This is a genomic window from Psychroflexus gondwanensis ACAM 44 (assembly GCF_000355905.1).
Classification (GTDB): domain Bacteria; phylum Bacteroidota; class Bacteroidia; order Flavobacteriales; family Flavobacteriaceae; genus Psychroflexus; species Psychroflexus gondwanensis.
In genome coordinates this window covers 1-57,363 of sequence record NZ_APLF01000007.1, presented here as the reverse complement: position 1 = coordinate 57,363, position 57,363 = coordinate 1, and the positions used below count along the sequence as shown (strand labels likewise).

At 35.6% G+C, this 57,363-nt stretch carries 56 protein-coding genes and 1 pseudogene (1 of these 57 only partly in view); 36 read left to right on the top strand and 21 right to left on the bottom strand.

The genetic code is table 11. The features are described from left to right. On the top strand, positions 1-1,176 hold the 3' portion of the coding sequence (locus tag PGOND44_RS07965; protein WP_003439624.1) for a hypothetical protein. Its footprint begins 261 nt before the window's first position; the window shows 1,176 of its 1,437 coding nt (coding positions 262-1,437); its start codon lies beyond the left edge, outside the window; its stop codon occupies positions 1,174-1,176. Here PGOND44_RS07965 and PGOND44_RS07960 read toward each other — a convergent pair whose 3' ends face one another. Next, the gene (locus PGOND44_RS07960; protein WP_003439622.1) at positions 1,177-1,812 is read right to left on the bottom strand and encodes a porin family protein; all 636 of its coding nucleotides are present in this window, start codon (positions 1,810-1,812) and stop codon (positions 1,177-1,179) included. Between the two features lie 175 nt (positions 1,813-1,987). On the opposite strand from PGOND44_RS07960, the gene PGOND44_RS07955 reads away from it, so the two are divergent. The 4 genes from PGOND44_RS07955 (at position 1,988) to PGOND44_RS07940 (ending at position 6,311) form a co-directional block, all read left to right on the top strand. Next, positions 1,988-2,542: a YeeE/YedE family protein gene (locus tag PGOND44_RS07955; protein ID WP_003439620.1), complete on the top strand. Its 555-nt coding sequence runs from the start codon at positions 1,988-1,990 to the stop codon at positions 2,540-2,542. 4 nt (positions 2,543-2,546) lie between these two features. Further along, positions 2,547-2,960: a DUF6691 family protein gene (locus tag PGOND44_RS07950; RefSeq protein ID WP_003439618.1), complete on the top strand. Its 414-nt coding sequence runs from the start codon at positions 2,547-2,549 to the stop codon at positions 2,958-2,960. A 145-nt stretch (positions 2,961-3,105) separates the two neighbouring features. Next, positions 3,106-5,592: a zinc-dependent metalloprotease gene (locus tag PGOND44_RS07945; RefSeq protein WP_003439615.1), complete on the top strand. Its 2,487-nt coding sequence runs from the start codon at positions 3,106-3,108 to the stop codon at positions 5,590-5,592. A gap of 86 nt (positions 5,593-5,678) precedes the next feature. Beyond that, positions 5,679-6,311 carry a hypothetical protein gene (locus PGOND44_RS07940; protein WP_003439613.1) on the top strand — a complete coding sequence of 211 codons (633 nt, stop codon included), beginning with the start codon at positions 5,679-5,681 and terminating at the stop codon, positions 6,309-6,311. Between the two features lie 14 nt (positions 6,312-6,325). Here the strand turns inward: PGOND44_RS07940 and PGOND44_RS07935 are convergent, their stop codons facing one another. Together PGOND44_RS07935 and PGOND44_RS07930 are read right to left on the bottom strand one after the other, a co-directional pair. Further along, positions 6,326-7,558 carry a serine hydrolase domain-containing protein gene (locus PGOND44_RS07935; protein WP_003439610.1) on the bottom strand — a complete coding sequence of 411 codons (1,233 nt, stop codon included), beginning with the start codon at positions 7,556-7,558 and terminating at the stop codon, positions 6,326-6,328. 198 nt (positions 7,559-7,756) lie between these two features. Continuing rightward, the gene (locus PGOND44_RS07930) at positions 7,757-8,485 is read right to left on the bottom strand and encodes a phenylalanine 4-monooxygenase (protein WP_003439607.1); all 729 of its coding nucleotides are present in this window, start codon (positions 8,483-8,485) and stop codon (positions 7,757-7,759) included. Between the two features lie 272 nt (positions 8,486-8,757). Here PGOND44_RS07930 and PGOND44_RS07925 point away from each other — a divergent pair, with 272 nt between their 5' ends. The 11 genes from PGOND44_RS07925 to PGOND44_RS15280 all read left to right on the top strand — a co-directional run bounded on the left by PGOND44_RS07925 (position 8,758) and on the right by PGOND44_RS15280 (position 19,055). Beyond that, positions 8,758-9,747, top strand: coding sequence for a Gfo/Idh/MocA family protein (locus PGOND44_RS07925; protein WP_003439603.1), 990 nt, complete (start codon positions 8,758-8,760; stop codon positions 9,745-9,747). Positions 9,748-10,007: 260 nt separating this feature from the next. Then, positions 10,008-10,916 carry a DnaJ C-terminal domain-containing protein gene (locus PGOND44_RS07920; RefSeq protein ID WP_003439600.1) on the top strand — a complete coding sequence of 303 codons (909 nt, stop codon included), beginning with the start codon at positions 10,008-10,010 and terminating at the stop codon, positions 10,914-10,916. Beyond that, positions 10,913-11,209 (top strand): chaperone modulator CbpM, encoded by a 297-nt coding sequence (locus tag PGOND44_RS07915; protein WP_003439597.1) that lies wholly within the window; start codon positions 10,913-10,915, stop codon positions 11,207-11,209. The genes PGOND44_RS07920 and PGOND44_RS07915 overlap by 4 nt, the downstream gene beginning before the upstream one ends. Before the next feature lie 509 nt (positions 11,210-11,718). Next, entirely contained in the window at positions 11,719-12,990 is a 1,272-nt protein-coding gene (gene serS, locus PGOND44_RS07910) for a serine--tRNA ligase (protein ID WP_003439594.1), read from the top strand. Between the two features lie 54 nt (positions 12,991-13,044). Further along, positions 13,045-14,892: a tetratricopeptide repeat protein gene (locus PGOND44_RS07905; RefSeq protein WP_236611976.1), complete on the top strand. Its 1,848-nt coding sequence runs from the start codon at positions 13,045-13,047 to the stop codon at positions 14,890-14,892. 3 nt (positions 14,893-14,895) lie between these two features. Further along, the gene (locus PGOND44_RS07900) at positions 14,896-15,207 is read left to right on the top strand and encodes a DUF4286 family protein (RefSeq protein WP_003439588.1); all 312 of its coding nucleotides are present in this window, start codon (positions 14,896-14,898) and stop codon (positions 15,205-15,207) included. Beyond that, positions 15,204-16,070, top strand: coding sequence for a 16S rRNA (adenine(1518)-N(6)/adenine(1519)-N(6))-dimethyltransferase RsmA (gene rsmA, locus PGOND44_RS07895; RefSeq protein ID WP_003439575.1), 867 nt, complete (start codon positions 15,204-15,206; stop codon positions 16,068-16,070). The genes PGOND44_RS07900 and rsmA overlap by 4 nt, the downstream gene beginning before the upstream one ends. Next, complete coding sequence (gene mgtE, locus PGOND44_RS07890) at positions 16,060-17,409, top strand: magnesium transporter (protein ID WP_003439572.1); 1,350 nt, start codon at positions 16,060-16,062, stop codon at positions 17,407-17,409. The genes rsmA and mgtE overlap by 11 nt, the downstream gene beginning before the upstream one ends. A 1-nt stretch (position 17,410) precedes the next feature. Beyond that, a complete protein-coding gene (locus tag PGOND44_RS07885; protein ID WP_003439569.1) occupies positions 17,411-17,821 on the top strand; it encodes an acyl-CoA thioesterase in 411 nt (136 codons plus the stop codon). A 40-nt stretch (positions 17,822-17,861) separates the two neighbouring features. Beyond that, the gene (locus PGOND44_RS07880) at positions 17,862-18,809 is read left to right on the top strand and encodes a 2-hydroxyacid dehydrogenase (RefSeq protein WP_003439566.1); all 948 of its coding nucleotides are present in this window, start codon (positions 17,862-17,864) and stop codon (positions 18,807-18,809) included. Positions 18,810-18,857: 48 nt separating this feature from the next. Further along, entirely contained in the window at positions 18,858-19,055 is a 198-nt protein-coding gene (locus tag PGOND44_RS15280; RefSeq protein WP_003439563.1) for a hypothetical protein, read from the top strand. A gap of 323 nt (positions 19,056-19,378) precedes the next feature. On the opposite strand, the gene PGOND44_RS07875 is transcribed toward PGOND44_RS15280, so the two are convergent. Then, on the bottom strand, positions 19,379-19,717 hold the full coding sequence (locus PGOND44_RS07875) for a single-stranded DNA-binding protein (protein WP_003439555.1): 339 nt from the start codon (positions 19,715-19,717) through the stop codon (positions 19,379-19,381). Between the two features lie 630 nt (positions 19,718-20,347). Between PGOND44_RS07875 and PGOND44_RS07870 the strand changes: the two genes are divergently transcribed. The 5 genes from PGOND44_RS07870 to PGOND44_RS07850 all read left to right on the top strand — a co-directional run bounded on the left by PGOND44_RS07870 (position 20,348) and on the right by PGOND44_RS07850 (position 25,872). Next, positions 20,348-20,647: a hypothetical protein gene (locus tag PGOND44_RS07870; protein ID WP_003439547.1), complete on the top strand. Its 300-nt coding sequence runs from the start codon at positions 20,348-20,350 to the stop codon at positions 20,645-20,647. A 73-nt stretch (positions 20,648-20,720) separates the two neighbouring features. Continuing rightward, positions 20,721-21,476 carry a GLPGLI family protein gene (locus PGOND44_RS07865; protein ID WP_003439545.1) on the top strand — a complete coding sequence of 252 codons (756 nt, stop codon included), beginning with the start codon at positions 20,721-20,723 and terminating at the stop codon, positions 21,474-21,476. 57 nt (positions 21,477-21,533) lie between these two features. Beyond that, the gene (locus PGOND44_RS07860; RefSeq protein WP_040555915.1) at positions 21,534-22,331 is read left to right on the top strand and encodes a GLPGLI family protein; all 798 of its coding nucleotides are present in this window, start codon (positions 21,534-21,536) and stop codon (positions 22,329-22,331) included. A gap of 117 nt (positions 22,332-22,448) precedes the next feature. After that, positions 22,449-23,231 (top strand): GLPGLI family protein, encoded by a 783-nt coding sequence (locus tag PGOND44_RS14975; RefSeq protein ID WP_003439539.1) that lies wholly within the window; start codon positions 22,449-22,451, stop codon positions 23,229-23,231. Continuing rightward, complete coding sequence (locus PGOND44_RS07850; protein WP_003439537.1) at positions 23,209-25,872, top strand: carboxypeptidase-like regulatory domain-containing protein; 2,664 nt, start codon at positions 23,209-23,211, stop codon at positions 25,870-25,872. The genes PGOND44_RS14975 and PGOND44_RS07850 overlap by 23 nt, the downstream gene beginning before the upstream one ends. A gap of 327 nt (positions 25,873-26,199) precedes the next feature. Here the strand turns inward: PGOND44_RS07850 and PGOND44_RS07845 are convergent, their stop codons facing one another. After that, positions 26,200-26,526: a single-stranded DNA-binding protein gene (locus PGOND44_RS07845; RefSeq protein WP_003439534.1), complete on the bottom strand. Its 327-nt coding sequence runs from the start codon at positions 26,524-26,526 to the stop codon at positions 26,200-26,202. Positions 26,527-27,150: 624 nt separating this feature from the next. On the opposite strand from PGOND44_RS07845, the gene PGOND44_RS07840 reads away from it, so the two are divergent. From PGOND44_RS07840 to PGOND44_RS07830, 3 genes are read left to right on the top strand one after another with little or no spacing between them, the layout of a single operon-like run. After that, positions 27,151-27,330 carry a hypothetical protein gene (locus PGOND44_RS07840; RefSeq protein WP_003439532.1) on the top strand — a complete coding sequence of 60 codons (180 nt, stop codon included), beginning with the start codon at positions 27,151-27,153 and terminating at the stop codon, positions 27,328-27,330. Between the two features lie 43 nt (positions 27,331-27,373). Continuing rightward, positions 27,374-29,374 carry a tetratricopeptide repeat-containing sensor histidine kinase gene (locus tag PGOND44_RS07835; RefSeq protein ID WP_003439529.1) on the top strand — a complete coding sequence of 667 codons (2,001 nt, stop codon included), beginning with the start codon at positions 27,374-27,376 and terminating at the stop codon, positions 29,372-29,374. 5 nt (positions 29,375-29,379) lie between these two features. Further along, on the top strand, positions 29,380-30,048 hold the full coding sequence (locus tag PGOND44_RS07830) for a response regulator (protein WP_003439527.1): 669 nt from the start codon (positions 29,380-29,382) through the stop codon (positions 30,046-30,048). A gap of 246 nt (positions 30,049-30,294) precedes the next feature. On the opposite strand, the gene PGOND44_RS07825 is transcribed toward PGOND44_RS07830, so the two are convergent. The 3 genes from PGOND44_RS07825 to tyrS all read right to left on the bottom strand — a co-directional run bounded on the left by PGOND44_RS07825 (position 30,295) and on the right by tyrS (position 33,795). Beyond that, entirely contained in the window at positions 30,295-31,254 is a 960-nt protein-coding gene (locus tag PGOND44_RS07825; protein ID WP_003439525.1) for an OmpA/MotB family protein, read from the bottom strand. 39 nt (positions 31,255-31,293) lie between these two features. Then, on the bottom strand, positions 31,294-32,058 hold the full coding sequence (locus PGOND44_RS07820; protein WP_003439522.1) for an exodeoxyribonuclease III: 765 nt from the start codon (positions 32,056-32,058) through the stop codon (positions 31,294-31,296). Between the two features lie 441 nt (positions 32,059-32,499). Then, entirely contained in the window at positions 32,500-33,795 is a 1,296-nt protein-coding gene (gene tyrS / locus PGOND44_RS07815; protein WP_003439520.1) for a tyrosine--tRNA ligase, read from the bottom strand. Here tyrS and PGOND44_RS07810 point away from each other — a divergent pair. Then, complete coding sequence (locus PGOND44_RS07810; protein WP_003439517.1) at positions 33,794-34,864, top strand: SDR family oxidoreductase; 1,071 nt, start codon at positions 33,794-33,796, stop codon at positions 34,862-34,864. The two genes, tyrS and PGOND44_RS07810, sit on opposite strands and share 2 nt — an antisense overlap. On the opposite strand, the gene PGOND44_RS07805 is transcribed toward PGOND44_RS07810, so the two are convergent. Genes PGOND44_RS07805 through PGOND44_RS07795 form a run of 3 tightly spaced genes read right to left on the bottom strand, consistent with a single transcriptional unit; the run spans position 34,865 to position 37,387 of the window. Then, positions 34,865-35,317 carry a DUF4296 domain-containing protein gene (locus PGOND44_RS07805; RefSeq protein WP_003439514.1) on the bottom strand — a complete coding sequence of 151 codons (453 nt, stop codon included), beginning with the start codon at positions 35,315-35,317 and terminating at the stop codon, positions 34,865-34,867. After that, positions 35,318-36,658: a dihydroorotase gene (locus PGOND44_RS07800; RefSeq protein WP_003439505.1), complete on the bottom strand. Its 1,341-nt coding sequence runs from the start codon at positions 36,656-36,658 to the stop codon at positions 35,318-35,320. It abuts the gene before it with no gap. Between the two features lie 3 nt (positions 36,659-36,661). Next, positions 36,662-37,387: a polyprenol monophosphomannose synthase gene (locus PGOND44_RS07795; RefSeq protein WP_003439503.1), complete on the bottom strand. Its 726-nt coding sequence runs from the start codon at positions 37,385-37,387 to the stop codon at positions 36,662-36,664. A gap of 104 nt (positions 37,388-37,491) precedes the next feature. On the opposite strand from PGOND44_RS07795, the gene PGOND44_RS07790 reads away from it, so the two are divergent. Next, a complete protein-coding gene (locus PGOND44_RS07790; protein ID WP_236611975.1) occupies positions 37,492-38,133 on the top strand; it encodes a DUF4271 domain-containing protein in 642 nt (213 codons plus the stop codon). Between the two features lie 30 nt (positions 38,134-38,163). After that, positions 38,164-38,901, top strand: coding sequence for a uroporphyrinogen-III synthase (locus PGOND44_RS07785; protein WP_003439498.1), 738 nt, complete (start codon positions 38,164-38,166; stop codon positions 38,899-38,901). 78 nt (positions 38,902-38,979) lie between these two features. Here PGOND44_RS07785 and pckA read toward each other — a convergent pair whose 3' ends face one another. Both pckA and PGOND44_RS07775 read right to left on the bottom strand, forming a co-directional pair. Continuing rightward, positions 38,980-40,575: a phosphoenolpyruvate carboxykinase (ATP) gene (gene pckA, locus PGOND44_RS07780; RefSeq protein WP_003439495.1), complete on the bottom strand. Its 1,596-nt coding sequence runs from the start codon at positions 40,573-40,575 to the stop codon at positions 38,980-38,982. 75 nt (positions 40,576-40,650) lie between these two features. Beyond that, positions 40,651-41,043, bottom strand: a complete 393-nt coding sequence (locus PGOND44_RS07775) for a DUF423 domain-containing protein (protein WP_003439492.1) — start codon at positions 41,041-41,043, stop codon at positions 40,651-40,653. Positions 41,044-41,114: 71 nt separating this feature from the next. Between PGOND44_RS07775 and PGOND44_RS07770 the strand changes: the two genes are divergently transcribed. Continuing rightward, positions 41,115-42,482, top strand: coding sequence for a saccharopine dehydrogenase family protein (locus tag PGOND44_RS07770; protein WP_003439491.1), 1,368 nt, complete (start codon positions 41,115-41,117; stop codon positions 42,480-42,482). On the opposite strand, the gene PGOND44_RS07765 is transcribed toward PGOND44_RS07770, so the two are convergent. Both PGOND44_RS07765 and PGOND44_RS07760 read right to left on the bottom strand, forming a co-directional pair. Next, on the bottom strand, positions 42,475-43,206 hold the full coding sequence (locus PGOND44_RS07765) for a phosphoglycerol geranylgeranyltransferase (protein ID WP_003439488.1): 732 nt from the start codon (positions 43,204-43,206) through the stop codon (positions 42,475-42,477). The genes PGOND44_RS07770 and PGOND44_RS07765 overlap by 8 nt on opposite strands. Then, positions 43,187-43,819, bottom strand: a complete 633-nt coding sequence (locus PGOND44_RS07760) for a 4'-phosphopantetheinyl transferase family protein (protein ID WP_003439486.1) — start codon at positions 43,817-43,819, stop codon at positions 43,187-43,189. Before PGOND44_RS07760 ends, PGOND44_RS07765 begins: the two co-directional genes overlap by 20 nt. Before the next feature lie 54 nt (positions 43,820-43,873). On the opposite strand from PGOND44_RS07760, the gene ahcY reads away from it, so the two are divergent. The 3 genes from ahcY (at position 43,874) to PGOND44_RS07745 (ending at position 47,571) form a co-directional block, all read left to right on the top strand. Beyond that, positions 43,874-45,190, top strand: coding sequence for an adenosylhomocysteinase (gene ahcY / locus PGOND44_RS07755; RefSeq protein WP_003439484.1), 1,317 nt, complete (start codon positions 43,874-43,876; stop codon positions 45,188-45,190). Between the two features lie 106 nt (positions 45,191-45,296). Next, entirely contained in the window at positions 45,297-46,133 is an 837-nt protein-coding gene (locus tag PGOND44_RS07750) for a tetratricopeptide repeat protein (RefSeq protein WP_003439481.1), read from the top strand. A gap of 82 nt (positions 46,134-46,215) precedes the next feature. Then, positions 46,216-47,571, top strand: coding sequence for a UDP-N-acetylmuramate--L-alanine ligase (locus tag PGOND44_RS07745; protein ID WP_003439480.1), 1,356 nt, complete (start codon positions 46,216-46,218; stop codon positions 47,569-47,571). Here the strand turns inward: PGOND44_RS07745 and PGOND44_RS07740 are convergent. Further along, positions 47,565-48,152 carry an FMN-binding negative transcriptional regulator gene (locus PGOND44_RS07740; protein WP_003439479.1) on the bottom strand — a complete coding sequence of 196 codons (588 nt, stop codon included), beginning with the start codon at positions 48,150-48,152 and terminating at the stop codon, positions 47,565-47,567. The two genes, PGOND44_RS07745 and PGOND44_RS07740, sit on opposite strands and share 7 nt — an antisense overlap. Before the next feature lie 135 nt (positions 48,153-48,287). Between PGOND44_RS07740 and radC the strand changes: the two genes are divergently transcribed. From radC to PGOND44_RS07720, 4 genes are read left to right on the top strand one after another with little or no spacing between them, the layout of a single operon-like run. Next, on the top strand, positions 48,288-48,986 hold the full coding sequence (gene radC, locus PGOND44_RS07735; protein ID WP_003439478.1) for a RadC family protein: 699 nt from the start codon (positions 48,288-48,290) through the stop codon (positions 48,984-48,986). A gap of 3 nt (positions 48,987-48,989) precedes the next feature. Continuing rightward, positions 48,990-50,276: a polysaccharide deacetylase family protein gene (locus tag PGOND44_RS07730; RefSeq protein ID WP_003439477.1), complete on the top strand. Its 1,287-nt coding sequence runs from the start codon at positions 48,990-48,992 to the stop codon at positions 50,274-50,276. After that, entirely contained in the window at positions 50,273-50,947 is a 675-nt protein-coding gene (locus PGOND44_RS07725) for a YjjG family noncanonical pyrimidine nucleotidase (protein WP_003439476.1), read from the top strand. The genes PGOND44_RS07730 and PGOND44_RS07725 overlap by 4 nt, the downstream gene beginning before the upstream one ends. 1 nt (position 50,948) lies before the next feature. Then, positions 50,949-51,719 carry a hypothetical protein gene (locus PGOND44_RS07720; protein WP_003439475.1) on the top strand — a complete coding sequence of 257 codons (771 nt, stop codon included), beginning with the start codon at positions 50,949-50,951 and terminating at the stop codon, positions 51,717-51,719. Here the strand turns inward: PGOND44_RS07720 and PGOND44_RS07715 are convergent. Continuing rightward, positions 51,716-52,993 carry a replication-associated recombination protein A gene (locus PGOND44_RS07715; RefSeq protein WP_003439472.1) on the bottom strand — a complete coding sequence of 426 codons (1,278 nt, stop codon included), beginning with the start codon at positions 52,991-52,993 and terminating at the stop codon, positions 51,716-51,718. The two genes, PGOND44_RS07720 and PGOND44_RS07715, sit on opposite strands and share 4 nt — an antisense overlap. A gap of 94 nt (positions 52,994-53,087) precedes the next feature. On the opposite strand from PGOND44_RS07715, the gene PGOND44_RS07710 reads away from it, so the two are divergent. Continuing rightward, on the top strand, positions 53,088-53,849 hold the full coding sequence (locus PGOND44_RS07710) for a rhomboid family intramembrane serine protease (RefSeq protein WP_003439470.1): 762 nt from the start codon (positions 53,088-53,090) through the stop codon (positions 53,847-53,849). 1 nt (position 53,850) lies between these two features. On the opposite strand, the gene rlmB is transcribed toward PGOND44_RS07710, so the two are convergent. The 4 genes and pseudogenes from rlmB to PGOND44_RS15665 all read right to left on the bottom strand — a co-directional run. Then, positions 53,851-54,600: a 23S rRNA (guanosine(2251)-2'-O)-methyltransferase RlmB gene (rlmB, locus tag PGOND44_RS07705; RefSeq protein ID WP_003439466.1), complete on the bottom strand. Its 750-nt coding sequence runs from the start codon at positions 54,598-54,600 to the stop codon at positions 53,851-53,853. 66 nt (positions 54,601-54,666) lie between these two features. After that, the gene (locus PGOND44_RS07700) at positions 54,667-56,514 is read right to left on the bottom strand and encodes a S8 family serine peptidase (RefSeq protein ID WP_003439464.1); all 1,848 of its coding nucleotides are present in this window, start codon (positions 56,512-56,514) and stop codon (positions 54,667-54,669) included. A gap of 19 nt (positions 56,515-56,533) precedes the next feature. Next, positions 56,534-57,036, bottom strand: a pseudogene (locus PGOND44_RS16125) (helix-turn-helix domain-containing protein). Between the two features lie 38 nt (positions 57,037-57,074). Next, positions 57,075-57,363 (bottom strand): hypothetical protein (locus PGOND44_RS15665; protein ID WP_003439461.1); only part of this gene is annotated, 289 nt, incomplete at its 5' end.

The following is a 57,363-nucleotide window of genomic DNA, read 5'->3' as shown; positions in this document are numbered from 1 at the left end:
AGCTCATCACGATTGAACCGTGTTAATTTTGTCTTAGTAAAATCCCAAGCTGATTTTCCAGATCCTTCTGGAGGGAAAATAACTTTAGACGAGAATACTTATTATGAAATTAATGGAATCGTTTCTCTTAATACACCAATAGAACTCAATGGCGCTTATATTTCTGGATTAGATGCCTCTGAAGACGTTTTATTAAAATCTTCAGGAAATGTTTTTGAGGGTACTGGTGGTAGTATAAGAAATATAACTATTGCTGGGGGAGGTAATGCCTTTTCCATTACAAGTGGTACCTCCTTACTCGTTCAAAATACCATTATTTCGGGTATGGGAAATGTGGGTAGTGTGAGTGATGTAGGATTTGTTTTTTTTAGCAATGTCCAGTATTTATCCAACTCAAATGGTATTGTTTATACAAATATCACTAACTTATTATTAAATAATCAAGCCTGGCAAGCCAGTAATAGCGGTACTTTTGAGAAATTTGTTGGAAACTTTGACTTGATTCAAAAAGGGAGTGGTTATTCTATAGCGAATAGTTCTTCAACGGCGATAGACGTTTCAGCAAATCCAGTAGTTGGAGTTGGCGTAATTTCTGGGACAGTTTTCTCAGGAAGCTCAGAGTCTATGATAAACAGGTATACAACTGCTCAAACCAATCTTAATTTTGCTAAAGAGTGGTTTGTTCAAGCTCCAGGAATACAGGACGAGTACGATGATATCGCTACGGGTAATGTTTATTACGATGGAACATTAAATCAAGGTTATGGTATCACATCGCCTACTAGCATAACTATTCCATTTAAATTAACTGGAGGAAGTGCTGAGAACAACTTTGCCATCAATTTATTAAGATTTTCATCAATTACCGCTAATAATAGACTGGTATATAATGGAAAAGAGGCCGGAGCTTTTTCAGTTAATGCTTCTTTATCAGTAAGAGGAACAAATTCCCAAGGAGCTTTTTATTCTTTTTTTATAAGAAGAAATGGGACGGAAACCTTAAATAGAACCAATGCTATTTTCTATGTTGAAAATATAACAAGCGTTTCAAGCGTTTCCCTATCAGGTACAGTTGTACTTGAACCTGACGATTTCATCGAAATTTGGGGTCAAAAGTTATCTGGAACAGGATCTGGAACTTTGGTTATATTTTCTCAAAATTTAAATGTCAATTAACTAAAACAAAAAACCTATAGAAAAGCTCCAAACTTCATTGAACTGGTCACCTGCAAGTTCTTTGTCGATGTCGTTTATGCTTTTTTCGTAGCGGGCTTGTATCATAAAATTTTGACTGAGTTTGTAGCGCAGCCCACCTAATAAACCCAGTTCCAATCCCTCGTACCTGTTAGTTTGGTTTATCGTTTCAGTTTCACTTATCAACTGGTCTGAGTCATCTATAGATCTTTCTTCTCTCTCTTCTTCAGCATTTACCAAATAACCAACTTGCACACCACCTTCTATCCAAAGTTGTTCAATAAGGTTATAACTTACTAAAACAGGTAAATTAATATATTGCATTCTGGTGAGACTTTTAATCTCATCAATATTTACATTTTCAGAATTAAACCTTTCCGAAAACCCTTGCTCAGAATAGAGCAGCTCGGCTTGTATGCCCAGCTTAGGTAGGATTTTATATAAACCATATGCTCCTATATTCATAGAAGTTCTGGTTTCGTAGTTTGAAACTTCATCTCCCGAGATATTCGATAAATTGAGACCTCCTTTAAACCCGTATTCAAAATACTCTTGTTGAGCATTTGTAGTTATAGATGCTAATAGCAAGGTTATAACAGATAATAATGAAAGTTTCATAAAAATAAATTTTATATAAAATTAGACTTTTTTAAGGGTTTGTAAATCTTCATTAATTCAATTTTAACCTTGCAAGGTTTTATTCTAAGTTTCAAGAACTCGATTTGAAAAATGAGTAACCTATGTTACAGTAGAACGGCTATTTATAGCTTTAATTTGCATAAAATGTTTAATTATGGAATGGATTATGAATCCTTGGCCTTGGTATGTTTCTGGGCCTCTTATTGCTTTAGTTATGTTTGCTTTGCTATTTGTAGGTAAGCAATTTGGGATGTCTTCCAATTTAAGAACCGCCTGTTCTATAGGAGGAGCTGGTAAAGCATCAGATTTTTTTGATTTTGATTGGAAAAAAGAACGCTGGAATCTCATTGTGGTTTTAGGGGCTATCATTGGAGGGTTTTTATCAGCTAATTACTTGTCCGATAATACAGTCGATATCAATCCCGATGTCGTTACTACACTGGAATCCTATGGAATTAACAGTGCTGGAAAGGCGTACTTGCCCATAGAGATTTTTGGCACTGAGAGTTTGAGCGATCCTAAAATTCTTGCTGTTTTACTCATAGGAGGATTTCTAGTCGGTTTTGGATCTCGGTATGCTGGGGGATGTACTTCCGGGCATGCTATTTCCGGTTTAAGCAATTTGCAACTTCCTTCATTAATTGCAGTAATTGGATTTTTTATAGGAGGATTGATCATGATTAATTTTATTTATCCCTTAATTTTTTAAGCGTATGAAAACCTTAGTTTACTTAATTATAGGTACCTTTTTTGGTATCGTCATGTACAAATCTGAAGCAGCGTCTTGGTTTAGAATTTATGAAATGTTCGAATTTGGGTCTTTCCATATGTATGGTATTATAGGCTCTGCTTTGGCAATAGGAGTAATTGGGACTCAGATTATAAAACACCGAAACATCAAAGCTTTAGGAGGGCAAGACATGCAACTAAGCCCTAAAGCCATGAGTATACCACGTTATTTATTTGGTGGAATCTTATTCGGATTGGGTTGGGCGCTTGCCGGTGCCTGTCCTGGCCCTATGTATGTTCTCGCAGGAGCGGGTTACGGATCTATTCTGATAGTGATTTTTGGTGCAATTCTAGGTACATTTATCTATGGACTTATCAGAAACAAACTTCCACACTAATCGTAAAAACTATTTACTAAAAAAAAGCTTCGTTTCTTAACGAAGTTTTTTTTTGGACAAGGTTTAAACTTTTTCTAATTTAGTTAGTCCTACTAAATAATAAAGCTGAATAGCTCAGTTTTACTGACTTAATACTAAAGCAACTATGTTCAAAAAATTACTTTACTACACGTGTGTAGCAGGAATGGTAGTTTCGATGTCATCGTGTTCTATCCTTCAGGGTAAAAAAGATGATAAATCCGCTGCCCAATCTAAGGAGAAGCCCAAAAATGGTGTAAAACCTTACGGCAAAATTATAACGAAAAAGGCAAAATCCGACGAAGGATTGTTTACTGTTCACAAGGTAGACCAAGATTACTTTTTTGAAATCCCAGACTCGCTTTTCAATAGAGAGATGTTAATGGTAACTCGTATTGCTCAAACTGCTCAAGGCATTGGCTTTGGTGGAGGAAAGCAAAACGAACAAGTATTGCGCTGGCAACGTAAAGGAGACAAAGTTAATCTTAGAGTTGTTTCTTACGATATTGCAGCGGCAGACTCGTTACCTATTTATGAAGCGGTAGTAAATTCCAATTTTGAACCTATTTTATATTCGTTTGATGTAAAAGCTTACAAAAAAGATTCTATCCACAATAACACAGTTATAGATGTTACGGATTTATTTCAGAAGGATGTTGAAGCTCTTGGCTTGCAAAGTAGACGAAGAAAACCTTATAAAATTTCCAGATTAGATGACAATCGGTCTTATATAGACACCATAAGAAGTTATCCTGAAAACATAGAGATCAGACACGTCAAAACTTACAATGCAGGCGAACCACCTTCCAATTCTAGTACGGGTTCAGTCTCATTGAAATTTAGTAACTCAATGGTCTTATTGCCAAAAGAACCTATGAGACGACGTTACTTCGACCAACGTGTGGGTTGGTTTACAAGTAACCAAACAGATTATGGTTTAGATAATCAAAAGTCTGAAACAGTTAAGTATTTAGACCGTTACCGTCTTGAAGTGAAAGATGAAGATCTTGAGAAGTTCAAAAATGGCGAGTTAGTGGAACCTAAAGAACAGATCATTTATTACATAGACAGAGCTACTCCAGAAAAATGGAGAAAATATATTAAACAAGGCATAGAAGATTGGCAAGTAGCCTTTGAAGCCGCTGGTTTTAAAAATGCTATTATTGCTATGGATCCTCCTACAAAAGAAGAAGATCCAGATTGGAGTCCTGAAGATGTCAGGTATTCTGTAGTAAGATATCTAGCGTCTCCAATACCAAATGCGAATGGACCTCACGTGAGTGATCCAAGATCTGGAGAAATCTTGGAGTCTGATATCAATTGGTATCACAATGTGATGACTTTACTTCGCAACTGGTTCTTTGTGCAAACTGCAGCAATTAACCCAGAGGCTAGAGGTGTTGAGTTTAAAGATGAGGTGATGGGACGTTTAATTCGTTTTGTATCAGCTCATGAAGTTGGACACACGCTTGGACTTCCACACAACATGGGAAGTAGTGTAGCTTACGGTGTTGAGGACTTAAGAAGTCCAGAATTCACTAAAGAATTTGGTACAGCTCCTTCCATTATGGATTATGCAAGATTCAATTATATCGCTCAACCAGGTGATGGAGATGTGTCCTTAATGCCAAACGTTGGACCTTACGATAAGTATTCAATTGCTTGGGGGTACAGACCTATTTTGGACAAAACACCAGAAGAGGAAAAAGAAGTTCTCAACCAGTGGATCTTAGAAAAAGCAGGAGATCCTATCTATAGATTTGGAAAACAACAATCTGGAGGTGTGATCGATCCAAGTTCGCAAACTGAAGATCTTGGGGATGATTCTATGCAAGCCAGCACTTATGGTATTGAAAATCTTAAAAGAATTGTTCCAAACTTAATCGAATGGACTGCAGAAGATGGTAAAAACTACGATGACTTAGAAGACCTATACAACCAAGTTTATGGACAGTATAACCGTTATATGGGCCATGTTGCCGCTAATATCGGTGGTGTTTACGAAATCTATAAAACTTACGATCAAGAGGGGGATGTTTATTCACACGCACCTAGAGATAAGCAAGTAAGAGCTATGGAATTTCTTCAAGCAGAATTGTTTGAAACTCCGGAATGGTTAATTGATACAGACATCTTCAACAAAATTCAATTTGACGGCTATCTTGAAAAAATCAAAAGCTATCAAGAAAGAGCTTTAAATAATGTTCTAGACTTCGGCCGTTTCGCAAGAATGATGGAAAACGAAGAGCTAAACGATGATGCGTACAACATTGTTGAAATGATGGAAGATTTGAGAACTGGTCTTTTCAGTGAATTAAGACGTGGTGAAGACATCAGTAGAATTCGTAGAAACCTTCAGAGAGCTTATATTGGAAGAATGCATGAGCTCATGACAGAAGAGCAAACTAGCATTCCTGCACGATTCAGAAGTTTTGTCAGCCGAAGTAATATCGACGTGGAGACTAGTGATATCAGACCACTTGTAAGAGCTGAGTTAACTACTTTGCAAAGTGACATGAGAAGAGCAATCAGTAGAACTAGAGATACAATGACAAGATATCATCTGCAAGATGGAGTTGAGCGAATTGAGAAAATTCTCAATCCAGATGCTTAATTAATCTTTAATTCAAGTTTTAAAAGCCACTTTTATAAAGTGGCTTTTTTTTGTTTCATATCTTTAACTCAAAAAAACAAATCATCATGAAATACTTATTTTTCGTCTTATTGGTAACTGGTATAATCGCTTGTCAAGATTCTTCTGAGCTCAAAGCCAACGACACTAAAACCGAAGTTTTGGCAGAGGCAAATTCAGAAGAAATTATCAATCAAGAGTTTTGGAACAGGCTTTCTAAATTAAAAGGAAAAGCTTTTCAAGGCAAAGTTCTGGAAGCTCCAGAGGGAGACGATTTTAGAGAGAAAAACTTAGTGATGCATGTATTGGATGTGAAGGAAAATAAAATCTATATTCCTTTCAATGTAGGAGAAAATCGTTCAAGAACTTGGATTTTGTCCAAAACTAAAAATGGAATACAGCTTAAACACGATCACCGTAAGGAAGATGGAAGCGAAGATGAAGTTACTATGTATGGTGGAGTCACACCAAATAGTGGCTCGGATGATTTAGCTATGTTTCCGGCGGACCAAGAGACCGTAGATTTATTGCCGGGAACGGCCACTAACTTATGGTGGATTACCGTCGACGATGAACAATTTACTTATAACTTAAGGCGAATTGGTTCACCAATTAAATTTTCTATAGGTTTTGATTTGGAGTCACCAATTGATCTTCCGAAGCGATCTTGGGGGTGGGAGAATTATAAAATTGAAAAATAAGGCAAGGCTAAGTTTTAAAGGATCAATTCTTTTTGATTATCCTTAACCTCAGTTCGCTGCTCGGCAGAGTGGATAAAGTCTTTTGCCTTTTTGACTAGATAGTTTTGGAAATAATGTTTTTGTTTATTTTGAGTATGAGTCATCACGATGACCACAAGATCATCTTTTGGATGGTATTCTAATCCATTTCTAAATCCATCCCACAATCCATTGTGGAAAATTACCTCTTCACCATTTTTATGTTCAAGCCTAAAGCCCATTCCGTAGCGTTTATTTTTGCCATTTTCGTTTCTACCAAACATCAAGTCAATATTATCTTCATTTACTATTTCACCATTTTTCAAATCGCGAAACCACACGAACAAATCTTTTGCGGAGGCATATATTCCTTTATCCCCAATGGCATTATTATGAAAACCTTCTGGGAGCTCTATAAAAGAACGTCTATAAGATTGGTAGCCGTCCAGAATAACGTTCTTATTTCTGTCGTGTTTATCGACAAAGGTCTCATCTAAGCAAAGCGGTAATAAAAATTCGTCTTCAATAAATTCGCCGAGGCTAAGTTGAGTTATTTGCTCAACGATAGCACCCAGAACAACATAACCTGTATTGCTATAACTAAAATATCGACCCGCAGGAAAATTAAGTCTTGGAGCGTTGGCGTTAATCAAATCCACAACCTCTAGATTGTTGGGGGCAATATCTTTATTCCAGTACTGTTCGGTGAGGTACATGTAGTTCCAAAGTCCAGACCTGTGCTTTAATAAATCTCGAATGGTAACTTTTTCAAATTTAAAGCCTGGCAAATAGGTAGACACAGATTGATCGATGTCCAAACGTCTTTCTTCGTATAATTTGAGAACAGCTGCAGCGGTATATTGTTTACTCACCGAGGCCAATTGGTAAGACATATTGGGTTCCATTGGAGCCTTAGTGATTGGATTCTTGTAGCCGAAATCTTCTTCGTATAAAATTTGATCCTTATAGGCAACAATCACAGAACCACTTATTTTGTTGCGTTTAGCTCTCTTCTGAATTTGATCTTCAAAAACTTGAAGTTCTGGAGAAAACAATGAACTATAATTTACTATCGGTTCTTTAGGAATGGGATCAGTCACTTTTGAGATATCTGAAGGGACGGTTTCAAAATTACTAAAGGCAAAGTTTTGAAACATAGTATAGGAAATCATCCCTAGGATGGATCCTACTACAAATAGTCTTGTGACAAGCTTGGAGTTGAACTTCATTATTAATTGAATAACTTCATTTAAAGTGCAAAATATTACAAATTATTGCTATAAATTGATTTCAATACAATTTTAACTAAATAAAATGTAACTTTAGACTGAAACCCAGTATTATAACGAGATTTTATAATTCTATCTATAATACTACTAACGATAAAAAATTCAACTTAGTTTACGTCGATAAATTATTTTATATGACTACTCCGCCGGTATGATTTCTGCATTCCAAACATTAGCAAGGGCTTTTGAAGATTCAAAAAGCATTTCAAAAGAAGAAATCACATAATAATCTTCCTGCATAATATCTGTTCTGAATTCTTTTTCAATAATATCCTGAATGGAATAGTCTAGAAAATTGGCTTTTTGCTCATGGATTTGATTGGTCTCTCCAGAGGAAGATAAAATACCGGCCCCATAGGATTGGATACCTCCTTGCTCTTTTATAACCCCAAATTCTATTGTAAACCAATAGAGGCGTTGCAATTGTATAAGTTTATCCGTGTCTCCTATAAACTGACAACCCAATTTTCCAAACTCGTACACAAATTCAGAAAACACAGGGTTACTTAATAAAGGCACGTGACCATAAATATCATGAAACATATCTGGCTCTTCCAAATAATCCATGCTGTCTTTGGACCTTAACCAAGTAGAGGCGCAAAATTTCCGCTCGGCAAGCAACTTGAAAAACTCTTCTACGGGAATCAATCCAGGTACCACTTGCAATTCCCATTGAGTTTCGGTTTTAAACCATGAATTGATCTTTTCAAAATCAGGGATTTCGTCGGCATTCAAAACAGGAGACATATGCTCTAAAGCATCGATATAAACTTTAGATGCTTTGCCTGGGATATTTTCTTTTTGTCTATTGAATAGGGTATTCCAAACCCATAAATCATCCTTGGTGTACTTAGACATGTCTTGCATAGCAATTCGTTTTAAAATAAAAATCCCGATTCAACTGAATCGGGATTTAATTAAGGTGTAAATATGTTATACCATTAACCGATTCTAGAATTTAGAAGTGGATAATAGTGATAATATGTGTTTTTGTTATTCATGGATATAAAATTAAATATAAAATCGATATTGGCAAATCAACAAGTGTTAAACTGCAGCTATAGGATGATTTTAATTTTTAGTCCCTATTTTCGATTAATTCATCTCATTGTTTTAGTTTTATGAAAAATCAAATCACGATGTTACAATCCTACCGGTGGGGGATTTTGGGTTTAGGCGGTATTGCCCACAAATTTGCCTCAGATTTAAAGCAGGTAGAAGGTGCTATTCTTCATGCTGTAGCCTCAAGATCACTTGAAAAAGCTAAGGCTTTTGCTGCGGACTTTAAAGCTGAAAAAGCTTATGGTTCCTATAAAGACTTGGCTAAAGACCCAGAGGTTGATATTATATATGTTGCTACACCACATGTTTTCCATTTTGAACATGCCTTACTAGGACTCGAACACCATAAAGCCGTTTTGTGTGAAAAACCAATAGCGATGAATGCAGCTCAATTGAGTCGCATGATTTCTGAAGCAAAGCGCAAGAATATGTTTCTGATGGAAGGCCTCTGGACCAATTTTATGCCTCATCTTCAAAAAGTCTATGACCTTACTCAAAAGGAAATTTATGGGAAATGCCTAAAAATTGAAGCAGATTTCTCCTTTAAAGCTGAATTTGATACCGAAGCTCGCCTGTTTAATAAAAATCTAGGCGGCGGTGCTCTTTTGGATATTGGGATTTACCCCGTGTATTTGGCTTTAAAGCTTTTAGGGCTGCCGCAAAATATCAAGGCAACCGCTCAATTTTCTAAAACAGGCGTAGATGTTTCCAATGCGATACAGTTTCAGTATTCCAGTGGAGCAGTGGCGCATTTGTCTTCTAGCTTTGCTAGAACAACACCCTCTAAGGCTAAAGTTTATTTTGAAAAGGCTACTGTAGAATTTGGACCTAGATTTCATGAAACCGACCAACTTAGCATAACAACTAAAGCGGATGAAGAACATCTAGACTTTCAGTACTCACCAAATGGCTACCAATTTGAGATCAAACATGTTCATGACTGCCTAGACCAAGGTCTTACCCAAAGTCCTGAAATGTCTCTTAAGGCTTCTCTAGAGCTGCTTCAAACATTAGATACTATTAGGAAGCAAATAGGCTTGAGGTATAAAGAAGATTTGGACCATTAGAGGGGAAGACTTTTAAGCTTCACTTGCTTAAGATTGGCTAAAATTAATATCATATAGGCGTTCACTTGGTTATTATTGGTTAATTTACAAGAACAAAAGACTTTTAAGTAAGCCTTTCATGCCATTCCAAAATCTTTATTTGAATTATAGACGTGAATAGTTAGATAAGGCATATTGAGATAATTACTATAAAAGTAGTATCTTTTACAGGATGCTGGTTTCCAGTATTTAAAAAAGACATAATTACAACATACCACAGAATGGCATATATCAATTACTACAAGATACTTGGAATTGAAAAAAGCGCGACAGAAAACGATATTAAAAAAGCGTATCGCAAAATGGCTCGCAAATATCACCCAGATCTGAATCCCAACGACAAGGAGGCTGAAACAAAGTTTAAGCAAATCAATGAAGCTAATGAAGTCTTGAGTCATCCAGAAAACCGGAAGAAATACGACGAGTATGGTAAGGATTGGAAGCACGCAGAAGACTTCGAGAAAGCCAAGCAGCAACATCAGACTCAAAATCCATTTCAGCAACAGTCTGGTGGTAATTATTCAGAAAGCGATTATTCTGACTTTTTCGAGTCTATGTTTGGAGGTAGAGGAGCTAGCAGTAGAGGAGCTAGCAGTAGAGGAGGATCTGGGGTAGGTTTCCGAGGTCAGGATTACAATGCAGAACTACAGCTTGACTTAAAAGAGGTCTACACCACTACTAAGCGAACACTCACTATCAACGGAAAAAACATTCGTCTAACCATTCCTGCAGGTGTCAAAAATGGGCAGCAAATTAAAATAAAAGGACAAGGAGGTGAAGGTGTAAATGGTGGCCCTAAGGGGGACTTATACATCAAATTTTCTATAGCTAACTCCACAGAGTTTAAAAGAAATCGCAATGACCTCTACAAAACCGTAGACCTTAATTTGTACTCCGCTATGCTTGGTGGTGAGCTTACGGTAGAGACTTTAGATAGTAAAGTGAAACTGAAAGTGAAGCCAGAAACTCAAACCGGTACCAAAGTAAAACTCAAAGGAAAAGGATTTCCAGTCTATAAAAAAGAAGGTGAGTTTGGAGATTTATATATTACCTATAATCTGAAACTGCCTACACAACTTACGACTAAGGAAAAAGAATTGTTTAATGAACTTCAAAACTTACGCTCATGATAAATCTAGAGAGCCTTATTCCCCTTCAACAGTTATGTGTCCACTACAATATCGAAATGTCGTTCTTGATCAATTTGAATGATTTCGATTTAATTGAAATTAGAACCATAGAGCACTCTCAGTATGTGCATAAGGATTATGTAGTTCATATTGAAAAAATGATTAGAATGCATCATGAGCTCGATATCAATATAGAAGGGATTGATACTATTTTTAATTTGTTGAAAAAAATAGAAACTTTGCAAGAAGAGCTTATAATCACCAAAAATAAGCTAAAGTTATATGAAGAATGAGTGTTTTTAAAAGTTAGACTATTTTTAGGATAGGCTAAAAAGAAACGATTTATGGCGACATTATAGGTTTAAATTGGTACAACGCAATGGATCACGTTTGCAGTCATAACACCAGATTATTTTCCCAAGGTTATAGCTTATCCAGTAGAAACAGGATATTACAAAACCCCAGAAGCAGAAGCTTATTTTAATCTTAAAAATGATGTGACTCAAAGCACGATATGGGCACTTATGATGGGGGTAGTGACTTCTTTAGTTGTGGCCTACTTTTTAAAGACGAAATCCAAAAAGACAGACGGATAGGAAATTCATATCTCTAAGCCTAATAATCTTGGGTTGATATTGAATTATATGTTCCTCAATACCATTTGTAAACTTTGCTCATTTTACCCATTTTTTATTTGAGTTTTAAATTGCCAAAGAAGCTTGAATTGCTAAATTTGCAAGAAATAAGTAAAAAATTATAGAGCCACACCAGGCATTATAGTTTTTTGCAAAGCACAAGCATTATGTTGGAAGTTAAACACATTCGAGCGCATCAAAAGGAGTACGTTCAAGCTCTTAAGAAAAGGAATTTTGAAGCGGACTCTGTTTTTGAAGCTATTTTAAAACTAGATGAGAGGAGACGTTCTACTCAAAAAGAATTAGACGAAATTCTCTCTGAATCCAACTCGCTTTCCAAAGAAATTGGTATGCTATTTAAGTCAGGTGAGACCGAGAAAGCTAATGCTGCAAAGGAGAAAACAGCTGGGCTTAAAGAAGATTCTAAGCGTCTTGGTGAAGAGATGGGACAAGTAGCAACAGAGCTTCAGGCTTTGTTATATCAAGTTCCTAATATTCCACATCCCTCAGTTCCTGCTGGAAAAAGCGAAGAGGACAATGAAGAGATTTTTTCTGAAGGAGAAATCCCAACTTTATCCAAATCAGCTTTACCTCACTGGGAACTTGCCAAGAAATACGATATTATCGATTTCGAATTGGGAAATAAAATCACAGGGGCTGGATTTCCTGTTTATAAAGGCAAAGGCGCGCGTTTACAAAGGGCCTTAATTTCCTATTTTCTGGACAAAAATACCGAAGCTGGCTATAACGAAGTCCAAGTTCCGCTTCTTGTCAACGAAGCTTCTGGCTATGGAACGGGTCAACTTCCAGATAAAGAAGGACAGATGTATCACGTTGGTATTGATGACTTGTACTTGATCCCCACATCTGAAGTTCCTATTACCAATATTTACCGTGACGATTTGCTCAATTTCCAGGACTTACCTATTCAATTAACGGCTTACACGCCTTGTTTTAGAAGGGAAGCAGGAAGTTATGGGGCCCACGTTCGTGGTCTTAATCGCTTACACCAGTTCGATAAAGTAGAATTGGTAAACATCGTAAAGCCTGATGAATCTTACCAAGTTTTGGACGCTATGGTGGAGCATATCAAATCTATCTTAAGGGATTTGAAGTTGCCCTATCGCGTCTTGAGATTGTGTGGTGGTGATTTAGGATTTACCTCTGCATTAACTTTCGATTTTGAATTGTTTTCGACGGCTCAAGACCGTTGGTTGGAAATCTCTTCAGTATCCAATTTTGAGACCTTTCAGGCCAATCGCTTAAAGATTCGCTATAAAGATGCCGATAATAAGAAAGCTTTGGTCCATACGCTCAACGGGAGTTCTTTGGCCTTGCCAAGAGTTTTGGCGGGAATCCTAGAGAATTATCAAACCGATGAGGGTATTGTTATTCCCGAGGCGTTGCGCCCTTATACCGGCTTCGATAAGATTTCATAGGCTAAAATTACAATTGAAAGTCACCTCATATTAAAGAAATCTTTCTCAGATGTGATGACACCGATAAATATTTCGGTAAATTTGGGAATGCTTTCGAGAACGCTCTATTTTTCAATGATGAAATGCTTTTTAAGTCTCCTGATGTGCTTTGTCTTTACCGTGGGCTTTGGACAAAGTGAAGATTTGGCGAGAAATTACTTAGACCAAGGCGACTATGAAAAGGCAGCCTCTATCTTTGGTAATCTGCATAAAAAGAATCCAAGACAACAAAACTGGTTACTTGGTTATGTAGAGACTTTACAAGCCATGGGCAAAACCGAAGAAGCCGAAAGCGTCTTAAAAACCTATCTCACCGAAGTTGGAGAATATCCCAATATTCAAATTGAGTTGGGGTATTTGTACCAAAAACAAAGCGATACACTAAAAGCCCAAGAGTACTACCAAAAAGCCATAGCACAAGTAAAGGCTAGGCCAGGTTTTTCTTATTCTGTAGGCAATGTTTTTCAAAAATATGGGCTGTTGGATCTTGCGGTCCAAACTTACGAAACGGCCCAACAGATTGAGCCTAGAAGCAATAACACCATTCAGTTAGCTCGTATTTATGGAGAGCAAAGTAAATACCTGGAGATGTTTGAAAATTACATGGATCTCATCGCTGAAAACACAAGTTATTTCCAGATTTTAAATAGAAACTTTACTCAATATATCACCGAAGATGGAAATAACGCTGCCAATGTGGCCCTAAGAAGAGTCCTGTTGCAACGCAGTCAAAAAAATCCAGAGCTTATCTTCAATCAAATGCTGAGCTGGCTCTTTGTTCAGCAGGAGGATTACGCAAAGGCCTTTGCGCAAGAAAAAGCCATTTATCAACGTCAAGATCTTAAGTCTTTAAATCGCATTATCGACTTAGCCTTAATTTCTAAAGATAAGAAAGAGCTAACTGCGGCAGAAGAAATGCTTCATTTTGCAGTGGAGAAGGCTTCAAGTCAACGGGAATTACTTTCAGCAGAACGAGAACTTTTGCTAGTGAAGCAACTTATGGCTTCAACAGATCAGTATGAGGCTATTGAAGAGGCTTACGCTAGGTTTATTGAAAAGATTGGCAGAAACAGAGATAGCTTTTTAATTCAAAAAGATTTTGTTGAATTCTTTGCTTACCAAAAGCGAGATGTTGTAAAAGCCTTAACGCAAATTGAACTTATAGCCAGTCAAGATTTATATCAGCAACAAACGGCAGAACTGAAATTGCTACAGGCCGATTTGATGGTGCAAGATTCAAAATTTAACCAAGCTTTACTTTTGTATACCCAAGTAGAGAAGCTTATTCCAAATACAGATATCGCTAGAGAAGCTAGATTTAAAGTGGCCAAAACCAGTTATTATAGAGGAGATTTCGATTGGGCCTTAACGCAGCTTAAGGTTTTAAAGTCATCGGCATCTCAACTGACAGCAAATGATGCTATGGAGTTGGCCTTGTTGATCAAAGACAATAGCCAAGAAGACACGTTGAGAACAGACTTGAAACTTGTTGCAAAAGCAGATTTGTTGCTATTTCAAAATCAACCTACTCAGGCTTTAACTATTTTGGAAGGAGTTCTTGAAGACTATCAATCGCCTTCCATTGTGGATGAGGTCTTATTCAGAATTGCAAAAATACATCTAGCCAACCAAGAGGTGGAAAAAGCACTTCTTTATCTACAACGTATTATTGACGATCATAGCGATGAGATTTTGGCAGACAATGCCAATTTTCTTCTTGGAACGCTATATATGGACGAGCTTAAAGCTCCAGACCAAGCAAAACCTTATTTCGAAACCTTAATTTTTAATCATCCCGATAGTATATTTTTTGTAGACGCCAGAAAACGCTTCAGAATGCTAAGAGGAGATCAAATTCAATAAAAAATGTTTATTTACAACGTGACGACCAACATAGAAGAAAATGTCCATGACCAATGGGTGAAGTGGATGAAAGAAGAGCATATCCCTGCCATGATAAAAACGGGAAAGTTTATAAGTGCTACCATGAGTAGAGTGGACGTGATAGAATCTATGGGAGGTATTACCTATTCTGTGCAGTATAAAGTTCAGAATAAAACTATTTTGGAGCGTTATTTTGAAGAAGATGCAGATGAACTTAGAGCGCAAACCAAACTTTTTGATGGTAAGTCTGTAAGTTTTAGAACGGAAATGGAAATTGTACACGAAGAATTATGAGTGAAAAAGAAAGAACCTCAATAGACGACAAAGTGTTCAAAACAAACTTTGAACAAGGCGTTAGGGAAGTGAGAGCCAAAAAGCACTTGGGGCAGCATTTTCTTATTGATGAAGATATTTCCCAACGGATTGCGGAGACTTTGCAAAAAGACAATTACAGCAGTGTCCTAGAAATTGGACCTGGTATGGGTGTATTAACCAAATATCTATTGGGAAAATACAATCAGTTTGTGGCAATGGATCTCGATCGGGAGTCCATCGCCTTTTTAAATTCTTCATTTAAAAAGGAACACCACATCGAGGGGGATTCGAAAGCACTTACAGTGATAGAAGCCGATTTTTTAAAAGTGGATCTTTCAAACTATTTCAGAGATACGCAATTTGCGATTATCGGTAATTTTCCCTATAACATTTCCACGCAAATCGTTTTTAAGACTTTGGAATATAAAGAGCAAATCCCAGAATTTTCGGGGATGTTTCAAAAGGAAGTCGCCCAGCGAATCTGTGCTTCAGAAGGCAGTAAAACCTACGGGATTTTATCGGTTTTGGTTCAGGCTTTCTACAAAGCCGAGTATTTGTTTACAGTCCCACCAGAGGCATTTGACCCGCCTCCCAAGATCCATAGTGGGGTGTTGAGGTTGCAGCGCAAGGAAAATTATGAGCTGCCTTGTGAGGAGAAGAAACTACGGGATGTGGTAAAAACAGCGTTTCAACAGAGAAGGAAAACCTTGCGTAACAGCTTAAAAAAATTCAACCTTTCACCAGAATTGAGAGAAGATCCTATCTTTACAAAACGCCCAGAGCAGTTGAGCGTTGAGCAATTTATCGATTTGACTTTAAAAATAAGCCAAGATGCCATTTGAACTCACCAAAGAATTAATTGAGAAAATAGAAGTTCTTGTTGAAGAACAAAAAGACCAAGAGCTTCAATCGCATTTGGAAGAATTTCACCATGCCGATATTGCCGAGATTCTCGATGAATTGACCATGGATGAGGCCACCTATATCATAAAGTTGCTGTGCAGCGATCAAACGTCTGAAGTCTTGATGGAGATGGATGAGGATGACCGAGAGAAGATCTTGAGAAACCTCAATGCCAAGGAAATTGCCAACGAGATTGAAGAAATGGATACCGATGATGCCGCAGATATCATATCGGAACTTTCTGAGGATATTAAGACTCAAGTTATTTCCAACATCAAGGATAAGGAGCACGCAGAAAACATCGTAGAGTTGCTCAAATATGATGAGAATTCTGCTGGTGGACTTATGGCTAAAGAGCTTATCCGGGTGAACGAAAACTGGAGTGTCACCGGCTGTATGACCGAAATGCGAAACCAGGCCGAAAATGTGACGCGCGTCCACTCGATCTACGTGGTGGATAACAAAGGAAGACTGAAAGGCAGGTTGTCTTTAAAAGATTTGATTACCGCTTCTAGTAAAGCAGAAATTGGAGATGTCTATATCCGTAATGTGGATTATGTAGATGTCCACACCTCTGGAGAGGAAGTGGCAAGACTAATGCAAAAATACGATTTGGAAGCCATTCCCGTTGTGGATGAGTTTGGTAGATTGGTCGGTAGAATTACCGTAGATGATATTATAGATTTTATTAAAGAAGAAGCCGATAAAGATTACCAAATGGCAGCAGGTATTTCTGAAGATGTCGAGGCAGATAGTAGCGTTTGGGAACTTACCCGCGCCAGATTGCCTTGGCTTATTTTGGGACTTTTTGGAGGCTTAGGAGCTGTTTATGTGATGCAAGGCTTCGATTCTGCTTTAGAGGAATATGAAATTCTATTCTTCTTCACCCCCCTTATTGCGGCTATGGCTGGTAACGTTGGAGTACAATCTTCGGCGATTATTGTACAAGGTCTTGCCAATGATTCTGTAAAAGATAGCTTGGTGAAGCGACTGCTCAAAGAAGTGGCGTTAAGCATTATTAACGGCTCTGCCTTGGCGATTTTAGTTTTGGTTTTTGGAGCAGCCACCTCCATGGAGTTTTTAGTAAGCCTTTCCATTGCGGTTTCCATTTTATCGGTGATTATCATGGCGGCTTTAATTGGAACGTTCGTGCCTATTATTTTGAATAAACGCGGCATAGATCCCGCTATTGCTACAGGTCCTTTTATCACAACAAGCAATGATATCATTGGGATTCTAGCTTATTTCTATATCGCCAAATTAATACTGAACTTTTAGTATGACGCCTATTCCATTTCAGCAAGAATTGACGGTCGCCTCTCATCATTTGGATGAGCAGAACCACGTTAATAACTTGGAATATATCAAATGGGTTTTAGATATTTCTGAAGCGCATTGGACCACCAAAACCCCAGCAGATACTCGAGAAAAACACGCTTGGTTTGTGCTGGATCATCATATACACTATAAACGGCAAGCCTTTTTAGGTGAAGAGCTTATCTTAACTACCTGGATAGAAAATTACTCCAAAGTGAAGTCGGAGCGTCGGGTGGATATCACTCGTAAAACCGATGGAAAAACCGTGGTAGAGGCCAAAACCAATTGGTGTTTTATCGATAGAGTTACCAAAAAACCAAGTCTTATCACTACGGCTATTTTAAAGCCTTATATTGAATTTGATTCTGCTTAGCTTGATGCTTATGCGATATTCAGTTTAAAACTTTAGTACTATGAAAATACTACATCTGGACAGTAATCACCCTTTAATGATCAAGGAATTAACCACATTGGGTTTCGACAACACTGAAGATTTTACGAGTACAAAAGCTGAAGTTGAAGCCAAAATCCACCACTATGATGGAGTCATCATCCGGAGTCGTTTTAAAATTGACAAAGCCTTTTTGGATCATGCCACTCGTCTTAAATTTATAGGTCGGGTAGGCGCTGGGTTAGAAAATATAGACGTCGATTATGCACAGAAAAAAGGAATACAACTCTATAACGCACCAGAAGGCAACCGCAATGCCGTTTCTGAACACGCACTCGGCATGCTGCTTTCTTTGTTCAATAAGTTGCGTACAGCACACGATGAAGTGGTAAACGGCCAGTGGCGGCGTGAGGAAAATAGAGGACATGAGTTGGAAGGTAAAACGCTAGGCATCATCGGTTACGGAAATACAGGAAAAGCCTTTGCTAAGAAATTGAGCGGATTTGAGGTTGAAGTCTTGTGTTACGATATTTTAGAAAACCTTGGCGATGCCAATGCCAAGCAAGTGAGCTTGAAGGAATTAAAAGCTAAAGCAGAGGTCATCAGTTTGCATACTCCGCAAACACTAAAAACTTTAGGCATGGTCGATGCAAAGTTTATAGAGTCCATGTCAAAACCCTTTTGGTTGATCAATACGGCGAGGGGTAAAAGTGTGGTGACAGAAGATCTAGTTGATGGACTTAAGTCAGGGAAAATTCTTGGAGCAGGATTAGATGTCTTGGAATATGAAAAAACGTCTTTTGAAGATTTGTTTTCAAAAGAGAAAGATATCCCTAGGGCATTTCGATTTCTTATAGATGCTCCAAATGTAGTATTGAGTCCACATGTTGCCGGCTGGACTTTTGAAAGCCACATTAAACTCGCTCAAACTATAGTCGATAAAATCCACTTGGATTTTAAAGTAGATTGAGTATCTTTAGTAAAAAGTTAACTTATTCAACTATAAAAAGCATAAGCGATGTCTCTAAATAGAAATCTTCACATAGGCTTGATACTTGTCGTCATAGTGACATCTATTGCTTACGGAATAGCATTAGACTGGGAATCCATTTTTGAGGGTAGCATCATACTAAAAGATTTACAAGGCTTTTTAACCTCTGTTTTCGTCCTATTGGTTCTGATTCTTGGGTATTTTTACAAACCCGTAAAGGCCTGATTAAAATATATTAATCAAAACCTCCCTGTTTATTCAAAACAATGAGGGTTTTCAAATTATAAAGCCGAGCTTAAGCTTTCTGAGAGGTCGTAACCATCTCAGAACAATTGATTTCTGTGATGTAGCGTTTTTCACCGTCTTTGGTTTCGTAGGACTGGGGAGCGGTTAAAACAAATTGTGAGATAGATTATATAAATGGTTAAAACCATTAGGTAGTTAATAACACATAGCCCACGGTTTAAACCGTGGGCTATGTTGTGGCAAGGAATAAAGTGTCATTTAAGCGATTTTTATAAATATTCTTTATCAAACCACCAATAATTCTACACCTTCTGTGAGGTCGTCACAATCTCAGAACAATTGATTTCTGTTATGTAGCGTTTTTCACCGTCTTTGGTTTCGTAGGAGCGGGGAGCGAGTTTCCCTTTTAATAGAACCTCTTGTCCTTTTTTGACATAGGTTTCTATAAAGCTAGCGGTCTTGCCCCAGGCGATGATATTATGCCAGTAGGTGTTAGTGACTTTCTCGCCGCTACTGTCGTGATAATACTCGTTGGTAGCGATAGAGAATTTAACGAGTTTCTTCCCAGAGTCAAGGTTGATAACTTCTGGATCTTGACCTAAGTGGCCCATTAACTGTACTGAATTTTTTAAAGTACTCATAACTATAAAATTAAATGGTTTTTTAAAATGGCTTAGTCTTTCTAAACCACATCGATGGTGTTTCCTATCGACAGGGCAAAGATGAGAGCACGAATTCCCTTTAATTGACAGATATCCAGTTACTTCCTTTTACTTGCGTTTACAAACGGTTGTAGTCGTTTACAAACGCTTCAAGGCTTTTAAAATCTGTTAGTATGTTGAGTTTTTAGACCTTATTTTTCAGTGAAAAATTAAGATTTAAGGCTTAAAAAGAGAAAAACAACCCCAAATGTATAAATATAATAACTTTAATATATTCACATTCTAGCAATAACTAGGCTTTCGAGAGATATAATTGAAAATTACGATTTAACCGTAACAAGTGTACGGTCAAACCGTAATCCAAAAAGATATCTTAATACTATATTTATAATAAATTAAAATAGTGCCAATAAAATAAAGAATAGAATTTAAAAAGAGAAAGCTCCTACTAGGTAGAAGCTTCTCCCGTAAAGGCATGAAAACATACGCTTCACTGTGGATTGCAAATGTATAATTTTTAATGAGATGTGTCACTTCTTAAGTTAAGAAGTATAGATATTCCGGTATGAGTCTAAACTGCCAAAAATTAATTATTTAAAAATTTTAATCATGAAAAATGTTTTATTTACCTTAGCTTTTATGCTAGTAGTAACGTTTGCTTTTGCCAATAATGCAATAGGAGTACCAACTGACAATTATGATGAAGCAATTGAATTAGCTGAATCATTAAGATCAAATGATTTTAGTAATACTCTAAAAATTGAAAATAATTTAGAGGTTTTTGATACTTGTTACATAACTGTTGGTGCATATGATGGCGATGGTAATCTTTTGCTTCAATTTACTATTGTAGTTGAAGATGTAGATTCTGCCGAAGAATGTAATGAAATTGCTGATAGTTTAGGCTAATTTCAAACCCTAACTGCGACTACAAAGTTCAATTTAATAGTCGCAGTTTTTTATTCACATTAAATAAAATAAGATGAAAAACATATTCTTTTTACTATTACCACTTATTACATTTTCTCAAGAAAAATCAGTTTTAATCACCTACAAAGTTTTGTATAATACTGAACTACCAACTACAAAAAACGGATATTTATATGTAAGTAGCAATCAAAAAAAAACAGTATATATTACCGAGAAAATCGGCAATACAGAAGAAAATGAAGATTATGAAGTTGATATAACTGTTAGGTTGAGTTCTGGAGAGAAAGGATACAATTTTTTCGATTACGAAAATGACATATTGACAACGAAAGATGACATTTTAAAAGAGAGCAAACTTATCAAAGAAAAAATACCTGATTTTAAATGGAAACTTTTAGAAGAAAGTAAAATAATTAATGATATCAGACTTAATAAGGCTACATGCTACTTTAGAGGGAGAAATTATATTGCTTGGTATTCAACAGATACTGCAATAAAAGCAGGCCCTTGGAAATTTCAAGGTTTACCAGGTCTTATTTACGAAATATACGACGAAACCAAAAGATATAATTGGTTTCTACAGCAAGTGAAATCTACATCTTATGACTTTAATTCTAAAGATTTGAAGTATAATAATCAAGAAATAATATCCATTAGAGAATATGCTGACTTAAAATTTAATGGTAAAGGATTAGACCCGAAAACATTGACTAGATTACCAAGAGGTGCAAAAGTTGTTAGCCAAAAATCTTTTAGAACAGGTTTTGAAATAAAATTTGAATGGGAAGAAGAAACAAAAGAAAATTAAATAAAACATTATAAGTTTTATCTTTTTTAAGATCTTCATATTTATTAATTCATAACAATGAAATATATATTCTGTTTATTAATTATAATTTTTTCAGTTAATGCTTTTAGCGGTCAAAATAAAACATTAAAAATTTATGTTGAATATGCTGTAATGAAAGGTTCAATAAATACTGTTGAGTATCTTATAGCTGACGCAAACAATGCTCTTTATACAACTGAAATAGTAGAGATAACTAATAATGAAATTATAAAAAAAGAAGGAGATAATCAATACTCCATTAATCCTGCAGAGATAAAAATTAATGCGATGAAGTATTATACAAAATCGGATTCGCCAACTATGTATTTTGTTAGTCAACCTAAAAATATACAGAATACCATTGTAGCTATCGATAGTTTGCCTGATATATCTTGGAAATTAAATACTAATGAATCTAAAATATTAAATACTTTTAAGTGTTATAAAGCTGAAGGGACATTTAGAGGTTCTGAAATTATAGCCTACTATACACCTGAAATTCCAATAGTCTTCGGTCCCTTTAAATTTAAAGGACTTCCTGGACTCATAATGGAAGTTTACAATGATGATAATGGATTACAATACCATTGGAAGGCAAGCAAAATTATTATTCCATTCAAACAAGATATTGATTTGAAGTTTTTATCAGAATCATATAACTCACCAATTGTAACTTATAGAAGCATTGTAGAAAAATTTGAAAACAAATTGAAACAGATGGATCAAACAATGAAAACCAGGGTTTCAAGAGGAGGTTCCATAAAATTGAATAATACTGAAAGAGTCAGCATAGAAAAAATTTATGAATGGGAAAAAGAAACAAAAGAAGATTAAATTTCGGTAAAACATTATAAGCTTTATCTTTTTTAAGATTTTCATATTTATTAACGTTATAAAATTACGAAATAGATATTTACTTTATTAATAACTATTTCACTAAAAAATAATATTATGATTGGAATTAAACAGTATTTTTTTTGTTTATTTTTCTTAAAAGTTCTTGTAATCTACTCGCAAACAATCGAAATAAACTACGAGCAAAGTTTTCAAAACTCATCTATCAATTTGTATAAAAAATATGACCTTGTTTTGACCGACTCATTATCAATCTATATTGAACGGGAAAGCAAATCTGGAAATAAAAATGAGGGGAACGTATATAATCAAAAAACTTACAATTTAGAATTAGGGAATAAAATGAATTCTAATGTTTACGTTAATAAAAGAGATGGATTTTATTTTTTAGAAACTTTTTTTGGACAAGCATTAGAAATCAAGGAAGATGTTTTTAAAAACAATTGGCAAATGATTGATAGTACAAAATACATTGCTAATTATGAATGTAAACTTGCAACAAAAGAATTTAGAGGAAGAAAATTTTTCGTATGGTATACAAATCAAATACCAACAACTTTTGGACCTTGGAAATTAAATGGATTAGATGGTTTAATATTAGAAGCAAGAGATAGTAATAGTGAGTTCAAATTAAATGCTTTAAAAATTAAATCTATCGACGCAAGCACAGATACTTTGTATAATGCTCTTATAAATAAGATAAATTTACTTTTTGAGAATGAAAAAGAGATACTTACTATTGATGAATTGAAAGAATTTATTGATAATAAAAATCAGATCATTTTAAATAGAGTCAAACAGCAACTTCCAAGAGGTGTGTCAACTCCAAAACTTAGTTCTAATTGTGAAGAATGTAATGATTCTCTTGAAAAATATTAGATTAATAATTGTTTTTGTTTATTCATCTATATGTTTTGGCCAAGTAAATATATCTGGTTCTGTTAGTGATTCTCTAAACCCTATTTCCTCAGCAACTGTTATTCTAAAAGATAGCTTATCAAAATCCATAATAGCTTACACATACACAGATGATGAGGGTATTTATCAATTAAAAACAAATAAGACTGGGAGATTCTATTTAGTAGTTTCTTCACTTGGTTATGAGGCTAAAACCGTTCCATTGGTTCTGAATTCAGAACAAAAGAACCTTAAAATTGATGTGGTTTTAAAAGAGAAACCTATGGATTTAGATGAAGTCATTATACAGGCCGAGTCCCCAATTTCTATAAGTAATGATACTATAAATTTTAAAACCAAATATTTCACTGATGGTACCGAGCAGACAGTAGAAGATTTATTACGAAGGATACCAGGTTTACAAATAGATAGCGAAGGCACGATAAAGGTGGGGAATCAAGAAATTGAAAAATTGATGGTGGATGGGGATGACCTTTTTGAGAAAGGTTATAAAATTCTGTCTAAAAATATGCCTGCTTATCCCATCGAGGAAGTTGAAGTTTTAAAGAACTACTCAAATAACCGACTGTTAAAAGGGGTGGAAGAAAGTAATAAAGTGGCTCTAAACTTAAAACTGGATGAGAAATCCAAACGCATTTGGTTTGGTAATATAGAAACCAGTATTGGTAATGACAGTTTTTATCAATTGAAGGGCAATTTGATGAACTTTGGTAAAAAGAATAAATACTATTTTCTAACAAATCTCAATAGCATAGGATACAATGCCACAGGTGATATCCAAGATTTAATACGTCCTTTTAGAATAAATGAGCCGGCTAGTATTGGTGACGGTCAAAGTGTAAATACACTTTTAAGTTTATCACCACCTCAGCTAAATTTTAAAAAAAGCAGGACCAATTTCAATAATGCTGAATTGGTTTCACTCAACGCGATTTTTAACCCAACTGAAAAACTAAAAATAAAAACACTTGGGTTTTTCAATTGGGACGAAACCGACTTTTTTAGGAATTCTACTGATTTTGTAGACGTGAGTGGAGCTAGTTTTACCAATACTGAAGATTATCAGCTTCAAAATAAAAAGAGAATTGCTTTCGGAAAACTTGATTTTATCTACAATTTTTCAAAAACTAAAATGCTTGAAGCCACTACCAAATATAATAATGGAGATTTTGATGATGTCTCCAATCTTGTTTTTAATGGAAACTCTACACTAGAGAACCTTCAACATCAAAACACGCTTTTTGACCAAAAAATAAGTTACAGCACTAAGTTTGATGACAAAAAAGTATTCTTGTTGACTGGGCGGTTTATCGACGAAGAATCACCACAAAGTTACAGCTTCAATGAGTTCTTTTATGATGATTTATTTCCTGCTTCCGATAATGCAAATAATGTTTCGCAGCAGAGTAACAGCCAGATGAAATTTGCAGGTATTAATGCACATTTACTTGACAGAAGAGATAAGGGTAATTTATTAGAATTGCAGCTGGGTAATGAGTTTAGGGAAGATAAGTTATTTACGACATTTTCAGTGTTGGAAGACAATTCTATAATCGATCAACCCACAGGCTATCAAAATCAAACCAAATACCAAGTGAATGATTTGTACTTCAAAAGTAAATACCTCTTCAAAATCAAGGATTTTGGTTTTACAGCCAAATTGGACGCACATCAACTTTTCAATCGGTTAGAAAATAACAATTTATCAGATCATCAAAGTCCATTTTTTATCAATCCGAGTTTAGGTATGGATTGGAAAATAAATGGTAAAAACAAGTTGATGACTTCATATTCTTATACTACTACTAATGCTGGAGTGTTGGATGTGTTTGATGATTTTGTAATGACAGGCTTTCGTTCGTTCACTAAAGGAACAGGCGATTTCAATCAACTTGATGCGTCAAGTCTTGTGTTCAATTATCAATTGGGTAACTGGAGCGACCGTTTTTTTGCAAATACATTTATCATATATAATAAAAACCACGATTTCTTTTCAACCAACACACAACTTCAACAAAACTTTGCTCAATCTGAAAAAATACTGATCAAAGACCGTGAGTTTATAAGTATTAATTCAGATTTAGATTTTTATTTTAAGTCCATCTCATCAAACTTGAAGCTGGATTTAGGGTATACCAAAAGTGAATTTAAGAACATTGTAAACAGCACTGGTTTAAGAGAGGTCACCTCAAACAATTACAATTATGGATTAGAATTGCGTTCGGGATTCCGAGGTGCTTTTAATTATCATGTGGGAACAAAATGGACGACGAGCCAGATTAAAACCACCATAGATAATTCATTTACGAATAATGTGAGTTTTTTAGATTTATCGGTTGTGTTCAACGATAAGTTTGATGTTCAAATGCAATCCGAACTTTATTATTTTGGAAATTTGGAAACCGATAATACCTATTATTTTTTAGATTTTGATGCGCGTTATAAATTGATTGAAAACAAATTAACTTTAGGACTCTCAGGAAAAAACCTCTTCAATACGGAACGGTTTAGAAGTTTTTCAATCAGTGATATAGGTTTCTCAACAACTGAATATAGACTTTTACCAAGGTTTGTTTTATTGAAAATGGAATATAGATTTTGATTTATATTCATCTCTATTTTATAAAAATTAATTTTGAAGATTCAGCCTGGGGATTTGAGTTAAACGCCACTAACTTGTTTGATATTGAATTTAAAAGGCAGAATTCTGTTAATGAATTCATAGTCTCGGACTGAAGACTATTTATTCAGCCTAGGATTGTGATGTGTAAGGTGATTTATAAACTGTAACGGATATGTTGAAAATCTTTTAAATTCTATTGTTAATAACACATAGCCCACGGTTTAAACCGTGGGCTATGTTGTGGTAAGGAATAAAGCAGAGCTTAAGCGATTTTTATAAATATTCTTTATCAAACCACCAATAATTCTACACCTTCTGTGAGGTCGTCACAATCTCAGAACAATTGATTTCTGTGATGTAGCGTTTTTCACCGTCTTTGGTTTCGTAGGAGCGGGGAGCGAGTTTCCCTTTTAATAGAACCTCTTGTCCTTTTTTGACATAGGTTTCTATAAAGCTAGCGGTCTTGCCCCAGGCGATGATATTATGCCAGTAGGTGTTAGTGACTTTCTCGCCGCTAGTGTCGTGATAATACTCGTTGGTAGCGATGGAGAATTTAACGAGTTTCTTCCCAGAGTCAAGGTTGACAACTTCTGGATCTTGGCTTGATACCAATTCTACATCAAAATAAACCAAATAAACTGCCCTTTTATCCTTTTTACTTCCACATAAAATGAAGCCATAGCCAATGCTATGCCTTAATTTTATGTATCGTTAAAAGAAAAAAATCATCAGTTTCTTTATGGATCATTTTAAAACAGAATTGGTATTGTGGCCCATTAACTGTACTGAATTTTTTAAAGTACTCATAACTATAAAATTAAATGGTTTTTTAAAATGGCTTAGTCTCTCTAAACCAAATCGATGGTGTTTCCTATCGACAGGGCAAAGATGAGAGCACGAGTTGCTTTTAATTGACAGTTATCCAGTACTTCCTTTTACTTGCGTTTACAAACGGTTGTAGCCGTTTACAAACGCTTTAAGGCTTTTAAAATCTGTTAGTATGTTGAGTTCTTAGACCTTATTTTTCATTGAAAAACTAAGATTTAAGGCTTAAAAATAGAAAAAATAACCCAAAATGTATAAATATAAAAAATTTAACATATTTGCATCCCAGCAATAACAAGGCCTCCGAGAGATATAATTGGAAATTACGGTTTAACCGTAACAAGTGTACGGTCAAACCGTAATTCAAATGTTTTTATGTCACTTACATTTGTAGAAACAAAAACACAAACATTAATTTTAAAACTTAGAGTTATGAAAAAGATTATCGGAATTTTCACAATGGTATGCTTATTTTTCTTTGCAGGATGTTCACCAGAAGCGTTTAGCGACGATCAATACGAAGGAGAAACTCCAGAAGAGATTTTTGGAAATGGTGGAGAAAATAGAGTTTATAGAGCAGAAAACACCCACGAAGATCCAGATGATTTATAAATTTTAATTTTAGTAGTTTAGACAAGATTTTAGAAGAGTTTTAATGAAGCAGTCGATTGTTTATCTTGTCGTATTAATTTTTATATATGGTTGTCAATCCCCTTCAAGTAAAAGCTCTGATGTTGATCCTCAATTAAGGGATTCTATTTTGACTTATTTAAGTAAGTTTGATAATAATAGTAATAAAGAAGCAAGCTTAAATAAGACATTTCAGTTTGTTCAACAAATAAAAAATGATAGCTTACAAATTAAATATCTAGTTGCGCTCGATTTTCGAGCTTTAAATTCTAATTCAAAACTATTTTATGAAATAAATAATTTGGCTAGAGAAAAAGCTATCAAATATAAAGATACTACTCGATTAGCTAAATTTTATTGGAATCTTGGTGATAGTTATTTAAATGAAAATAAAACTGATTTTGCTTATTACGCATTTAATCAAGCCGGATTCCTTTACAACCAAAAAAATGATTTAGAGAATTATGCTCAAATGCTCTATAATTTAGCACTAATTCAAGGTCAAGCTAAAGATTTTACTGGGACGGAAGTGAATCTGATTAAGGTTGTTGAGGTTTCCAAACAAATAAAATCATTTAAACTTCTTTACAGAGCATATAGTCTTTTAGGTGTAACTAATTATAATCTCAGAAATTTTGACGTTGCTTTAAATTATCATAATAATGCTTTGCAAGCTTTTGGTAAAGTAGAAGATCAAGACTTATACAGAGCAGCGACCTTTAATAATATAGGTAATGTTTACGAAAAGCAAAAAAACTTTGAGCTTGCTATCAAAAACTATCGAAAGACCTTAGCCACCAAAAACCTTTACGAAAGAGATCCTTATCTTTACGCAATGGCTTTAGACAATCTGGCCTTTAATAGATTGGAAACTGGAGAAACTCAAAATGTGCTTCCCGATATGCAAAGGGCTTTAGATATAAGGCAAAATATTAAACATCTCGCTGGTATTTCTATTAGTCAGATTCACATCGCTGAATACTATCAATTTATAGGAAACACCACAAAAGCTGTGGAATTTGCTTTTTCAGCAAATTCCACAGCACAAAGCAATAACAACAATAGAGACCTCTTAGCCTCTTGGCAACTCTTAGCAGACTTGCAACCCAATACTAGTTACTCCTTTACCACTTCCTATATCGATCTTAGCGATAGTCTTCAAGTCGAAGAGAGAAAAGTGCGTAATAAATTTGAACGTATCCGTTTTGAAACGGAAGAGGTCCAGCAACGTGCAGAAATGCTCGAAGAAGAACGTACCATCATTTTTCTTATTACCTCTCTCATCATTATCTTAGGAAGTTCAGTCTTTATATTTTACGTTCAGCGATCCAAAAACAGAGCTCTTGAGCTTGAACGTGATCAAAAAGTGGCGGATGAAAAAATATACGAACTTCTTCTTCTTCAGAGTGCAAGAAAAGATGAGGGTAAACGAGAAGAACGGGATCGCATCGCTAGAGAACTTCACGATAATATCCTTACTGAGCTCTATGCCAACCGGATGAATCTAATGTTCTACAAATATAAAACGGGGATGAAAGGTGATGCAAAGTTTGGTCAACTCACCGATAATTTGATGGATGTAGAACGCCAGATCAGGAGCTTATCTCACGAATTATCCAACACCTATTTTGATGAGCATAAAGAATTTGGAGATCTTATTCAAGATCTCATTCAAAAGCAACAGCTAGAGAGAAGCCATCAGCTTACAATAGATGATTCTGTGAACTGGTCCTTGATAGCTTCGGTAGTAAAAATGCATACTTACCGCATCCTTCAGGAGGCCACCATGAATATTCAAAAACACGCCGAAGCCAGTTTTGTCTTTATCAAATTCAGCTTAAATGAATCTGCAAAGGAAATTGAACTCATCATTAAAGATGACGGCAAAGGCTTCAATAATCAAAAAAAACCGGGCATTGGATTAAAGAATATAAAATCTAGAGTCGACGAAGTCCACGGTAAAATAAGTATTGATTCCAAGCTTGGTACTGGAACTAAAATTAGTATTTTTATTCCCCTGAAATAAAACTTATGCCTAAGTATAATGTCCTTCTTGTTGACGATCATCCAATGATAATTGCAGGTTTTGAACAAGCCTTAGAAATCATAAAGGAGCATGATGACACACTAAAATTCTCTAAAGATTCAGCCTTAAATTGTACTGATGCCGCCAAAAAAATTTTAAACGAAGATAAAAAATATGATCTTATCTGTCTAGATCTTTCCCTGCCTGCGAGCAAGGACGGCAAGTATAACTCTGGAGAGGACTTGGCCAAACTCGCCAAGAAAAGTCAGCCACAAGCCAAACTTTTAATCTGTACCATGTTGGAAAACAACTATAAGGTATTAAATGTTCTGCGACGGATAGACCCCAATGGATTTCTTGTCAAGTCGGATACCAACCCAGATATCCTAATTGCTGCTATAGAAAGTTTACTCAAGGGGCAAACTTACCATAGTACTACCGTCCAAAAAATGATGAAAAAGACCATTGAGTTTTCTCACAATATCGATGAGGAAGACCTAAGGATTCTTTATTTAATTTCTAAAGGTATTCTTACCAAAAATATTCCTGATCACATGGATCTTTCCTTAAGCACAATTGAAAAGCGAAAGAAGCAGATGAAATTTTTCTTTGATATTCCCAACACCAACGATAAAATATTGGTAGAAAAGGCAAAAGAAAAAGGATTCTTGTAATAATACCAAATTAAACCTATAATGTCGTAATAAATCGTTTTACCGATACGAATTCGGCACAGGCTTTTTTCGCCTGCTTTTTATCAAAAATAATTACCGTAACTAAGGCTATGCTAATTATTTTTTACTTCAATCAATCAAAAAACTTGTGCTGAGCTACGTCGTAGTATAATTCAATTTATGTATACGACATTATAAATTTAATTTGGTATAAGAATCCTTTTTCAGTTCAACTTGTATATTTTTTTATTCACTTAATAATTTCGAAATCTCATCTAGTTTTGGCGTCAACACCACTTCAATTCGGCGGTTTTTAGCTTTCCCCTCTTCCGATGAGTTAGGAGCTAGGGGTGCAAACTCACCCTTACCCGCTGCAGTCAGATTTTGAGGATTGATATTTCCATTTTTCAACAGCAGTTTCAAAACTTCGGTAGCGCGCTTGGTCGATAGGTCCCAGTTATCTGTTAAAGGGCCATTTCCTCCGTAAGGTACATTATCGGTATGGCCTTCTATTAAGACAGCTATATCAGGATTATCCGCCAGGACTTTGCCAAGTTCCTTTACGGCTTTTTGTCCTTCGCCTCCAACGTTCCAGCTTCCTGAAGCGAACAGGAGTTTGTTTTCCATAGACACATATACTTTACCATCTCGAAGCTCGACGCTTAAGCCTTGTCCTTCAAAATTGGTTAATGCTCGGGATAAATTTTCTTTTAGCGATATCATCTTTTGCTCTTTATCTGCAATGAGAGATTGTAATTCTTCTATCCGGTTGGATCTCGCTTTCAAATCCTTCTGAAGTTGTTCTAGGCGGTTTTGTTCTTTGGCGAGAGCACTTTCCTTTAGCTCTAGTTGTTCTAGAAGTTCTCTATTTTGTTTAGAATTTGCGGCAAGGGCTTGTGAGCTGTTTTGTTCTAAAGCATCGTAAGAATCGTTCAGCTTTTCTAAAGTGCTTTTACTCGCTTGCAAGTCTTTAGTAAGGTCGTCGCGTTGAGATTTTAAAACCTCAATTCTATCTTTGGAATAGGTGAGTTCATCTTCCAAGGCTGTTTTTTCAGAATTGCATTCATCCAGCTTTCGGTTAAGCTGAGTATTGACTCTTTGTAAGCTGCCAAATTCATCTTCTAGCTCTAAGAATTTCTTTTGGCTAACGCAGCCCACAAGGTTTAATACCATAAACCCGATTAAGACATATTTGATTGTTTTCATAGTATAGCTATTTTAATTAAAAACGAGAGTTTACTTAGTTTATTTCAATTCGAGTAGGACGGGGCAGTGGTCGCTATGCTTAGCGTCGGGTAAAATCACAGACCTAGACACGCGGTCTTCTATTTCTTGAGCTACCAAGAGATAATCTAGCCTCCACCCTTTATTATTTTGTCGAGCATTGGCCCTATAACTCCACCAAGAATACTGTACAACATCTTCGTTTAATTTTCGGAAGGAATCCACAAAGCCAGACTCCTCTAGGAATTTAGATAACCACTCACGCTCTTCTGGTAAAAAACCAGAAACCGTTTTTAATCTTACGGGGTCGTGAATATCTATGGCCTTATGGCAAATATTGTAGTCTCCACAAATGACTAGGTGAGGGACTTCTTTTTTTAAATCTTCGATATAAACTTTAAAATCATCCATGTAGGTAAACTTATAGTTCAGCCTAGCATCGTTGGTACCTGAAGGAAGATAGAGACTCATTACGGAGACGTCTTCAAAATCGACCCTTAAGTTTCGCCCTTCTCTATCCATATAGTCCACTCCCGTTCCATATTCGATGTGCTTTGGTTCAGATTTACAGAGGATACCAACGCTGCTGTAGCCCTTTTTTTCTGCGGAATACCAGTAGCAATAGCTGTAGCCAATATCTTCAAAAATACTATCATCTATCTGTTCTGGTTGTGCTTTGGTTTCCTGAAAACACACCACATCTGCATCTGCAGCTTTTAACCAATCTATCAATCCTTTTTTGAGAGCGGCTCTTATGCCATTGACGTTATATGAAATAATTTTCATTCCTTCTTTTTGCTCAAAAATACACAAACCTCTACAACTTAGTTTGAGGGTTTTAAAATTTTAATTTCCCATTGAGCGCTTAAGCTTACCGCTGCCGAGTTTATTCTCGAGGCCTGCCTCTAAAATTTAAATCTTTTTTAGAACTTTTATTTTGCGAACTCTCACAAAGGTCTTTGATTTTCTAAAAGTTATTATAAATTTAAGAGAACGCAAACATTTGATTGTTAGGCTTATAGCCTTTTAATTGTTAATAATTTGAAGATAATTTTGCGATTGTTTTTACAATATAAATATGTGTTTTATATTTGTATCAGGATGAAGTTTTTTCATAATAGATTGGTTAGTTAAGAAAAGCCTTGAGCACTCGCTCAAGGCTTTTCTGTTTTAAGTCATAAAAAAAAGCTTCCCATTAGAAAGCTTTTTAAAAGAGTTCAAGTCTTATTAGTTGAATTTTATCAAATAGGTGTTCTTTTTGCCTTTATTGATCAAAACATATTTACCGTTGATCAAATCTTTTTCTGTAAGCGTATAATCCAATCCTACTTTTGACTTATTCACGGATATAGAATTTTCTTTCAAGGCTCTTCTTGCTTCACCATTTGAGTTTAAAAATTCAGTTTCTGCGGAAAGTGCAGCAATCATGTCAAATTTAGTATTTAAAATCTCTTTGCTTAATTCTTTAAGCGGAACCCCTTCGAAGACATCCAGAAATGTAGCCTCATCCAGCTTGGCTAAGTCTTCTTCAGTGCTTTTTCCAAATAGGACTTGAGAAGCTTCTTTTGCTTTGTCTAAAGCCTTTTTAGAGTGGACTGAAGCTGTGATTTCATCTGCCAGCCTACTTTGTAGTTGCCTTAGATGTGGCTGTTCTTTATGAATATTTACCAAGTCTGAAATCTCGTTTTGAGAAAGGAAGGTGAAAATCTTTATAAATTTTTCTGCGTCCTCATCACTCGTATTGATCCAATACTGGTAAAATTTATAAGGCGATGTTTTGTCAGGATCTAACCAAATATTTCCTGTTGCTGTTTTACCAAATTTGGTGCCATCAGCTTTGGTAATCAGTGGGCAGGTCAATGCAAAGCCTTTACCTTGGTCGATGCGGCGAATCAATTCTGTGCCTGTTGTAATATTACCCCATTGATCGCTTCCTCCCATTTGCAAGGTACACTCTTGGGTTCTATAGAGGTGCAAGAAATCGTAACCTTGAACAAGCTGATAAGTGAATTCTGTAAAGCTCATTCCTTCTTTAGACTCTGAAGACAAGCGTTTTTTTACAGAATCTTTGGACATCATATAGTTTACTGTAACATGCTTACCTACATCTCTAATAAAATCTAAGAAAGAGAAATCCTTCATCCAATCGTAGTTATTCACTAGGATAGCAGAATTATCTTCTTTAGCATTGAACTCTAAGAATTTAGATAATTGTGCTTTTAAGGCATTTTGGTTATGTCTTAATGTAGCTTCATCTAAAAGATTTCGTTCTTGAGACTTTCCAGAAGGATCTCCAATCATACCAGTAGCACCGCCTACCAAAGCTACAGGCTTGTGTCCTGCGAGTTGAAAATGCCTCAGCATCATTACGCTTACCAAATGGCCAATATGAAGGGAATCTGCAGTTGGATCTATCCCTACATAAGCCGCTCTTGGTGCTTCATTAAGGTGGTCTTGAGTCCCTGGCATAATATCGTGGATCATCCCTCTCCAAGTTACTTCTTCTATAAAATCGTTTTTCATGGTCTGTATTGATTTAGGGCAAAGATATTATAATGAAAAAGGTTTCAACTTTCGAAATTTGTATATTTACCAAATGAATTTACTTTCTGGAGCTACAGGTCTTGTTGGAGCACATCTTCTTGCTCAACTTATTTTGAATAAAGAACAAACTAGGGCTTTATACAGAACCAAAGAGAAACAGGATCAGGCCATTTCTACTATTTTGAAATACGGTATTACTCCACTAGAAGTAGATCAATTTGTCGAGTGGTTTCAAGGGGATATTTTAGATATACCCAGGCTTGAAGAGGCTTTCTTAGATGTAACTCATGTGTATCATTGTGCCGGATTGATTAGCAATAGTCCATCTGAGTATAAAAGGATGCGAAAAATAAATATTGAAGGCACCTCTAATATGGTGAATTTGGCTATAGATTTTTCTATTTTGAAGTTTTGTCACGTGAGTTCTATCTCAACTTTAGGAAAAACCCTGGGTGATGAGTTTGTTACAGAAGAGACTGTTTTAACGGAAGATTTGAAACATTCGACATACGAAATAAGTAAATATGGTGCAGAAATGGAAGTATGGAGAGGGTCTCAAGAAGGTCTCGACGTTGTGATTGTAAATCCTGGTATTATATTGGGAGATGGATTTTATGAGTCGGGGAGTGGGCTTCTGCTTTTCAAGATTAAAAATGGACTTAAGTTTTATCCTCAAAAAATCACTGGTTTTGTGAGTGTGTATGATGTGTGTAAAGCGATGCATCAACTTATGAAAAGCTCTATTATCAACGAACGTTTTATATTGGTTGCCGAAAATTTAAAATTTGAAAAGGTCATCGATGAATTTTCCAGATTATATAAGGTCTCACCTCCAAAACTAGCTCTAAAACCCTGGATGTTATATTTGGCCTGGTGCTTTGAAATCCTAAGGTCTTTTTTGACTTCATATAAGCGAAAATTGACCTTAGATGCTATTCCGAATTTGTTTAAAAATTCCTTTTACTCTTCAGAAAAAATAAAGTCTAAGTTAAATTTTGAGTTTGAAGCGTTTACTGACTATGCCTCGAAGATTTCAAAAAGGTCTTAATCAGTTTTCGCTTTGCATTTTAAGTATCTTTTTTGGAGATAAAGTGTCCAGTTTGGCAATAGAATCTTGCTCTATTCTCTTCAGCTTCTTCAAACTATCCATTTCCTTTGCGCGATCAACGTAGAGTTTATCTAATCGTTCAAGACTGTCTTTTACTGCTTCATAAATTTCAAGGTTGTCATCAAAGTTGATGTTGTAATACTCAATATTCAATTTGATTTGGGTACTATCCACTTTATATTTATTGGAGAGAAACTCCAGCATATCCAAACTCATATCTTCAAATTTCTTTTCATTAACTCCATAAGCAGCATCTAGGAGAACCATGTCATAAATAAGGCCTTTCATTTCAGATTTGTTCAAAAGTTTATCAGGTTTTTCGACCTCATCAATTTTTTGACAACCTAGTAATGAAAGAATACAAATGGATACTAAATATAGAGTGTATTTCATTTATCTATTAAATTCTAGGCGTTGACCGAACTTGCCCTCATTAAATTTGAAATTCTCATAGACCAAGTGGCCATTTACAAAGGTATGGGTTACCCTGGACTTGAAGGTTGTCCCTTCAAAAGGAGACCACCCACATTTATAAAACATATTACTAGAGTTAACTGTCCAAGGTGCTTTTAAGTCTAAGAGGACTAAATCTGCTTTGTAGCCTTCTTTTATAAAACCGCGTTGGTCTACATCAAATAAGATGGCTGGATTATGGCACATCTTCTCTACAATTTTTTCCAAGCTCAATTTTCCTCGATGGTAAAACTCTAGCATGGCTGGCAAAGCGTGTTGCACAAGCGGGCCTCCGCTTGGTGCTTTGGTATAGACATTATTTTTTTCAGCCTTGGTGTGTGGAGCATGGTCTGTTGCGACTACATCTATCAAGTTCTTGTTTAGCCCTATTAAGAGTTGCTCTTTGTCTTTTTCTGTTTTTACAGCTGGATTCCATTTAATAAGGGTTCCTTTTTTCTCATAATCTGTATCGTCAAACCAGAGGTGATGAATGCAAACTTCGGCAGTAATCTTTTTCTTTTTAAGCGGAAGCTTACTGGAAAATAATTTTAATTCTTTGGCGGTTGATAGGTGAAAGACATGTAATCTCGCGCCTGTTTTTTTGGCCAAAGCAACAGCTTTAGACGAAGATAAATAGCAGGCTTCTTCGCTTCGAATGGCTGGATGATATTTTATAGGGATGTCTTCGCCGTAGGTTTCTAGATAAGCGTCCAGGTTTCTTTTTACAGTGTCTTCATCTTCACAATGCGTAGCAATGATAAGGGGTGAATGTTTGAAGATTTGCTCAAGGACCTTTTCGTTATCTACCAGCATATTACCAGTTGAAGAGCCTAAAAACAACTTTAAGGCCGCTGTAGTTTTAGGGTTTATTTTTTTGATCTCCTCCAAGTTATCGTTAGTACCACCAAACATAAAGGAATAGTTAGCGTAAGAATTTTCTTTAGCGATACTAAATTTCTCTTCTAGCTTCTCTATGGTAGTGGTCTGCGGATTGGTATTGGGCATTTCGAAATAGGAGGTGATGCCTCCAGAAATAGCCGCTTTGGATCCTGTGAGTATGGTTTCTTTATGGGTTAATCCAGGCTCTCTAAAGTGAACTTGATCGTCTATAACACCCGGAATAAGATGTTTTCCACCGGCATCAATAATTTTGATATTACTCGATTTCGCACTTATCGACGAAGAGACCTCTACTATCCAATCGTCTTTGATATGTACGTCGCCCTCAAAGGTTTTACCCTCATTGACGATTTTAGCATTTTTGATTAGATATTCTCTCATAATTCAAATTTTACCTAAAAGGCTTTTCAATTTCAGGCTCATTACACCAAAGACAGCCTCTTTGATGATGCCTGTGTTCATTTTCGACTTGCCTTTGGTTCTGTCTGTAAATATAACAGGGATTTCTTTTATTTTAAAGCCTTTTTTATAGGCTTTAAATTTCATTTCAATTTGAAACGCATAACCTACAAATTTAATCTTATTAAGATCGATATCCTCCAGTACTTTCCTATGATAACAAATAAACCCAGCAGTAGTATCTTCTATAGGTAATCCCGTAATAATTTTTACGTATTTTGAAGCTAGCCAAGACAATAAGACCCTCTTCATAGGCCAATTGACCACATTAACGCCTTTTATATACCTAGACCCAATACTCATGTCGAAATCATCTTTTACACAAGTATTATATAGCCTAATTAGGTCATTTGGATTATGAGAAAAGTCGGCATCCATTTCAAAAATATAGTCATAAGATCTTTCTAGAGCCCAACGGAACCCGTGTAAATAGGCTTTTCCTAAACCGCTTTTAGATTTCCTTATTTCTAAATGTAACCTATTCTTAAACTCTTCTTGTAATTCTTGAACTAAAGCCCAAGTTTTGTCGGGGGAAGAGTCGTCTACAACGAGAATATCAAAATCGACAGATTGGGAGAAAATATTTCTGAGGACTTTTTCAATATTTTCAATTTCGTTGTATGTAGGAATGATGACTAATTTGTGAGACATCAAGTCGTATTGAATGTTGGTCGACAAATATATATTTTACAAGCTAAATCTCATCTATAAAACTTCATTTTAATTTACATTTGCCTCAAACTCTAAACTTGTTTTTGACTTTAAGACTATCACAAGATCACCATTGGATTGTGGGAATTACCCTGCTTATCCTGATATTTATGTTGATTATAAAGTGGAACAAGACCAACTATTTTTTTTCTTACGTCAACTCTATTTATGATATGTCTTTTTTCAATAAAAAATTCTCTGAAAAAAGGCGAATAGAACTCCCGGAGGTATTTATTTTTTTATCAAGTCTCTTGGGATTATCTTTTTTCCTTTATGTGGTAACCGACAGCAGTGACTTTAATATCACACCATATCTTCAAATTTTCTTATTGCTTTCGATTTTCCTATTAAGTAAATACTTTATTGAAAAAATGGCAGGGGACTTATTTGAAATAGATCCACTCATCAATAAATATCTTTTTTTTAAGCAAGGCATTCTTAGTTGGATTAGTTTATTTATCCTATTTCCTTTTGGATTGCTTATTTATTTTCAAAATATAGATCATACACTTTCTGTTACCTTGGTCATTGCCCTTGTGACCGTGCTTTACATCGTGAAGCTATTGAGTTATGCTCTCTCCTATCAAAAGCATATTTTAGCTTATTGGTTTTATTTTATTTTGTACCTTTGCGCTTTTGAAATCGCACCTTACTTAATTCTTTTTAAAGTGTTTAACACAGATTAATTTGAATTTCGCAAGAAAAAACTAAGCTATATGAAAGTGAAAAGTATCCTTATTTCACAACCTAAACCAAATGTAGACAACTCTCCTTATTCAGAACTTGAAGAAAAATTAAAATTAAAAATTGATTTTATCCCTTTTATTCACGTAGAGCCAGTAGATTCTAAAGAGGTAAGGCAACAAAAAATTGACATTACCAAGTTTACCGCTATTATCCTTACTAGTAGAAATGCGGTAGATCATTTTTTTAGAATTGCTGAAGAAATGAGGTATAAAATCCCAGATAGCCTCAAGTATTTTTGTTTGAGTGAAGCCGTAGCTTTCTACTTACAGAAATATGTTGTCTATAGAAAGCGTAAGATTTATGTGGGGAAAAGAACATTTCAAGAACTTGAAGTGAGTATTAAGAAGCATAAAGATGAAAAATTCTTATTGCCTTCCTCAGATATGCTTAAGTCTATCGTGCCACAACAGCTCGATAAACTAGGTGTAGACTGGACGCGTGGCATCTTTTATAAAACGGTGGTAAGCGATCTGTCTCATCTTAGAGAAGTGTCTTATGATATTGTGGTTTTCTTTAGTCCGAGCGGGATTAAGTCACTTTACGAAAACTTCCCAGATTTCGAACAAAAAGATACACGTATTGCTGCTTTCGGTAATTCAACTATCAAAGCAGCTGAAGAGAAAGGCTTAAAGGTTCAAATACAAGCTCCTACTCCAGAAACTCCATCTATGACAATGGCAATTGAAAACTATGTAAAAGAGAACTAATTTTTGTTTTTTCCATCAAATTAAAGAGCCGATATACATTTGTATATCGGCTCTTTAATTAATAAGGGTTTCCAGTTTTTAAGCGTTGGGGGCGCCATTTAAAATTTCTTCATCTGCGTAAGACTCAAATTTCTTGAAATTATCTATAAACGATTTTGCGAGGGATTTAGCTTTAAGATCGTAAGCTTCCTTATCTGCCCAGGTTTCTCTTGGGTTTAATACGTCAGAGGGCACATTTGGACAACTTTTAGGCATTGCAATATTAAAGATCTCGTGTGTTCTGTATTCCACATCAGACAGTTGGCCTTCCAATGCTGCAGTAATCATAGCCCTGGTAAACTTCAGTTTCATTCGGTTTCCTGTCCCATAAGGTCCTCCAGTCCATCCTGTGTTAATTAGCCAAACTTTCACTCCTGCTTCTCTCATTTTCTTACTCAGCATCTCACCGTACCGAGCTGGGTGTAAAGGCATAAACGGAGCGCCAAAACAAGCAGAGAAACTCGGTATGGGTTCTGTAACTCCAGCTTCTGTTCCCGCCACTTTAGCAGTATAACCACTTATAAAGTGAAAAGCTGCTTGTCCAGGAGTGAGTTTGCTTATAGGAGGTAACACACCAAAAGCATCTGCCGTTAAAAAGAAGATATTTTTAGGTTTTTCCCCTACAGAGCCAGGTTGAATATTGTCTATATGGTAAATAGGATAGCTTACTCTGGTGTTTTGAGTGATGCTTTTGTCTTTAAAATCTACTTCCCCATCTTTAATAATTACATTTTCAAGAATGGCTCCTGGTTTTATACTGTCATATATTTCTGGTTCTCCTTCGCGAGATAAGTTGATGACTTTTGCATAACACCCTCCTTCAAAATTAAAGACTGTGTTTTCATTGGTCCAACCGTGTTCGTCGTCTCCGATTAACCTCCTGTCTGGGTCTGCAGATAAAGTTGTTTTTCCTGTCCCCGAAAGACCAAAGAAAATCGCAGTGTCTCCATCTTTTCCGACATTGGCAGAGCAGTGCATCGGTAGAGTGTTTTTCATGACTGGGAGTATGAAATTTAGAGCAGAAAAAATTCCTTTCTTTATCTCTCCAGTATATCCGGTACCTCCTATTAAGGCAATTTTTCGAGTAAAATTAAGAATTGCAAAATTGTGAGCCCGTGTGCCATCCACTTCAGGGTTTGCTTTAAAACCAGGAGCACTAATTACGGTCCACTCTGGAGAAAAATCTTCGAGATCTTTTTCGGTAGGTCTCAAAAACATATTGTAAGCAAACATATTGCTCCACGAATATTCATTAATGACTCTTATGTTGAGCCGGTAATTTTCATCTGCACAGGCATAACAATCCCTTACAAAAAGCTCTTTATCGTTGAGGTAGTTAACCACTTTATCGTATAGTTTATCAAACTGATCAGGATCAAATTCTAAGTTGATATCACTCCACCATACTTCATCTTTGGTAATATCGTCTTTAACAATGAATCTATCTTTCGGAGAGCGTCCAGTAAATTCGCCAGTATTGACGGCAAGTGCACCACTGTCTACCTCAACACCCATCCCTTTTTGAATGGTGATATCATGTAAATCTTCAGGAGAAAGTTGGTAGTTGATTTTTTTAGAATCGATGCCATAATTTTTTAACTCAATCGTTTTCGTGATTCGCTTTAAGTTATTCATAATTTTGTTGTGTTGTTATTATGGTAGACAAAGCTAACTAGTTTATATTTAAATTAAGGAAGTAATTATTATAAATTATGAGCTTTTTTTAATAATTTGAATGAAGACTAAGGCCCAACTTAAAATCAATAAAGTCCCTCCTATAGGTGTAATCCAAGCTATAGCTTTAAAGTCGAAGCTTGTAAGTTCATTGGTGGCCAGGCCATAAATAGAACCCGAAAAGAAAACAACTCCAGCGAGTATGAGCCAAAAGAGGATGTTATTAAGTTTTTCTGTAGTGAAGGTTTGTGCGGATAGAAAAAGCAGAAACAAGGCGTGGTAGATTTGGTATTTCACTCCTGTTTCAAAGGTGGTTATCGCATCTTCAGAAATTATGCTTTCCAAACCATGAGCTCCAAAAGCTCCAAGAATAATTCCTAAACCTCCAAAACAACTTCCGAGTAAAACCAATTTTTTTCTTTGCTTCATTCTTGTATCCCTATTATATTATGTAATTTCAATTTTTACACAAAATTAATCATTAAAATCCATTTTTGAATATGAGATCAATTTTAATCATAGGTGCAGGAAAATCCACATCATCACTCGTCAGGTTTTTACTAAAGGCTTCCACTCAAGAAGACCTTCAATTAATAATAGGAGATATTTCTATTGATAACGCTAGAAGCCTAGCAGCAGATCATCCCAATGCAAAGGCTATACAACTAGACATTTTTGATAAAGCCAATAGACAAGAAGCTATACAAAATGCAGATATTGTCATTTCTATGCTACCTGCCAGATTCCATATAGAAGTTGCAAAAGACTGTGTGAAGTTTAATAAAAACATGGTTACAGCGTCTTATGTCTCTAAAGAGATGGAAGCCTTGGATAAAGAGGTTAAAGAAAAAGGCCTCACCTTCATGAATGAGATAGGGGTGGACCCAGGGATCGACCATATGAGTGCTATGCAAGTGATTGATAGAATAAGGGCTCAAGGAGGTAAAATGTTGCTTTTTGAATCTTTTACAGGGGGACTCGTTGCTCCAGAAAGCGATGATAACCTTTGGAATTATAAATTCACTTGGAATCCCAGAAACGTTGTTGTGGCAGGGCAAGGGGCCGCCGCAGAATTTATGCAAGCAGGTCAATATAAATATATTCCTTACCAACGCCTTTTTCGTAGAACCGAATTTTTAAGCATCCCAAAATATGGCCGTTTCGAAGGCCTAGCTAATCGAAACTCTTTAGCCTACAGAAGTATTTATGGATTGGAGAATATTCCTACTATCTATAGAGGAACTCTAAGGCGCATTGGTTTTAGCAAAGCCTGGAACGTATTTGTTCAACTAGGATTGACAGACGATACCTACGTGATGCAGGATACAGAGAGCATGAGTTATAGGTCTTTTGTGAATTCATTCTTGCCCTATTCGCCTACAGATTCAGTTGAACTCAAGCTAAGGTTGAGCTTAAAAATTGACCAAGATGATCTCATTTGGGATAAACTTGTAGAATTGGATATTTTTAATTCAGAGAAAATTATTGGACTAAAAAATGCAACTCCAGCTCAAGCTCTTCAAAAAATTCTTGAAGATAAGTGGACTTTGAAGCCAGAAGATAAAGATATGATTGTGATGTATCACAAATTTGGATTTGAGCTAGATGGGGAAAGAAAGCAGATCGATTCTACAATGGTAAGTATCGGCGAAGACCAAACTTATACGGCTATGGCTAAAACAGTAGGACTTCCTGTTGGTATTGCTGCCCTCAAAATTCTAAATGGCGAAATTAAAAAGCCTGGTGTGTTGAGGCCTATCTATCCAGAAATATACAACCCCATATTAAAATCATTAGAGGATTATGATATTAAGTTCGAAGAGACCGAAAAAGAATTTATAGGCTATAACCCAGATCAACTCAACTAGAGGAGTTGAGTTCAAAACTATTGCCCATAACAACCATATCGGCTCCAGCCTCATAAGCAGATTGTTTTTGAAAGTCATTTTTAATTCCTCCACCAACAATAAGAGGAATAGTAATGGCTTTCTTGACTTCTGAAATTATTTCTGCAGATACTGGTGTTTTTGCACCACTTCCAGCTTCAAGGTAAATAAGCAGTTTGCCAGAAAATTGGCCAGCTAAAGCCGTATGCACGACAGTTGAAATTTGGTTCTGAGGAATAGCTTTGGTTTGACTAATTTCCAAAACAGAAGTCGTTTTGCCGCCATCTATCAAAATATATCCTGTAGGGATAATCTCTAAAGTAGAGTTCTTTAATTTTGAAATAGACTTAACCTGTTGATTGATTAAGTATTCAGGATTTTGACCTGAAAGTAAACTCAAAAACAAAAGGCCATCTGCAGAGTCTGTTAGTTGATTCACATCTCCAGGAAAAAGAATTATAGGCAATCTGGTAAAGGATTTGAGCTGTTTCACCACTACCTCTGTTTGTTGATGTTTTACCTGACTTCCTCCCACTAAAATAAAATCCGTATCGCTTGGCATTCGGTCTAAAAACCCTTGAGTTTGAGATAGATTAAACTTATCGGGATCTATTAAAATGCTAAATAAGCGATTACCATTTTGAATGCTCTGTAAAATACTAGAGTAAATAGGATGTGAAGAAGGATTAATCATTGGCAATAGCATAAACACAAGTGAAATTTTCGAACTCAAGAAAATTTAAGTTATAAAAAGTGATTTGATTATTTGACGTTACCTTAGCGGTGGTTTTTTTAGCTGAAATTTCAAAATCGTTCACAAAGATATCATGTAAAAAAAGCAATCCTTTTTTTCCGTAAAGCTTATAAAGGGATTCCTTTGCTCCCCAAACGATAGTCAATTTTCTAACGAGATCTTCAGTATCTCCTAGAGCTTCATATTCTTCAATAGGAGTGAACTTTGGTGCGATGAGTTTTATTTTGTCGCGTTGTTTTTCGATATCAATTCCAACTTTTTTATTTGATACGATAACTGCGGTAAACTCAAAAGAGTGAGTAATAGAGATTTTGTAACCATCCTTAAGATGAGGTTTGCCCTTAATGTCGTAGTCTAAATCAAAATCAGAATATCCAAACTCCTTTAGCAAATGCCTGATGCTCATGAATCCTTTTTTATGGATCTGAGATTTCATGCCGTCGTATCGCTCTCTGCAATAATCCGTCAGCTCAACACCCTCTTCCAGACTTTTTAAAGATTCTTCTATCTTCCAGATGAGAGCGGTAGTATCTTCATCTACTGTTATTCTTTTGTAAATCGGCATAAAGTTATAAAGGGTTTCCTTAATTTTGTGTTCAAAAATATAATAAAATTAATTATGAGTACTAAAACATTACCTTATACTCCTTATAAAGTTAAAGATATTTCTTTGGCAGATTGGGGACGACGCGAAATAGAGTTAGCAGAATCAGAAATGCCAGGGTTAATGGCGTTGAGAGAAGAGTTTGGAAAACAAAAACCTTTGAAGGGCGCTCGCATAGCTGGTTGCTTACACATGACCATCCAAACTGCTGTGTTAATTGAAACTCTCGTTGAGCTTGGTGCTGAGGTAACGTGGAGTTCTTGTAATATATTTTCCACTCAAGACCATGCGGCAGCGGCCATTGCAGAAGCTGGAGTTGCTGTTTATGCTTGGAAAGGAATGACGGAAGAAGAGTTCAACTGGTGTATCGAGCAGACTTTGTTTTTTGGGGAGGATAAACAACCCTTAAACATGATTTTGGATGATGGTGGTGATCTAACCAACATGGTTCTTGATGACTATCCAGAACTTGCAGATGCTATAAAAGGTTTATCTGAAGAAACAACTACTGGGGTTCATAGGCTATATGAGAGAGTGAAAAACGGAACCTTACCTATGCCAGCTATCAATGTAAACGATAGTGTAACCAAATCTAAATTTGATAACAAATACGGATGTAGAGAAAGTGCTGTAGATGCTATACGAAGAGCAACAGACCTTATGCTTGCTGGAAAACGTGTTATTGTTTGTGGGTATGGTGATGTTGGTAAAGGTACCGCAGCTTCTTTTAAAGGAGCCGGTTCTATAGTTACAATTACAGAAATAGACCCTATTTGTGCTTTGCAAGCGGCTATGGACGGTTTTGAAGTCAAGAAATTGGAAACTGTAGCTCCAACGGCAGATATTATTATTACAACAACAGGTAATAAGGACATCATTAGAGCTAAGCATTTCGAAGCTTTTAAAGACAAAACAGTAGTTTGTAATATTGGTCATTTTGATAATGAAATTGACGTAGCTTGGTTGAAAAAAAATCACGGTGATACCCGTGTGGAAATTAAACCACAGGTCGATAAGTATACCATTAATGGTAAAGACATTATTTTATTAGCTGAAGGCCGTCTTGTGAATTTGGGATGCGCAACAGGCCACCCAAGTTTTGTGATGAGTAACTCCTTTACTAACCAAACTCTTGCTCAAATGGAGTTATGGCAAAATACAGACCAGTACAAAAATGAAGTCTACATGCTTCCAAAACACTTGGATGAAAAAGTAGCGAAACTCCATTTAGAACGCCTAGGAGTTGAACTTACAGAGTTGGAAACCGATCAAGCTGATTATATCGGTGTAGAAGTTAAAGGTCCATATAAACCTGAATATTACAGATACTAGTTGTGCACTAGTGTTTTAATACAAACCAAGCCTTTTTGGCTTGGTTTTTTTATTAATATTCTTACAATTGAAAGACTTTGTCTCCAAAATCTAATAGTTTTATAAAATGAAAACCTTAATACTATTTCTATGGCCAATGCTGTTTATGGCTCAAACTCAGTTTGAAAAAGGAACAACAGCTTTTAATAATCAAAATTATAATCGAGCGATTAGTTATTTTTCAGATGTTCTTGAAGAAGAGCCGTTAGATAAGATGGCAAGAGATTATTTGGGACAGTCCTACGCTAAGCTAGACAATTGGAAAAAAAGTGCTGAGGTTTCTAAAACACTAGTAGAAGATTATCCTGAAGATGCTGAATATAACTTTAGATATGGAGGAGCTCTAGGTTTGGTTGCTAAAAATGCCAATCCTTTTAAAGCAATGAGCTTACTGGACGATGTAAAATTTCATCTCAAAAAAGCAATCCAGTTAGACCCAAAGCATATAGAATCCAGATGGGCTCTACTTCAAATTTATCTGGAAATCCCAGGAATTTTAGGAGGTAGTGAAGATACGTCTAGAGAATATGCTTCACAGTTAAAGTCGATTAGCCCTGTTGATGGTGCTTTGGCTAATGGGTTTATCGAAAGAGACCTAGAAAATTTTGACAAAGCAGAAAGCTTTTACAAAGAAGCCATAGAACTGGGTCAATCTGAAACGACGTATAGGGAATTAGCAGAACTTTATAAACGCTCAAATCAAACTATAAAACGATTTGAGGCTTTGGAAAAAGCTGCTACTAAATTAAACTCATTAGAATTGGCTTCAGACTATGCTGAATTAGCCATAACATTAAATAAAAATAAGGGAAAAGCTTTAGTTATTTTAGAGGCTTTAAACTTAGACGAGTCAAATTCAAAAGATAAAAGAAAACTTAACCAGCTGAAGTCTAAACTGAAATAAGGCAGGATATCAACGAAAATTAGATCTAAACTTTTTTAGCTCTTTTTTTTAATCTATTATCTTTAATTTAAAATTTTCAACAATGCATTTACATTTTATAGCAATAGGAGGGAGCGCCATGCACAATCTTGCAATCGCCTTACATGAAAAGGGAGACCGAGTCACAGGTAGCGATGATGAAATCTTTGAGCCTTCCAAATCTAGGCTAAAAGCTAAGGGTTTATTGCCAGAGGAGTTTGGTTGGTTTCCAGAAAAATTGACATCAGATATAGACGCTGTTATTCTTGGTATGCACGCCAAAGCAGACAACCCAGAACTTCTAAAAGCTACAGAATTAGGTCTTAAAATTTATTCTTATCCAGAATATCTTTTTGAACATTCTAAACAAAAAACTAGGGTAGTGATAGGAGGTTCTCACGGTAAGACTACCATTACCGCTATGATTCTACACGTGATGCATTATCACGATAAAGAAGTAGATTTTATGGTTGGAGCACAATTGGAAGGCTTTGATACAATGGTTCACCTTACAGAAGAGAATGATTTTATCTTATTGGAAGGGGATGAATATTTGAGTTCAGCACTAGATAGACGTCCAAAGTTTCATCTATATCAACCCAATATTGCTTTGCTAAGCGGTATTGCCTGGGACCATATCAACGTCTTTCCTACCTTCGAAAATTACGTAGAACAGTTTGAATTATTTCTTGATTCCATGACCAATGGAAGTACTTTGGTTTACAATGAGGAAGATGATATCCTCACTCAACTAGCTCTAAATGCTAAAAAACCTACTCGGAAGCATGCCTATTCTACTCCAGAACACACTATAGATGATGGGGTAACCTATTTGGAAACTCCAGAAGGCCCTTTGCCAGTGGAAGTTTTTGGAAAGCATAATTTGCAAAATATAGCAGGGGCAAAATGGATTTGTCAACATATGGGGGTAGATCAAGATGATTTCTACGAAGCGATCACTAGCTTTAAAGGGGCCTCCAAAAGGCTGGAAAAAATAGCAGAATCCAATACAGCTATCGTTTTTAAGGATTATGCGCATTCTCCCTCCAAAGTATCGGCCACGACAAAAGCGGTGAAAGCACAATTTTCTTCGAAGGTGGTTTTAGCTTGTTTAGAGCTTCATACCTATAGTAGCTTAAATTCAGAGTTTTTGAAAGAGTATAACGAAGCTTTGAATGCTGCAGATGAAGCTGTGGTGTTTTACTCTCCTAAAGCCTTAGAAATTAAACAGCTTGAAGCTATTACCAAGGAACAAATCTTTGAAGCTTTTGGAAGAACAGACCTGAAAATATTTACCAATCCTGAAGCTTTTAAAGAGTTTTTGAAGTCAAAGTCTTATCTAGACCACGTTTTGTTGCTGATGAGCAGCGGGAATTATGGGGGATTGGATTTTGAAGAAATCAAAAATTGGATTCAATAATCTGACTGACTTAAGCTGTTTAAAAACAGATTTAAGCGTTCTTCCTGACTTTGTTGGAGCAGCGTTTTGGCTGTATTAAAATGAGATTCAGATTTGTCTTGGCTCATTTTGAACCTGCCATGGAACTCCTCTATAGACACTTCAAGACCTTGTATAAAATGCTTCAACATTGGTAGTTTTGGATGAGTCGGTTTAAGCTTAAAGTTAAAATCCAATTGGTTGGTCATGGCTATTAAACTCTCTACCATTTTGGGTTCTTCTATAAAATTGGCTTTTCCTTTTAAATGGACTTTAGCATAATTAAAAGTAGGAAGCTCGTCGGTTTTAAATTCTGAAGGAGAAATGTAGGCATCACCCGCATGAAAGATAAGTTCTACTTTAGATTTATGGAGATGTTCAAATTGGGGATTCTCCTTGTTAATATGTCCTACTAATTTATCATTGTCAATAATAAAAGGGATGTGTGACGTAAAAATTTCTTGGTTATGAAGACTGATTAGGGTAGCTAGCGGAAATAATTCGATAAAGGCTTTTACAGATTCCCAATTTTTGGATGTAAAATGACTTGGTAAATAGCTCATAGTTCAGAAGTTAAAATGTCAAAATTACACTGTTTTTAAGCTGAATTTTAGTTCCGAGTCAATTATTTATGACTTGTGAATTGTTGAGCTTAGGGTTTTTCTCATTTGATTATCTTTATCTAAACAAGCAATAGTATGAAACCCTCTTCAAAATCTTTTAGCATAAAGAATTGGTCCGAAAGCGATAGACCAAGAGAAAAATTAATTCATAAAGGGAAATCCAGTTTAAGTGATGCAGAGCTTTTGGCTATCTTGATTGGCTCTGGTAATAGGGAAGAAAGTGCTGTTGAGCTCTGTAAGCGGATTTTACATACCTCCGAAAATAGTTTACAAAAACTCGCTAAATTGAACTTGAAGCAACTCCAAGATTTTAAAGGAATTGGTGAAGCCAAAGCGATAAGTATTATCGCAGCACTTGAGCTGGGGAGTAGGAGAGGAGCGGAGTCTGTCCAAGAGCTTAATAAAATTTCTACAAGTAAGGATGTATTTACAATAATGCATCCTTTTTTAGGGGACTTGGACCACGAGCAGTTTTGGATACTAATGTTGAACAATTCAAATAAAATTATTTATAAATATCCTTTAAGCAAAGGCGGAATTACCTCTACTATGGTAGACACTCGTTTGGTTTATAAAAGTGCTTTAGCTCATGGTTCTACAGCTCTCATTTTGGTACATAATCATCCCTCTGGCACCTTGCAACCTAGCCAAGCGGATAAAACCATTACCCAAAAATTGAAAAATGCTGGTGACCTCCTGGACATAAAGATTTTGGACCATATTATTGTAACAGAAAAAACTTATTTTAGCTTCGCAGATGAAGGTATACTTTAATTTATGGAAATATTAGTTTACATTCCAAAACAAACCCCAAGAATCAACTATATCTTTAGACAAATGTGTGGAAGGATACTGGGGTTTAAAGTCAAGTTCTGCACAAAAGTTGAAGATTTCATTGCTTTCGAGGGCGTAAAATTTTCTTACGCTAAGAAAAAATTGGGTAATGAAATTTTTATCCAAAAGTTTGGCTTGTTGGATGAGCAAGGGATTAATGATCTTAACTTCAGCATGGATCGTTGGGAAGATGTCCCGTGCTTTTTTCGAGTCTCTTCAGAAAGTGAAATTCCTTTTGATATTTTTTCAGCTGCATTCTATTTGATTACCAGATATGAAGAGTATCAGCCGCATGTGAAAAATGACGTAGATTCTTATCCTATTGAAGAAAGCTTGGCCCACCAACATGATTTTTTAAAACAGCCAGTGGTAGATGTTTGGGCTTATAAGCTAAAAAAAATATTGGAGGCTAAGTTCCCTAGCATTACTTTTCCAAAGCGAAGATTCAACAGTCATTTTTTAATAGCAGTGTCCAAAGCTTTTGAACATAGGCACAATGGGTTTGTAAGATTTGTAGGGGCTTCTTTTAGGGATATTCTTCAACTCCAGATCAAATCTCTTTTTGATCGATTTAAAACTATGTTGAGGCTTCAGTCAGATCCTAATGATATTTATGATGAACTTATAGGTTTTGCAAAGGAGAACAAATTGAAGCTCGATTTTTATTTTCAATTGAGCAACTACTCCAGATACAGCAAAAGTATTAGTTACAATAAAAGAATCTATCATAAGCTTATTAAATCTATGGGAGATTATGGAGACTTAGGACTTTTGCCAGGGTTTGAAGCACTCCACGACTTTAAAATTCTCAAGAAGGAAATAAAACGTTGGGAGAGCATCGTAAACAGAAGCTTGGTGAAAACGCTTATAAAGAATTACCATCTTAATTTTCCGGATGCCTATCTCAATTTCAACAAGTTGGAAGTCGAGAAAGATTTTTCTATGGGCTATCAAAAAAATATAGGCTTTCGAGCGGGGACTTGCACCGCTTTCCAGTTTTATGACTTGAATTTGGAGCAAGTGTCTGGACTGGTTATACAGCCTTATATTTTAAATTCTAGAGTTTTAAAAGGCATAGATATCTATGATAAAATTGAAGAACTAAAAGAATTAAGATCCACTATAAAATCAGTAGACGGACAAATGAATTTTATATTTGAAAATTCAGATTTTGCAGATCGCTATTCAAAAAATGCCATATTTGCACTCATGAAAGAAATGAAACAATGAAAGAGATAACCGATATTTTTTTTGACCTAGACCACACTCTTTGGGATTTTGACAAAAACTCAGAACTTACTTTTGAGACAATTTTTAAAAGCTATAAGGTTGATTTACCGCTGAACGATTTTCTGCAGGTTTACTTACCTGTGAATAAAAAGTATTGGAAGCTTTTTAGGGAAGGTAAGATCGAGCAAAAAAACCTGAGATTTCATCGCTTGAGCGAAGTTTTTAATACGCTTAAGTACTCAGCATCCGATCAGCTCATCGATGATTTATCTCTAGCTTATATTGAACATTTGCCAAACTACAATCATTTGTTTCCGAATACATTTGAAGTGCTGGACTATTTATCTGCCAAATATAAACTTCATATCATTACCAATGGCTTTTACGATGTGCAACATAAGAAGCTAGGGAATTCAAAATTGTCTCCTTACTTTAAGACAATAACCACCTCGGAAGACGCAGGAGTCAAGAAGCCAAACAGGATTATTTTTGATTATGCCTTAGACCTTGCAAAAACAAAGCACTCCCAGAGTATCATGATAGGCGATAGTCTTGAAGCGGATGTAGAAGGAGCAAAGGCTATAGGGATAGAAGCCATATTTTTTGGATATGACGCTAACTATAAAGGTCTCCAAATTCAAAATTTAAACGAACTCAAAACCTTTTTTTAGTATGAAATATATACTAATTTTCATTTTCGCATTATCACTTCAATTTAGTTTTGGACAAACGAAAAGCTTAAATGCTTATGAATATGTAATCGTCCCCATGCAGTTTAGTTTTCAATCAGAGCCCAACCAATATAGGCTTAATATTCTTGCCCGAGTCTTATTCCAAGAGGAAGGCTTTATAGTGTATATGGATAAAGAAGAAAAGCCATTAGCTTTAAGATTAGACCCCTGCAAATCATTAAGAGCAGATGTAATTGATGAAGGGGGTTTCCTAACTACTAAAGTTAAAGTCTTACTTAGTGATTGTTCAGGAAATACTGTTTATAAAACCAGTGTAGGGGTAAGCAGGATAAAAGATTTTGAAAAATCATATAAAGATGCCTTAAGAAATGCTTTTGAGTCCTTTTCCACAGCAAGTTATACCTATGATGAGTCTTTAAATACATTTAAAGATTCGGCTAATGATGCAGATGATATTTCGGAAAGTTCACATTCAAACCTAGAGGAGAAGTACCCAAATAAGTCTATTTATAAATTTGGCGGGGAATCCTATTGGCTGGTTTCTAATTCTTCAGGTGGATATGATCTTTTATCCAACCAAGGTAAGATAAATTATGCTCAGCTTAAAAAAGCAGATAAGGGTTCCTTTGTTTTTAATTCAAAAACTATAAACGGAGCTGGTTATTTTGATGCTGAAGGAAATCTTTTAGTTGAATATATGGATCGAGACTTGAATGGAATTCAAAAAGTAACGTTCAAGAAAATCGACTAGTAGTCATATTTACCAGTCCACTTTTGTTTTAAAAATTGTCTTAATTGATCTTCCCTTTTGTTTTTGCCAGGTTTAAACAAAACTTTATCGGTTAGGTCTTCGGGCATAAATTCAGCTTGAACAAAATTGTTTTCATAGTTGTGGGCATATTTGTATTCATTCCCATAGCCTAGGTCTTTCATCAATTTGGTGGGGGCGTTTCTTATGGAAAGCGGTACAGAAAGGTCTCCAGTTTGTTTTACGAGGGCTTGTGCTTCGTTTATGGCTTGGTAAGAGGCGTTGCTTTTTGGTGAAGTCGCTAAGTAAATCACACATTGACTTAAAATTATCCTAGCTTCTGGAAAACCAATTGTATTCACAGCTTGGAAGGTGTTATTAGCCATAATAAGAGCAGTGGGATTTGCATTCCCAATGTCTTCGCTTGATAAAATGATAAGTCTTCTAGCAATAAACTTGACGTCTTCACCACCTTCTATCATTCTTGCTAGCCAGTATACGGCTGCATTGGGATCGCTTCCCCTTATCGATTTTATAAAAGCCGATATGATATCATAATGTTGCTCCCCAGCTTTATCGTATCTAGCCGTTTTCTGTTGAATTTTTTCTTCAACGAGATCATTTGTAATAATGATATTCTCATCATCTACAGAATTAACGACCAGCTCAAACATATTCAGAAGTTTTCTGGCATCACCTCCGCTTAATCGAAGTAGAGAAGTCGTTTCTTTTAAAGTGATATTTTTTTTGGAAAGATAGTCGTCTTCAGATTTGGCTCTATTTAAAAGCAGAATTAAGTCCTCCTTAGAAAATTCGTTAAGGACATAAACTTGGCAGCGGGAAAGTAGTGCTGGAATGACTTCAAAACTTGGATTTTCTGTAGTAGCTCCTATAAGGGTAATCCAGCCTTTTTCTACAGCCCCCAAAAGTGAATCTTGTTGAGATTTGCTAAATCTGTGGATCTCATCTATAAATAAAATTGGATTCTTTTGTTCAAATAGACCCTGATCTTGTTTGGCTTTTTGGATGACTTCTCTCACGTCCTTTACGCCACTGCTTATAGCAGACAAAGTAAAAAAGCTTCTCTTGGTCTCTTTAGAAATCAAGTTTGCCAAGGTGGTTTTACCAATGCCTGGTGGTCCCCAAAGGATAATTGACGGTATTAAATCTCGTTTAATCATTTGAGAAATAGTCCCCTTTTCGCCAATAAGGTGAGTTTGGCTTAGGTAATCGGAGAGTTGTTTTGGTCGTAATCTTTCGGCTAAGGGTGCTTTCATAATTCAAAATTAAGGATTTCTTTTCAGCCTGTTTTATTTAAATGAATTCTTAACAGACCTCTATTTAATAGTCGCTTTTTAATACTTTTGAACTATGAAGAGTATAAATCCTATAGACCAACATCACAAATCCTCCTTAGCCCCTGCCATTCTATGGCCGCTTCTCATTGTATTCTCTATATGGATAGTTTATTGGATTGAAATTAGATTCAGATTTAATTTTACATCCTTTGGGGTATACCCAAGACAGGTGAGAGGTTTATTCGGAATTTTTGCTTCCCCATTTATACATAGTGGGATAGATCACCTCTATAAAAATTCAATTCCACTTTTAGTTTTATTAGCTAGTTTATTTTACTTCTACAAAGATATTGCCTGGAAGGCTTTGCTTTTCGGCTTGCTAAGCTCAGGACTGTTAACCTGGATTATTGCAAGGCCTTCATTTCATATAGGAGCTAGTGGTGTAGTTTATTTTTTAGCATCTTTTTTGTTTTTTAAAGGTATAGGCTCCAGAAATTATAGGCTCGTTGCCCTAGCCCTTATCGTGGTCTTTTTATACGGGAGTTTAGTTTGGGGCACTATGCCTGGCGAGCCAGGAATTTCTTGGGAAGGGCATTTATCCGGATTTATTTCTGGATTGCTTTTGAGTTTCTTTCTGAAATCTACTCATTTTCAGGATTTGCCCCCTTTACATAAGCCGAAAAAGAAATCGAATTCAGAAGATGAATTTATGAAACAGTTTGATGAAAACGGCAACTTCAGACCTTTAGATCCAGATCATGAAGATCCAAGTTTCTCACAATCTACAACCGCAGATGAAGTTGAAGTTAAATATAAGGCTGATGATAAAGATTGATTTATTTGGCAGCAGTGACGTTTTGTTGCCTTAGGCATTCGTATAAGACCACACCACAGGCCACAGAAACGTTTAAAGATTCGATACTGCCTAACATAGGAAGTTTCCCCTTTTGATCAACTAATTTTAGTATGCTAGGTTGGATGCCTTCTCCTTCACCACCCATAAGTAGAGCTAGTGGCTTATTGAGTTCCAATTCATAAACGGAGGTATTTGTTTTTTCTGTCACCGCAACAATTTCAACACCAGATGATTTTAAATAGAACAAAGCATCCTTAAGATGGTCTACTTTGCATATCGAGATACTGTAAGCTGCTCCAGCAGATGTTTTTATGGTTTCGTTGTTTACTTGAGCGCTCCCGCTCTTGGGTAGAATGACGGCATCTACACCAGTACATTCTGCCGTTCTTAAAATAGCTCCTAAGTTTCTTACATCGGTAATACCATCTAACAGTAAGAATAAAGGTTTCTCTTTGGCTTCTAAAACCTTTTCAACAGTTGTCTCAAAATCACTGTAACTTATTTTTGAAGTATGTGCAATAGCCCCTTGGTGATTAAATTGTTCGTACTTTCTAAATTTTTGAATGGGAACGTAGGAGACTTTTATGGTGTTCTGCTTTGCTAGACCTTCAATTTCCTTAAGCTTAGGATTGTCAGAATCTCGTAATAAGATAATCTTTTCGATGTCTTTGTCTTGCCTTAAGGCTTCAACAATACTATGTATTCCAAAAATGATGTTAGATTCTTCCATAACTATAAATTAAAAGGGATTGACAAAATTATGTCAATCCCTTTAGTAATCCTATGATTTAGTGACTTATTCTTTAATGATTCTACTTTGGATAGAGTGTTGACCATCAGTCAAGTTTACAATATATACACCATTTGAAAGTGTGCTTACATCAATATTTAGAGCATTGGGATTGTTGAAATCACTTAGGCTTAAGATTTCTCTACCCGTCATGTCATAAATAGAAACACTGATATCATCATTAAATCTAAAATCTTTGGTGGTAATGTTAAGATTGTTTTTAACTGGATTAGGCCAAAAAATGATAGAATTTGATTCAAAATTTGAGTTAGATAAATTTTGTTCTTTACCGTTTAAAACAATAATGCTATAAATTTGTTTTTCTTGAGATAAATCATTTTTGTGAGATATTGTAATATCAAATAAGCCTTGTTGATCTATTTCTATAATTTCAATATTATCTACGATATTGTCTCCTTTTAGAGCTGGAGTAGAAGGATTGTTAATATCTAAAAGCCAAGGGAAATAAATTTGATCATTGTTAAGATTTTTTATTCTTACATCTAAATCGTTTACGAGAACAGGAGTAGTGTCATTATAAATCTCTTCAATAGCGACCCCTGCAGGATCGTTCCATGCGATCGCAACTTTCATTATTTTGCCACTATTATTTTGGACTCGGATAGTTTGAGTTTGATCTTGATTTAATGTTTTTTCTTCTATAATGTCATCACTATAATTATTTATTATCGCTTCAGAGGCTCTTTTTGAATTCATAATTCCCCATCCAAAATTAGGATCTGGACCTGTGGAGCCTGCATCATCTGCAGTTACAGAAATAAGACCTTTGAGAGTAGAGGAAAGCATAAATTGTCCATATAGATTACGATGTAATTCTTGTAACAACAAGGCTGAGCCAGCAACATTTGGCGAAGCCATGGAAGTTCCAGTAGCAGTACCATATCCTTCGTTAAGTGCTGTTGAATATATTCTACTTCCAAGGCCTGTAATGTCAGGTTTAATTCGCCCATCATCAGTTGGACCTTGTGAACTTCCAGAATTTATAGTTGCATTGCTAAATACACCAGTTCTACGTTCTATATCTATTATATTAGCATTTGACACTACAAGTGTATTTTTAGAATTAGTACTTCCAGTAAGTTTATCATATCCTATAAAAAAACCACCATCATATAAAGTATTCCCATCGTTACCAGCTGCAAATACAGGAGTATAATATGGAAATAAATTTATAATATCGTCCCAGCTTTTAGCCTCTTGGCTATAGGCGCCCATAAACCATTCATTTCCTTCTAAATTTTTTACAGGAAAACCATAAGAATGATTAGATACTATAATTTCATTTTTACCTAAAGCAGTTATTACCTCTATTTTGTCATCTGTCGCATCGTAAGCATTTAAAACAGCACCAGTTGCCATCCCTTCAGCTGTTGGATCATTCCCCTTAGCTATAAGTGTTCCTGCTACATGGGTAGCATGAAATGTTTCAGAAATGCTGCCATCTTTATTTATGATTCTAGTATTCGAATTATCATCCATAAATTCTGGATGCATTACCTCTGGAATACCCCCTACCTCCCATATTCCAATACTTAAGCCATCGCCTTTTAAATCCAAACCATATAAACCTCTTTTTAGGTAGTTTGTTCGCAATGCATTTTCTGAGTTTAGATTGAAATTTTCTATGTAGATAGGCTTGCCATTCATTATATCCCATAACAATCTTTTTTCATTTGTTAGAATAGTTTCTGGGGTTGATTTTTTATAGTCTAAAATCCTTTGATTTCTTTCATTTGTAATTTTTTCAGTTTCATTTATTAATTCTTCTAGTTTCTGTTGTGGAAAAACAACCAAAGAAGTTAAACAACAAATAAATATTAATATTTTTTTCATAATTTTTTAAATGCTGAGTTCAACCCATAAGTGCAAAACATTTATTTTTTTAGGACTTGAATTGGGTTAAATAATTAAATTTTATAATTGATCTGTAATTTAGTAATCTTTCAACTTCTTTAATTCGTTTTTCAGAGACTTTTCTTAAATCTGTTTTCTTCTTACTTTTCTTGACATTCCATTTCCACCGATATATTGTTTCGTGACTCACGGAATCTTCGTCATCAAGTTCTAAGCGCTTACTGATAAGTTCTGTGCTCCGCTTCTCATAGCGCAATAAACCAGTAATAGCTCTTTTAGAGGCTTTACGAACATTATTTGCTTAACCTTATTCTTGGTATCTGCACGTCTTTAAGCATTTGATGCTACATGCTTTCCAGTTGTCCTTCCTCACTTAGCGATGTTCCGGCCCAGTTCTCTATAAATTGTACAGGGGACAATTCCTAGAATTTTAGCGATTTCACTTTTACTAATTTCTGTTTCCAGTAAGGCTTGGATTTGATACCTTTCAGGGAGGTTCAATTGATTATAGTTTTGTACTTATTTCTTGAACTTACAAATTAAAAAATCCCGCTTAATATAATAAGAATTGTACTAAGCTTATCATTATAATTTATTGTAAAATTTACTAAACCTTCTTGAGAACCACCAATTATTATAACCATTGCTGGGATATTTAAACCTGATAATGTTAGGGTAAATCCTTTTACAGAAGAACCAACGTCTATAGCTAAAGATTTTGAAGTTTCTTCAAAACTTACCACATTAGCTTCTGACAATATTGGGTCAGTATCACAGCTTATAGAAAAAGCTGCGATACATAAAACCAAAAATATATTAAATATTCTG

What these genes read in the sequence shown, in the direction of transcription:
- PGOND44_RS07905 (WP_236611976.1), top strand. Translation starts at nt 13,045, where the DNA reads ATGACACCGATAAATATTTCGGTAAATTTGGGAATGCTTTCGAGAACG.
- PGOND44_RS07775 (WP_003439492.1), bottom strand. Translation starts at nt 41,043, where the DNA reads ATGAAGCAAAGAAAAAAATTGGTTTTACTCGGAAGTTGTTTTGGAGGT.
- PGOND44_RS07765 (WP_003439488.1), bottom strand. Translation starts at nt 43,206, where the DNA reads ATGCTATTGCCAATGATTAATCCTTCTTCACATCCTATTTACTCTAGT.
- PGOND44_RS07730 (WP_003439477.1), top strand. Translation starts at nt 48,990, where the DNA reads ATGGAAATATTAGTTTACATTCCAAAACAAACCCCAAGAATCAACTAT.
- PGOND44_RS07795 (WP_003439503.1), bottom strand. Translation starts at nt 37,387, where the DNA reads ATGTCTCACAAATTAGTCATCATTCCTACATACAACGAAATTGAAAAT.
- PGOND44_RS07800 (WP_003439505.1), bottom strand. Translation starts at nt 36,658, where the DNA reads ATGAGAGAATATCTAATCAAAAATGCTAAAATCGTCAATGAGGGTAAA.
- PGOND44_RS07875 (WP_003439555.1), bottom strand. Translation starts at nt 19,717, where the DNA reads ATGAGTACTTTAAAAAATTCAGTACAGTTAATGGGCCACTTAGGTCAA.
- PGOND44_RS07760 (WP_003439486.1), bottom strand. Translation starts at nt 43,819, where the DNA reads ATGCCGATTTACAAAAGAATAACAGTAGATGAAGATACTACCGCTCTC.
- PGOND44_RS07860 (WP_040555915.1), top strand. Translation starts at nt 21,534, where the DNA reads ATGAAATATATATTCTGTTTATTAATTATAATTTTTTCAGTTAATGCT.
- PGOND44_RS07930 (WP_003439607.1), bottom strand. Translation starts at nt 8,485, where the DNA reads ATGCAAGACATGTCTAAGTACACCAAGGATGATTTATGGGTTTGGAAT.
- PGOND44_RS07745 (WP_003439480.1), top strand. Translation starts at nt 46,216, where the DNA reads ATGCATTTACATTTTATAGCAATAGGAGGGAGCGCCATGCACAATCTT.
- PGOND44_RS15280 (WP_003439563.1), top strand. Translation starts at nt 18,858, where the DNA reads ATGTCTCTAAATAGAAATCTTCACATAGGCTTGATACTTGTCGTCATA.
- PGOND44_RS07750 (WP_003439481.1), top strand. Translation starts at nt 45,297, where the DNA reads ATGAAAACCTTAATACTATTTCTATGGCCAATGCTGTTTATGGCTCAA.
- PGOND44_RS07825 (WP_003439525.1), bottom strand. Translation starts at nt 31,254, where the DNA reads ATGAAAACAATCAAATATGTCTTAATCGGGTTTATGGTATTAAACCTT.
- PGOND44_RS07810 (WP_003439517.1), top strand. Translation starts at nt 33,794, where the DNA reads ATGGTCTGTATTGATTTAGGGCAAAGATATTATAATGAAAAAGGTTTC.
- PGOND44_RS07880 (WP_003439566.1), top strand. Translation starts at nt 17,862, where the DNA reads ATGAAAATACTACATCTGGACAGTAATCACCCTTTAATGATCAAGGAA.
- PGOND44_RS07720 (WP_003439475.1), top strand. Translation starts at nt 50,949, where the DNA reads ATGAAATATATACTAATTTTCATTTTCGCATTATCACTTCAATTTAGT.
- PGOND44_RS07710 (WP_003439470.1), top strand. Translation starts at nt 53,088, where the DNA reads ATGAAGAGTATAAATCCTATAGACCAACATCACAAATCCTCCTTAGCC.
- PGOND44_RS07920 (WP_003439600.1), top strand. Translation starts at nt 10,008, where the DNA reads ATGGCATATATCAATTACTACAAGATACTTGGAATTGAAAAAAGCGCG.
- PGOND44_RS07785 (WP_003439498.1), top strand. Translation starts at nt 38,164, where the DNA reads ATGAAAGTGAAAAGTATCCTTATTTCACAACCTAAACCAAATGTAGAC.
- PGOND44_RS07925 (WP_003439603.1), top strand. Translation starts at nt 8,758, where the DNA reads ATGTTACAATCCTACCGGTGGGGGATTTTGGGTTTAGGCGGTATTGCC.
- PGOND44_RS07900 (WP_003439588.1), top strand. Translation starts at nt 14,896, where the DNA reads ATGTTTATTTACAACGTGACGACCAACATAGAAGAAAATGTCCATGAC.
- PGOND44_RS07770 (WP_003439491.1), top strand. Translation starts at nt 41,115, where the DNA reads ATGAGATCAATTTTAATCATAGGTGCAGGAAAATCCACATCATCACTC.
- PGOND44_RS07915 (WP_003439597.1), top strand. Translation starts at nt 10,913, where the DNA reads ATGATAAATCTAGAGAGCCTTATTCCCCTTCAACAGTTATGTGTCCAC.
- tyrS (WP_003439520.1), bottom strand. Translation starts at nt 33,795, where the DNA reads ATGAAAAACGATTTTATAGAAGAAGTAACTTGGAGAGGGATGATCCAC.
- PGOND44_RS07740 (WP_003439479.1), bottom strand. Translation starts at nt 48,152, where the DNA reads ATGAGCTATTTACCAAGTCATTTTACATCCAAAAATTGGGAATCTGTA.
- radC (WP_003439478.1), top strand. Translation starts at nt 48,288, where the DNA reads ATGAAACCCTCTTCAAAATCTTTTAGCATAAAGAATTGGTCCGAAAGC.
- PGOND44_RS07940 (WP_003439613.1), top strand. Translation starts at nt 5,679, where the DNA reads ATGAAATACTTATTTTTCGTCTTATTGGTAACTGGTATAATCGCTTGT.
- rlmB (WP_003439466.1), bottom strand. Translation starts at nt 54,600, where the DNA reads ATGGAAGAATCTAACATCATTTTTGGAATACATAGTATTGTTGAAGCC.
- PGOND44_RS07945 (WP_003439615.1), top strand. Translation starts at nt 3,106, where the DNA reads ATGTTCAAAAAATTACTTTACTACACGTGTGTAGCAGGAATGGTAGTT.
- rsmA (WP_003439575.1), top strand. Translation starts at nt 15,204, where the DNA reads ATGAGTGAAAAAGAAAGAACCTCAATAGACGACAAAGTGTTCAAAACA.
- mgtE (WP_003439572.1), top strand. Translation starts at nt 16,060, where the DNA reads ATGCCATTTGAACTCACCAAAGAATTAATTGAGAAAATAGAAGTTCTT.
- PGOND44_RS07840 (WP_003439532.1), top strand. Translation starts at nt 27,151, where the DNA reads ATGAAAAAGATTATCGGAATTTTCACAATGGTATGCTTATTTTTCTTT.
- PGOND44_RS07820 (WP_003439522.1), bottom strand. Translation starts at nt 32,058, where the DNA reads ATGAAAATTATTTCATATAACGTCAATGGCATAAGAGCCGCTCTCAAA.
- PGOND44_RS07885 (WP_003439569.1), top strand. Translation starts at nt 17,411, where the DNA reads ATGACGCCTATTCCATTTCAGCAAGAATTGACGGTCGCCTCTCATCAT.
- PGOND44_RS14975 (WP_003439539.1), top strand. Translation starts at nt 22,449, where the DNA reads ATGATTGGAATTAAACAGTATTTTTTTTGTTTATTTTTCTTAAAAGTT.
- PGOND44_RS07955 (WP_003439620.1), top strand. Translation starts at nt 1,988, where the DNA reads ATGGAATGGATTATGAATCCTTGGCCTTGGTATGTTTCTGGGCCTCTT.
- ahcY (WP_003439484.1), top strand. Translation starts at nt 43,874, where the DNA reads ATGAGTACTAAAACATTACCTTATACTCCTTATAAAGTTAAAGATATT.
- PGOND44_RS07865 (WP_003439545.1), top strand. Translation starts at nt 20,721, where the DNA reads ATGAAAAACATATTCTTTTTACTATTACCACTTATTACATTTTCTCAA.
- PGOND44_RS07950 (WP_003439618.1), top strand. Translation starts at nt 2,547, where the DNA reads ATGAAAACCTTAGTTTACTTAATTATAGGTACCTTTTTTGGTATCGTC.
- PGOND44_RS07700 (WP_003439464.1), bottom strand. Translation starts at nt 56,514, where the DNA reads ATGAAAAAAATATTAATATTTATTTGTTGTTTAACTTCTTTGGTTGTT.
- PGOND44_RS07835 (WP_003439529.1), top strand. Translation starts at nt 27,374, where the DNA reads ATGAAGCAGTCGATTGTTTATCTTGTCGTATTAATTTTTATATATGGT.
- PGOND44_RS07870 (WP_003439547.1), top strand. Translation starts at nt 20,348, where the DNA reads ATGAAAAATGTTTTATTTACCTTAGCTTTTATGCTAGTAGTAACGTTT.
- serS (WP_003439594.1), top strand. Translation starts at nt 11,719, where the DNA reads ATGTTGGAAGTTAAACACATTCGAGCGCATCAAAAGGAGTACGTTCAA.
- PGOND44_RS07850 (WP_003439537.1), top strand. Translation starts at nt 23,209, where the DNA reads ATGATTCTCTTGAAAAATATTAGATTAATAATTGTTTTTGTTTATTCA.
- pckA (WP_003439495.1), bottom strand. Translation starts at nt 40,575, where the DNA reads ATGAATAACTTAAAGCGAATCACGAAAACGATTGAGTTAAAAAATTAT.
- PGOND44_RS07715 (WP_003439472.1), bottom strand. Translation starts at nt 52,993, where the DNA reads ATGAAAGCACCCTTAGCCGAAAGATTACGACCAAAACAACTCTCCGAT.
- PGOND44_RS07725 (WP_003439476.1), top strand. Translation starts at nt 50,273, where the DNA reads ATGAAAGAGATAACCGATATTTTTTTTGACCTAGACCACACTCTTTGG.
- PGOND44_RS07960 (WP_003439622.1), bottom strand. Translation starts at nt 1,812, where the DNA reads ATGAAACTTTCATTATTATCTGTTATAACCTTGCTATTAGCATCTATA.
- PGOND44_RS07830 (WP_003439527.1), top strand. Translation starts at nt 29,380, where the DNA reads ATGCCTAAGTATAATGTCCTTCTTGTTGACGATCATCCAATGATAATT.
- PGOND44_RS07935 (WP_003439610.1), bottom strand. Translation starts at nt 7,558, where the DNA reads ATGAAGTTCAACTCCAAGCTTGTCACAAGACTATTTGTAGTAGGATCC.
- PGOND44_RS07805 (WP_003439514.1), bottom strand. Translation starts at nt 35,317, where the DNA reads ATGAAATACACTCTATATTTAGTATCCATTTGTATTCTTTCATTACTA.